Origin of the sequence: Enterobacter sp. NFIX58, from assembly GCF_900110475.1 — a bacterium.
GTDB lineage: Bacteria > Pseudomonadota > Gammaproteobacteria > Enterobacterales > Enterobacteriaceae > Enterobacter > Enterobacter quasiroggenkampii.
Genome location: NZ_FODW01000002.1, coordinates 720584 through 773018, shown reverse-complemented (window position 1 = coordinate 773018; position 52435 = coordinate 720584). Strand labels below are relative to the sequence as shown.

Here is a 52435-nt window from a genome sequence, read left to right as displayed (position 1 = left end):
TGGTCCCACCTGACCCCATGCCGAACTCAGAAGTGAAACGCCGTAGCGCCGATGGTAGTGTGGGGTCTCCCCATGTGAGAGTAGGGAACTGCCAGGCATCAAATTTAGCGTGCTGATATGGCTCAGTTGGTAGAGCGCACCCTTGGTAAGGGTGAGGTCCCCAGTTCGACTCTGGGTATCAGCACCACTTTATACTTAGGTTAAAGTTCGGCAAGAAGTAAAAGAATTTGTCTGGCGGCTTTAGCGCGGTGGTCCCACCTGACCCCATGCCGAACTCAGAAGTGAAACGCCGTAGCGCCGATGGTAGTGTGGGGTCTCCCCATGTGAGAGTAGGGAACTGCCAGACATCAAACAAGTGAAGAGGCCATCCGAAAGGATGGCCTTTTTGCGTTATGATTCTCGTGAAAACGGTAGGCCCGGTAAGCGCAGCGCCACCGGGCAAAAACAGCAGATTAATGAATCACCTGCGACAGGAATGCTCGCGTACGTTCTGACTTCGGATGCGCAAAGAACTCATCCGGCGGCGCCTGCTCAACAATCTCCCCGCGGTCCATAAAGATCACCCGGTCGGCTACAGTTCGCGCAAAACCCATCTCATGCGTGACGCACAGCATAGTCATGCCAGATTGTGCCAGCCCAATCATGGTGTCCAGAACCTCCTTCACCATTTCCGGATCGAGAGCTGATGTCGGTTCATCAAACAGCATAATTTTCGGTTTCATACACAGTGAACGGGCGATAGCCACACGCTGCTGCTGGCCACCCGATATCTGGCCAGGGAACTTATTTGCATGTTCTGCGATTCGTACACGCTCCAGGTAGTGCATTGCCAGCGCCTCGGCTTCCTTTTTCGGCATCTTCCGTACCCAAATCGGTGCAAGCGTACAGTTCTGCAGAACGGTCAGGTGCGGAAACAGATTAAAGTGCTGAAAGACCATTCCCACTTCCTGACGCACGCGTTCGATATTGCGGATATCTTCATTCAGCTCGATACCATCAACCACGATGCGTCCTTGCTGATGCTCTTCAAGATGGTTAATGCAGCGAATGGTTGTGGATTTCCCGGACCCGGAAGGGCCGCACAGGACGATGCGTTCGCCCTGCTTGACCTTGAGATTAATGTCCTTCAGGACATGAAACTGTCCGTACCATTTGTTCACGTTTTCCAGCGTAATCATCGCGTCGGCGGGTGTCATAGTTATTTGGCTCATATTTTCCTCAGTGCGGTGTACGCCCGGTGTTAAAGCGCTTTTCCAGATGCTGGCTGTAGCGCGACATGCTAAAACAAAAGATCCAGTAGATCAGGGCAGCAAAGACATATCCTTCGGTGGACATGCCCAGCCAGACAGGGTCAACGGTTGCCTGCTGCACGCTGCTAAAGAGATCGAACAATCCGATGATGATCACCAGGCTGGTATCCTTGAAGAGGGCAATGATCGTGTTGACCAGACCCGGGATGACCAGCTTGAGTGCCTGGGGAAGAATGACCAGCCCCTGCGTTTTCCAGTAGCCGAGCGCCAGTGATTCTGCCGCTTCGTACTGGCCTTTAGGCAACGCCTGCAGACCACCGCGCACAACTTCTGCAACATAGGCGGACTGGAAGAGAATTACCCCGACCAGGGCACGGATCAGTTTGTCGATCGTTGTGCCTTCAGCCATAAACAGCGGCAGCATGACCGACGACATAAACAGGACGGTGATAAGCGGTACGCCGCGCCAGAACTCAATGAAGATAACGGAGAGCACGCGGACGATCGGCATTTTTGAACGCCGTCCGAGGGCAAGTAAAATCCCCCACGGCAGAGCACCGGCTATCCCCACTGACGCGATAATCAACGTCAGCGTCAGCCCACCCCATTGGCGTGTTTCAACGCGTTCCAGCCCCAGAAAACCGCCATACAAGAGCACCCAGACAATAATTGGATAAACCACTGCCCAGACGGCAATATAGCGTCCACGGTGAGGCAGCTTTTTCCAGAACATGACTGCGACAGAGAGCAGGCCTATTACCAGCGCGAGATTAATCCGCCAGCGCTGTTCGTGGGGATACAATCCATACATGAACTGACCGAAACGTTCATGAATAAACACCCAGCAGGCACCGGCTTTTGTACAATCAGCTCGGGTTGAACCGACCCAGTTGGCCTGCAAAAACGCCCAGTTCAGCAGGGGAGGAATCAATTCCCACATGAGCCACAGGCAGACAATCGTCAGCAGACTATTACTCCAGCTGGAGAACAGATTCTTTCGCACCCAGAGAATGAAACGTCCACCTGTCGAGTTGGCAGGGCGCGAGGCGTGCGACAGTATTGCTTTTGTCATCATAGATCCTTAGCGCTCGACCAGTGCTATACGACGGTTATAGAGGTTCATCAGCAGTGAAATTACCAGGCTGATGATGAGATAGACAGACATGGTGATGGCTATGGTTTCAATGGCTTGTCCGGTCTGGTTAAGCACGGTTCCGGCGAAGAGGGACACCATATCCGGGTAACCAATAGCGGCGGCCAGCGACGAGTTTTTGACGATGTTGAGATACTGGCTGGTCAGCGGCGGAATGATGACCCGTAATGCCTGCGGAATAATGACCTGGCGAAGCGTCACCGTATGCGGTAATCCTAGTGAGCGTGCCGCTTCGTGTTGCCCGTGCGGGACGGCCTGGATCCCGGCACGAATAATCTCAGCGATAAAGGCTGAGGTATAAATCGATAGCGCCAATGTCAGGGCCGCCAGTTCAGGAATTAACACCATTCCCCCCTGGAAGTTAAAGCCTCGCAGATGGGGAACATCCCAGTGCAACGCGGCGCCAAACAGCCAGTGTGCCACTAGCGGCAGGCTAACGATCAGGATGACTGCGGTGGGCCAGGTTCTACGAAGCTGACCGGTTTTGATCTGATGCTTGCGGTTAAAACGGAATACCCCAGCGGAGAGGGCAAGCGCTATCACAATCGCGCCGATGAAAGCGTACAGTCCTTCGCCCGGCTGAGGAGAAGGAATGGATAACCCACGGTTACTCAGGAAAAACAGCTCAAACGCGTCGACGGCCTGACGGGGACCAGGAAGGTTACGCAGTACGGCGAAATACCAGAAGAAGATCTGCAGCAGCGGGGGGATATTGCGGAACGTCTCGATATAAACCGTCGACAGCTTCCGCAGGAGCCAGTTTTCAGAAAGACGCGCCAGACCAATAAAGAAGCCCAGTATCGACGCGAAGACGATACAAAGCGCCGATACCAGCAGCGTATTCAGTAAACCGACCACGAACACGCGTCCATACGTGTCACCTTCCTGGTAATCAATAAGATGCTGAACAATGCCAAACCCCGCGCTGCGATCTAAAAACGCGAAACCGGAGGTAATGCCGCGATTATTCAGGTTGGTGATGGTGTTATGGATGAGATACACGGCGATGAGAACAACCGCAACAATAGCAATAATCTGGAATAGCCAGGCGCGGACCGCGGGATGAGAAAAGGATAGCGATCCTTTTACGGCTGAGCGGCGATGGGACATAAAGAAACCTCAGTAACCATGACTCTGGAGTGGGCACTGCCAAAGCAGTGCCCGTTACAGCTATGACTTAACGTACTGGTGGTGCGTACTGAATACCGCCGTTGTTCCAGAGATTGTTCTGGCCGCGTTTGATCTTCAGCGGGCTTTCCGATCCCACGTTGCGTTCAAAGATCTCAGAGTAGTTGCCCACCTGTTTGATGATGTTGTAGGCCCACTTGTTATCCAGCTTCAGATCCTTGCCGAAATCACCTTCTGTACCCAGCAGGTGTGCCATATCCGGGTTGGATGGTTTAGCCGCTTTCTCATCCACGTTTTTCGAGTTGATGCCCATCTCTTCTGCGTTCAGCATGGCAAACAGCGTCCAGCGAACAATGGAGAACCAGTCTTCATCGCCACGACGTACAACCGGTCCGAGAGGTTCTTTGGAGATCACTTCAGGCAGAACAATCCATTCTGCAGGATTGCTCAGCTTAATGCGTAAGGCATACAGCTGTGACTGGTCAGAGGCCAGCGTGTCGCAACGGCCGGATTCCAGCGCTTTGGCCGACTCATCCGAGCGGTCGAATGTCACTGGCGTGTATTTCATGTTATTTGCTTTGAAATAATCGGCGACGTTCAGCTCGGTATCGGTGCCCGCCTGAATACAAACGGTGGCGCCATCCAGCTCTTTGGCGCTTTTCAGGCCCGCTTTATTGTGGGTCAGGAAGCCGATACCGTCATAATAGGTCACGCCCGTGAATGACATCCCCATCCCCGCGTCGCGGGAGGAAGTCCAGGTGGTATTACGGGAGAGCATGTCAACCTCACCGGACTGCAGCGCCGTAAAGCGTTCTTTCGCCGTCAGCGGGGTATATTTTACTTTGCTGTCATCACCAAAAACGGCGGCAGCAACGCCACGGCAGACGTCCACATCAATACCGGTAAATTTGCCGTTCGCATCGGCATAAGAGAAGCCAGGCAAACCGTCACTGATACCGCATTGAACAAAACCTTTCTTTTTAACGGCATCCAGTGTCGTTCCCGCATGGGCTTGACCGGCTACGGCAAATATCATGCCTGCAGCGGCCAGGCTGGCTATCATCGTCTTTTTCATAATGCATCCTGTGTGGCGAAATTTATCGTTATAGAGGCGTTTTTAAACGCTTTACCTGTCTGTGGCGTTGGCCAACGTTTATAAAGCAAACGTAATGCCAGTTTTGCGTTCGACAAAATAAGAGATGAGTGAACGCTTAATGCTGAGTGTAGACAGGCTTAAATAAAACGAGCGCCCTGAAACGGTGCGAAATTACAACCTGTGCCACAAATTGGAGCAAAAGTTTTGAGTCGCGTCAGGAAAAAGACAAGATAGTTTCCAGCGTGAATATTGGCAGGGTAGTCAATAATATTAATGTGTGAAAATCATCACAATAGAACCGGTAATTTAAATGAGTATACGAAAAAGATGTGACTGGTTTCAGGATGAAATGAACAGCGCGAATAAATACGGGGCTATTTTTTTACTTATATGAAAATAGTGCACTGATTAAAAGCAAAAGCGCGGCCAGAGCCGCGCTTTCTTAACAGCTGTTACTTCGTCAGGGCAACAATACCCAGCGTCAAACCTGCCACTGCGGCAGCACCGCCGGCGATAGCACCCGCAGTTTCCCAGTTATCCTGGGTGGTGCCTTTCATGCAGGTATTGGTATGAACCAGTCGGCCCTGGTCGTCGTAAACCGGTACACATGGAGAGTCGTGCGCGCAACCAGCAAGCAGCGCAGCGAGTAGTGCAACGGAAATGAATCTTTTCATGATGTTACCTCAATATTATTTCTCATCCGCTATAAAGCCAGGAGGGCAATTAACGAACTGGAGGTTATTTTACCACCGGGGTAAGTCCGCGTTACACGAGGAATAATCTCAAATTATGTAGTTTGTAAAAATCGTGGAGAAAAGTCGGTTTCAGGACGAATTAATGGAGACATTATGAAGCTGCAAGAGAGTATTTTTACTTAATGCAAATCATCGTATTTTTAACATTAGTTTTGCTTAATGCCTAATTCATTGTTTATGTTAAAAATAAAAAAGGCACGCGAGGTGCCTTTTTAGGGAAATGTTAATCTTTATGGCGGGTAAAGCGTCGACGGACCACCACAAAGAAGACGGGTACGAAGAAAATCGCCAGCAGCGTTGCGGAAAGCATTCCCCCCATCACGCCCGTACCGACGGCGTTTTGCGCACCGCTCCCGGCCCCGGAGCTGATCACCAGCGGCATAACGCCCAGTATAAAGGCCAGAGACGTCATCAGGATCGGTCGAAGGCGCATCCTTGACGCCTCCAGCGTGGCCTCAATGATGCCTTTACCCTCTTTCTCCATCAGGTCCTTAGCAAATTCGACGATCAAAATGGCGTTTTTCGCTGACAGACCAATCGTGGTCAGCAGGCCGACCTGGAAATAGACGTCATTGTTTAACCCGCGCAGTGATGCTGCGAGAAGCGCCCCGATGACCCCCAGCGGCACAACCAGCATGACGGAGAACGGAATGGACCAGCTTTCATACAGCGCCGCCAGACACAGGAACACCACGATCAGTGAGATGGCGTACAGTGCAGGCGCCTGGTTACCCGAAAGTCGCTCCTGGTAAGACATTCCCGTCCAGTCATAACCGATGCCGGAAGGCAGTTTTGCCGCGAGGCTTTCCATCATAGCCATGGCTTCGCCGGTACTTTTACCCGGGGCTGATTCACCGAGGATCTCCATAGAGGGCATTCCGTTGTAGCGCTCCAGACGAGGTGAACCGTAAACCCAGTGAGCGTTGCTAAAGGCTGAGAACGGCACCATTTCCCCGTTCGCACTGCGCACGTAAAGGTTGTTAATATCTCCTGGCAACATACGGAATTTTGCATCAGCCTGGACGTAGACCTTTTTCACGCGCCCATGATCGATAAAGTCATTCACATAGGTGCCGCCTAAGGCTGTCGAAATCGTCTGGTTGACGTCAGAAAGACTGATGCCCAGCGCCTGGGCTTTCTCCTGGTCGACGTCCAGCTTGAACTGTGGCGTATCCTCCAGACCGTTAGGACGCACGCGTACCAGCAGGTCGGGGTGCTCTTTCACCATGCCGAGCAGCTGGTTACGCGCCTGCGTCAGCTGGGTATGCCCGAGGTTAGCCTGATCGATCAGTTCAAAGTCGAAGCCCGTGGCGGTACCCAGCTCAATAATGGCAGGCAGGTTAAACGGGAAAACAAGGCCGTCTTTAATCTGGCTGAAGGCTTTCGTCGCGCGACCCACAATCGCCTCGACCCCATTTTGTGCCCCAGGACGCTCCTCCCAGGGTTTCAGGCTGATGAAGGCAATACCGGAGTTCTGGCCCTGGCCACTAAAGCTAAAGCCGTTTACGGTAAAGACGGATTCAACATTCGCCTTCTCTTTATTCAGGTAGTAGTCCTGAACCTGGTCGAGGACCTGCTGAGTACGCGTCTGGGTTGCCCCCGCAGGCAGCTGAACCATCGTCATAAACACCCCCTGATCCTCTTCGGGGAGGAAGGAGGTGGGTAAGCGCAGGAAGAGCACCGCCATCCCACCGACAATAATGACGTATACCACCAGGTAGCGCCCGGTTTTGCGCAAGATACCGCTCACGCTGTGACTGTAGTGCTCCACGCTCTTATCAAAAAGCGCATTAAACCAGCCGAAGAAGCCCCCTTTTTTCTCATGATGATCGGCGGATACGGGCTTAAGCAACGTTGCACAGAGTGCAGGCGTCAGGATTAGCGCAACTAGTACGGACAACGCCATCGCGGAAACGATAGTCAGCGAGAACTGGCGATAGATCGCCCCCGTCGAGCCGCCAAAAAAGGCCATCGGGATAAAGACCGCCGAGAGCACCATGGCGATCCCCACCAGCGCACCCTGAATCTGCCCCATCGACTTCTGCGTGGCCTCTTTAGGCGGCAGCTTGTCTTCGACCATGACGCGTTCAACGTTCTCGACGACCACAATAGCGTCATCAACCAGCAGGCCTATCGCCAGCACCATGCCGAACATTGTCAGGGTATTGATGGAGAAACCGAACGCCGCCAGAACCGCGAAGGTACCCAGCAGAACGACCGGAACCGCGATCGTCGGGATGAGCGTTGCCCGAAGGTTTTGCAGGAACAGGTACATGACCAGGAAGACGAGAACGATCGCCTCAAACAGGGTCTTCACCACTTCGTGGATGGAGATTTTCACAAACGGCGTGGTGTCATAGGGGTAGACGACTTTGAGCCCCTGCGGGAAGAACGGCTGCAGTTGTGCCAGCTTGCTCTTGATGGCTGCTGCCGTATCCAGCGCATTGGCCCCGGTTGCCAGCTTAATCCCCAGGCCGGTTGCCGCCTGCCCGTTGATTTTTGTCACCATATTGTAGTTTTCGCCACCCAGCTCAATGCGAGCCACATCCTTCAGATGCACCATCGAGCCGTCCTGGTTCACCTTGAGCGTCACGCGACCGAACTCTTCCGGTGATTTCAGGCGGGTTTGCGCGATGATCGAGGCATTCAGCTGTTGTCCCGGGATGGACGGCGTCCCGCCTAACTGGCCTGCCGCTATCTGGTCGTTCTGCGTTTTCAGCTGGTTGATGATATCCAGCGGCGTCAGCTGGTATTTGTTCATCGCATTGCTGTCGAGCCAGATACGCATCGCATACTGGGCGCCAAACAGCTGCACGTCACCGACGCCAGACGTTCGGCTGATGGCATCTTTGACGTTCGAGGCGACATAGTCGGAGATGTCATCCTGCGTCAGGTTTTTGTTGTCTGATACAAAACCGGCAACAAGCAGGAAGCTGCTGCTGGACTTCTCAACGCCAATCCCCTGCTGCTGCACCTCTTGCGGCAGCAGCGGCATGGCGAGCTGCAGCTTGTTCTGCACCTGCACCTGGGCGATGTCCGGATCGGTTCCGGACTCGAAGGTCAGGGTGATCGTGACGTTACCCGCTGAATCGCTGGTGGAGGACATATACATCAGGTTATCGATACCGTTCATGTTCTGTTCGATAACCTGGGTCACGGTATCCTGTACCGTCTGGGCATCTGCTCCCGGGTAGGTCGCGGATATCGCCACGGCGGGAGGTGCAATGGTCGGATACTGTGCGACGGGAAGTTTGAGAATGGCCAGTCCGCCTGCAATCATCAAAATGATGGCAAGTACCCAGGCGAAAACCGGTCTCTGAATAAAGAAATTAGCCATGTCGTCGTCCCTTAACTGGCCGGAGCGGTGGTGGTATCAGGCGTAGCGACGACGGTTACGCCCGGTCTGACCTTCTGTAGTCCGCTGACAATCACGCGGTCACCGTTTTTCAGCCCTTCCGTTACCAGCCAGCGGTCGCCAATCGCCTGTGGCGCAACCACGGTGCGAGACTCAACCTGATTTTTATCGTTCACCACCATCACGGTGGCATCGCCTCGCGGTGTGCGGGTCACGCCTTGCTGGGGAACCAGAATCGCATCCGGCTGCGTACCTTCATCAATGCGGGCGCGAACGAACATACCGGGTAACAGCAGATGTTGAGGATTCGGGAAAATGGCGCGCAGGGTAATCGAGCCGGTACTTTCATCCACCGTGACGTCGGAGAACTGCAATGTGCCCTTCAGCGGATAGGGCTGCCCGTTCTCCATCAGTAGCTCAACGCTGCTGGCGGTATCGCCTTTTTGCAGGCTCGTCTGCTTCAGACGCATAAAATCATTACTGGACTGGGTCACATCGACGTAAATCGGATCAAGCTGCTGGACCGTTGCCAGCGCCGCGGTTTGTCCGTTCGTCACGAGCGCGCCTTCCGTCACGCTGGATTTGCCGATGCGGCCATCGACGGGAGACGTCACTTTGGTATAGGCAAGATTGATGCGTGCACTTTCAACGCCCGCTTTGGCGGCGACGACGCTGGCATCTGCCTGCTGGGCCGTGGCGACGGCCTGGTCATACTCTTGCTTGCTAACATACTGTGTGCCGACCAGCGGGAGATAACGTTTCACCGTCAGGTGCGCAATATTGGCCGCCGCCTGGGCCTTCGCCAGCTCGCCTTTCGCGTTATCGTAAGCCGCCTGATAGGTAGCAGGATCAATCTGATAAAGCGAATCCCCGGCTTTTACATCGCTGCCTTCCGTGAAGTTGCGGCGCAGGATAATACCGCTAACCTGCGGACGAACCTCTGCCACGCGGAACGCATCAGTTCTGCCCGGGAGTTCAGTGGTGACAGCCAGCGGTGCGCTTTTCACAATATGCACGCTGACCTGGGGGGCCTGCGGATGTTGCGGTTGGTTTTCCTGGCCATCGCATCCTGAGAGCAGTGCAGCGCAGACAATGAAACCGGCTAAAGGTAAGCGTCTGAAATGATTCGTCATTACTGGTCCTTTAAATACCCGGAAACCGATATTTGGCGTGAATCGGTAGCAGGGGCAGCGGGATAAAAAAATAAAATGTAGCTGCGTATAATAATGAGGGTATTTAATGTTTTTTAATTTATAAGTGCGGATGACAAGGTCTGAGCAGAAAAATCAGAATCAGGCTCGGTTTATTTCTCCGTCATCTTCCGGCAAGCTAATCAGTTAAATAGCGCTTAACGTGATTTAATTATTCATGTTGTGAATTTAAACTTAAATATGTATTTAGCTAAGCTATAAATTAAGAAGATTGACTTTTTTTGTGCAAAATTAAAACGGAATTTGGTGAATACTTTCTTTCTCCTGACCCCTGTGTTACGTATAAATCTTGTGAGTAGCGAGTAGTTGTCTATGGCGCGTAAAAAGAAAGAAGAAGCTCAACAAACCCGACAGCAGCTGATTGAGGCGGCTATCGGCCAGTTTGCGACGCGTGGCGTAGCCAACACGACGCTGACGGACATCGCGGATGCCGCAAAGGTGACGCGCGGTGCCATTTACTGGCACTTCACCAGTAAAGCCGAAATATTTAATGCCATCTGGGAGCAGCAATTACCGCTTCGCGACATTATTCGCGACCGGCTTTCCCTTTCCGAAGGTGATGATCCATTGTTAATACTTCGTGAGCAATTTATTACTGCGCTGCAGTATATTGCGCGTGAGCCCCGACAATGTGCCCTTTTACAAATTCTGTATCACAAATGTGAATTTAGCAGTGATATGATTTCTGAGAGTGAGATAAGAAAACGGATTGGGTTCAATTATGACACGCTGCGTGCCACGCTGGAGGCGTGTATTTCACGTAACATCATTTCGCCAAAGGTAAATGTTGATCTGACCCTGATCGTATTCCACGGTTTTTTTAGCGGAATCATTAAAAACTGGTTAATGAATAACGACAGTTTCAATCTTTTTCAGCAGGCTCCCGCCCTGGTCGATAGCATTCTGGCGACACTGCCTGTCATTCGCGTATCGCCTCATGATGATGCTTACAGCTCAGCGCCAGGTAACATTTCCCCTCGTGCGCAAAGTGCCTCAATGGTTTGCGCGCTGACGGGTTTACCTAACAGGTAACCCTGAAGGGTGTTGCAACCTAGCTCAGTTAAAAAGGCTTGCTGTGCTTCGGTTTCTACACCTTCAGCCACGACTTTCAGGTTGAGTGTTTTGGCGAGGGCCACAATCGCTGAGACAATGGTGGCATCCTCGCTTTCCCCGCTTAGCTCTTTCACGAACGCCCTGTCGATTTTCAATTCACAGGCCGGTAAGCGCTTGAGGTACAGCAGGCTCGAATATCCGGTACCAAAATCATCAATGGAGGCCTTTACGCCCGCTTCCGTCAGCTCTGTCAGCACCCGTACACTTTCATCCGGGTTGCTCATTGCCGTGGTTTCCGTCACTTCCAGGATCAACATTTCTGGTGGCACATGATGAAGTGCCAGGCAGTTGAGAACCGTGTTGACTAGCGAAGGCTGTTCAAACTGCAGCGTCGACAGGTTTACCGCCATTGACCAGCTTTGATGTCCCTGAAGATGCCATTCACGCAGCTGGCGACAGGCTTCATTAATTACCCAGTTGCCGATAGGGATAATCAGCCCCGTTTTCTCCGCCAGCGGCAGGAAAAGGTCCGGGGTCAGTAATCCCTGCTTAGGATGCTGCCAGCGCAATAACGCCTCAAATCCAAGGATAGGGCCGGCGGGAGCGTGAAATTTTGGCTGGTACAGCAGGCGTAGCTCATTGCGATCGATCGCCATCCACAGATCGTTCATCAACTGAAGATGGGTCTGCGCCAGTGTATTCATCGAGGGCTGGAAAAAGTGGTAACCGTTCCGGCCCATGTGCTTGGTATGGTACATCGCCGCGTCGGCGTTAAACATGAGCTCACGTTCGGTTTTACCGTCGTGAGGATACAGCGCGATCCCAATGCTGAGGGTCACCACCAGTTCATAGTGGTCGAGGTTGAACGGGCTATCGATCGCGCGCACCAGCGAATTCGCCAGCGATGCCGCATCGTCCGGGCCTTCTCCCTCAGCCAACAGAACAAACTCATCACCGCCGATACGTGCCAGGGTGAACTGGCCCTTCAGGAGATGCAGCAGACGCTCCGTAACGGCAATTAGCAGCTTGTCACCGACATCATGGCCGTAAGCGTCATTGATGGCTTTAAAACCGTCGAGATCCATGAACATCAGGGCGAAATGGGTCCCTTCACGATCGGCTTTGCTGATGGCCTGATCGAGTCGGTCTTCCAGCAGGATACGGTTGGGCAGACGCGTCAGGGTATCGTGCAGGGCCAGTTGTGCGAGTTCCCGGTTAGCTTCTGCAAGTGACGAGGCCAGAAGGGCGGTACGTGCCTGAAGGCGGGCATCCAGCATTGATACCAGCAAGGTAATCCCAAGAATAGAGAGCGCGACGACGCTAACCAGCACCGCCAGCCAGCTCCCGTTGATACCCTCATGGTGAACCATTGTGGACATCGGAAACTGTGCGGCTTTCATCCCGGCGTAGTGCATCCCGGCAATGGCAATGCCCATGGTGATGGCGGCACCCGTGCGCATCAGCACGACCTGAGCGGCATCGTGACGCAGGCGGAAGGTCAGCCATAATGCAGCGAGTGAAGCGGCAAGCGCAATGGCGACCGAAATGGCCACCCAGACCTTGTCCCAGATAATCCCGGGCATCACCTCCAGCGCAGCCATGCCGGTGTAATGCATGGCAACAATACCGCTTCCCATCACCAGCGCACCGGGCAGCAGACGGCGCAAGCGTAACCGATCGCAGCTAACGAGCCAGAGCGCAAATAGTGACGACCCCACGGCGATGACCATCGATAGCACCGTCAGGGTGGCGTTGTAGCTCATGCTCATGGAGAGGTCCATCGCCAGCATGCCGATAAAATGCATGGCCCACACGCCTATGCCCATTGCAATACCGCCACCAGCCAGCCAGACGCGGGCAGCGACGCCCTGACTCCCGGCGACACGTGCCGCCATATTCAGTGCGGTATATGCGGCAAGAATGGCGACAACAAAGGAGAGGACAACAAGGATATGGTTGTATTGGCTGACCAGCATGGACGGTTCTACTCGAGTGTGAGGTTACGCTAGAGCGGTTGAGAAGGGCGAGACATTATCACCGTCGGGTAATGGCTCAAAGGGATTTAAATCCCCGTTTTTAGTGGGTAATAACGGGGGGACTTGCGCAATCAGGCGATTAGTCGAGCTCTGAGCAGTTCACGAGTTTCAGGGGATTCACGGAGTTCATATTGCGACACTTATCGGTTTCGGTGCTCATCAGTTCAATCCACTGCATCAGGAGTGCATCGAAAATCAGAACGGAGATTGCAAAGACAACCAGCCACCAGTATTTACGAATCATTGTGTCATTCCGCGAGAAGAGCGCCAGTAGAGTGGGGGGAAATATACACCAAAAGCGGCGGTTTTAAAGCGGGATAAGCGAAGGTTTACAAAGCGTTGACGGACTGAAGCAGGAAATAAAAAAGGCGCTTCCCCATGCCGAAGAGCGCCTTTTTAAACAAGCATTTAACTGATTAGTATCAGTTCATGCCGTATTTTTTCAGTTTCTTACGCAGAGTACCACGGTTGATACCCATCATCAGCGCAGCGCGGGTTTGGTTACCGCGGGTGTATTGCATCACCATGTCCAACAGTGGCTGTTCAACTTCAGCCAGTACCAGCTCATACAGGTCATTAACATCCTGACCGTTCAGTTGAGCAAAATAGTTCTTCAGTGCCTGTTTAACCGAGTCACGCAGGGGCTTTTGAGTTACCTGGTCCTGAGAGTTAACGGTAGAAACGGTCAGTACGTCAGAATTTACGCGTTGTTCGAACATAGTTCTGTCAGCTCTTTATTTCATTACGCAAGATTTTCGAAGTATGCCTCCAACGCCTCCAGCTGTTCGCTGGCATCCTCTATGGCGTTGAATGTGCGCCGAAACTGGTCATCTGGAGCGTGCTCCTGGAGATACCAGGAAACGTGTTTACGCGCAATTCGGTACCCTTTCGCCTGACCGTAGTGGTCATGCAGTTCCCGAACATGCGAACAAAGCAAGCGCTTAACCTCTGCCAGAGGCAGTGGAGCAAGCAGCTCTCCAGTGTCCAGATAATGCTGGATTTCCCGAAAGATCCAGGGTCTTCCCTGAGCGGCACGTCCTATCATCAGAGCATCAGCTCCCGTATAGTCGAGCACAGCTCTGGCTTTAAGCGGGTCAGTTATGTCGCCATTCGCGATAATCGGAATGGAAACTTTCTGCTTAACTGCCCGAATGCTGTCGTATTCAGCTTCACCGTTGAACAAACAGGCGCGCGTGCGTCCATGAATGGTCAGGGCCTGAATGCCACAGTCTTCGGCCAGTTGGGCAATCTCTACACAGTTACGGTGTTCCGGCGACCAACCCGTGCGAATCTTTAACGTAACAGGAACGTCCACTGCGCTGACAACCGCCGTCAGGATAGCTTTCACCTGGTCGGGGTATTGCAGAAGGGCTGAACCTGCAAGCTTGCGATTCACTTTTTTGGCCGGGCACCCCATATTGATATCAATAATCTGGGCACCACTTTCCACGTTGATACGCGCGGCATCTGCCATCTCTTCAGGCACGCTTCCGGCAATTTGCACGGTGCGAATACCCGGTTCATCAATGTGCACCATCCGAAGGCGGGATTTATCGCTTTCCCAAACCTGCGGGTTAGACGACATCATCTCGGATACGGTTAAACCGGCTCCCATCTCATAGCACAGCGTCCTGAACGGCCGGTCGGTAATACCTGCCATAGGGGCTGCGATCAGGCGATTTCTAAGCTGGTGGTGTCCGATGCGCATGAGTTAAGAAATGACCATACTGTGACTGCAAGGCGGCGTATATTACGCATTTTTTGCACGAGATGAAAGGCCAAACTTTGAACAATCCACTGTTGTAGATCAAGGAATCGCCGCTCAATCTTTCCGTTAAGAATTATTCACTATTTAAATCATTATGTTATGTGGGAATGGCTATTTTATGGGCGCTTACAATTTCCCGTAACTTCTCATCATTTCTGAATAAACGGCTTACCTCAGCGGGATAATCTGCTGTTTTTAGCAGCAGATTTTCCCTCTTCTTTGCGATCTGCGTCGCATTTTAGAACATGATCTTAAGGCTCAGGATGGGCGTTATTCGACCACAACACGCCCATGCAGAGACTGTACCGGACGGTTATTATCGTGATGCATGGTATGAGTAAATTTCTCAAGCTGTTCTGCTGAGACGGTTAACGGCTGTTTGAGCACGATCCAGGTGACCCCTTCAGAACACGGTGGCGTGGTCAACGAGCCACTAAAGCGCCAGTAGGTTTTCACCTTTGGCAGCAATTTGTTCAGGTTGAGATCCTTCTCAAGGGTTACGTTCTGTTCAGCCTGCTGCGGCATCACGCTCCACAGCTTTTCCAGCTCCGGATTGGCAGCACCTTTATCAAACATGACGGCCACCACGGCCAGCTCACCCGCGCTGTTTTTATGTACCAGATGCATCTCCATCGCGTACTTTTTGCCGTGCACGGTGTTTTCGCTCGGCGCATGGAAGTGGAACTGCTGTAGCGTCCAGGTTTGCTTGTCCAGGGTTATCGTGTTGCGGGTATCTGCCTTTTCGCTGGCCTGGATGGTATGGCCATTGTTTGTCAGCCCCACTGGGCCATCAATGTAGTGCGTTTTAAGCGGGGAGAGATGGGCGTTAGCGGTTGAATCAATATTAATCGGAGACTGGTTCATCCCGCTTTGACAGGTCTTGTAGGCCTCGTCCAGTTCGCCCCAGTGTTCCGGTGAACCTTCCCCTTCGTAGCTCCAGTGTGACGCAAATGCTGAAGCCGAAACCATGCTCAGCGCCAGCAGCGCTGCCTTGCCTGTAATGTGTTTCATCATATTCTTCCGGTGAATTTTTATAACACAAATCAACATGATTTGTGTGGTTATTTTACCGAAGAATGGCAGAGGGAGAGAGGATTATCAGTGGGAGAAAGGCGTGGTCAGATGACCACGCCAAATGCTTATTTTTTACGACCGGTAATACGACACCACTCTTCTTTCTCCACCACCGGGTCGAGAGTGAAAAGATCGGCGTAGGCGTCGCACACGCTGTCCGCCTGGCTTGCCAGGATACCCGAAAGCCCCAGCAGACCGCCCTCAACGGGCAGCACGCTGATTAACGGGGCCAGCTCACGCAGTGGGCCTGCCAGAATGTTTGCGACCACCACGTCGGCTTTCATGGCTTCTGGCTGCGCATCCGGCAGATACAGCTCCAGACGATCGGAAACGCCGTTACGCTCGGCGTTGTCGCGGCTGGCCTGAATGGCCTGCGGATCGATATCGATCCCGATGGCTTTAGCCGCACCCAGTTTCAGGGCGGCAATCGCGAGGATCCCGGATCCACAGCCGAAGTCGATCACCGTCTTACCGTCCAGATCGAGACCATCCAGCCACTGCAGGCACAGGGACGTCGTGGGATGGGTGCCGGTACCAAACGCCAGACCCGGATCGAGCATGACGTTAACCGCGTTTTCATCAGGAACCTCACGCCAACTCGGGCAGATCCACAGACGCTTGCCGAACTGCATCGGGTGGAAGTTATCCATCCACTCGCGTTCCCAGTCTTTGTCTTCCAGCTGTTCGATTTTGTGCGCAAACCCAGCGCCCAGCAGAGGGTGGTTTTCCAGAATCGCGACGACCTCTTTCATGTCGGTTTCAGCATCAAACAGGCCGATAACGTCGGTATCGCCCCACAGGCGGGTTTCGCCCGGCAGAGGCTCAAAGACCGGCGTGTCATGCGTGTCCTGGAAGGTGATAGAAACCGAGCCGGCCTCCATCAGCGCATCGCTCAGTTCCTCGGCGTTAGCACCGGTTGTGTTCAGTTTTAGTTGGATCCACGGCATGGCAAAACTCTTTATTTATCAGTAGAAATCATAGCGGGTTGTGGGACGGGCTGACCAAAACGGTTCCCCACCACAAACGCCAGTAAACTTAGCAGTAACGAAGGCACAATCGGATGGAAGCCCAGGTACTGAATCTTAAACGTTGCGAGGACGGCGTACAGCACACCGCCGACAATCATGCCGCTCAGCGCGCCCGCCGCGTTTGCACGCTCCCAGTAGAGCCCTAACACCAGCGGCCACAGGAATACCGCTTCAAGCCCACCAAACGCCAGCAGGTTCAGCCAGATGATCATCTCCGGCGGGCGCCATGCGGCTAACATCATCAGAATGCCGAGCACCAGCGTGGTCCAGGTCGAGATGCGTTTCAGCTTTTGCTCATTATGCATTTTAGCCGGACGCGCGCTGAGCCACAGATCTTTGATGATAGTGGCGGAAGCCTGCAGCAGGTGCGCGTTAACGTTAGACATGATGGCCGCCATTGGTGCGGCAAGGAACAAACCTGCGGCCCACGGGGGCAGTACCTGCACCATCAGCGTAGGGATCACCTGATCCGGCACGGTCAGGTGAGGTAATACGGCCCGCCCCAGCGCGCCCGCCAGATGCATACCCAGCATCAGCAGCGCGACAACGACGGTACCAATCACAATTCCCCGATGAACGGCTTTGCTGTCTTTATAGGAGATACAGCGCACGGCGGTATGCGGCAGACCGATAACCCCGAAGCAGACCAGCACCCAGAAGGAGGTCATAAACGCGGGCGTCAGGATATCATCAGCACCATGAGGGCTGACCAGTTTAGGATCGATCTGCTCCAGCGTTTGCACCGCATTGTGTAATCCACCGGCCGCGTAGATGACGCCGACCAGCAGCACAAGGGTGCCTATCAGCATCACCATGCCCTGCATGGTGTCGTTCAGCACGCTGGCGCGGAAGCCGCCAAACGCGGTGTACAGCGCAATCGTGATCCCGAAGATGAGCAGCCCGGTCTCGTACTTAATACCCGCTGCCGTTTCCAGCAGGCGCGCGCCGCCAATAAACTGAACGGCAATGGCGCCGACGAAGGCGACAATGAGGCTGATACTGGCAATCCAGACCACCGCGCGGCTCTGATAACGCGCCTGCAGCATATCGTTTAGCGTAATGGCGTTATAGCGGCGAGCGAGTATGGCAAATTTTTTGCCCAGAATACCCAGTGACAGCCAGATCGTGGGCACCTGGATCATGGCCAGCAGTACCCAGCCCAGCCCGTATTTATACGCCGCGCCCGGCCCGCCAATGAACGAACTGGCACTCACGTACGTGGCGGTCAACGTCATTGCCAGCACAAACCCGCCCATCGAACGGCTGCCGAGGAAATATTCGCTCAGGAACGATCCGGTACTGCGTTTGCGCATGGCATAGAAAGAGAGGCCAAATACCACGATCAAATAGACAACCAGTACGGTGATGATTTCAGTTTGCATCATTGTCCCCCAACGGGAAATCGCGGAAGATAAAGCGCACCATCAGCCAACTGAGCAAAATGAAAATCAACGGTACCAGCAGACACGCCATTTCAAACCAGTGCGGCAGGCCGGTGATACCGGAGGCTGAATCTGGTAAGTAAGCAGTTACTAACCATGCGGCGAGATAGAGAAGGGTCAGCCACAGCGCCCAGCGCGCTTCTTTATGGGCCTGAACAAAACGTTTGTCCATTTTTTGTCCCTTGTGGATGAAGAAAGCGGGGATTGTACATGATGAGGCTTTCCAGGCCCCAGAAATAAAAAAGGCCGGATAATCCGGCCTTTTCGTGCGCGCGCAGTCTTACTTCTCGTTAAGACCGAGTTTCTTCTCGAGATAGTGGATGTTGGTTCCACCATTCTGGAAGTGCTCGTCGCTCATGATACGCATCTGCAGATCAACGTTGGTTTTGATACCGTCGATGATCAGCTCCTGCAGGGCGTTCTTCATGCGGGCAATCGCCACGTCACGGTTTTCGCCGTAGCAGATGAGCTTGCCGATCATTGAGTCATAGTACGGCGGTACGGTGTAACCGGCGTAGATATGAGACTCCCAACGCACACCAAAACCACCCGGCGCGTGGAAACGCGTGATTTTACCTGGGCTTGGCAGGAAGGTGTTCGGGTCTTCGGCGTTGATACGACACTCGATCGCATGGCCTTTCACCACAACTTCTTCCTGCTTGATGGAGAGCGGCTGGCCTGCAGCGATACGCAGCTGTTCTTTGATCAGGTCAACGCCGGTGATCATTTCGGTAACCGGGTGTTCAACCTGAATACGGGTGTTCATTTCGATGAAATAGAACTCGCCGTTTTCGAACAGGAACTCAAAGGTACCCGCCCCGCGATAGCCGATATCGACACACGCTTTGGCGCAACGCTCGCCGATGTAGCGACGCAGTTCCGGGGTAATACCCGGTGCTGGCGCTTCTTCGACCACTTTCTGGTGACGACGCTGCATGGAGCAGTCACGTTCTGCCAGATAGATCGCGTTACCCTGACCGTCAGCCAGCACCTGAATTTCGATGTGGCGTGGGTTTTCCAGGTATTTTTCCATGTATACCATGTCATTGCTGAAAGCGGCTTTCGCTTCAGCTTTGGTCATGGAGATGGACTGCGCCAGGTCGGCATCGCTACGCACAACGCGCATACCGCGACCGCCGCCGCCGCCAGACGCCTTGATGATAACCGGGTAGCCAATGCGTTTAGCATGAGCACGGTTAGCATCCATGTCGTCGGTCAGAGGGCCGTCAGAGCCTGGTACGGTTGGCACACCGGCTTTTTTCATCGCGGTGATTGCAGACACTTTGTCGCCCATCAGGCGGATGGTGTCGGCTTTCGGACCGATGAAGATGAAGCCAGAGCGTTCAACCTGCTCAGCAAAGTTGGCGTTCTCAGAGAGGAAGCCGTAACCCGGATGAATTGCCACCGCGCCGGTGATTTCAGCGGCGCTGATGATAGCCGGGATGTTCAGATAGCTTTTTACGGACGGAGCCGGGCCAATACAGACCGTCTCATCCGCCAGCAATACGTGTTTTAAATCGCGATCCGCGCTTGAGTGCACCGCGACGGTCTTGATGCCCAGCTCTTTACAGGCACGAAGAATACGCAGAGCAATCTCGCCGCGGTTGGCGATAACAATTTTATCCAGCATGTTCGCCTCGTTACTCGATGACGACCAGCGGCTCGTCAAATTCAACCGGCTGACCACTTTCGACCAGAATCGCTTTCACAGTACCTGATTTGTCTGCTTCGATCTGGTTCATCATTTTCATCGCTTCAACGATGCACAGGGTATCGCCTACGTTGACTTTCTGACCCACTTCGATGAACGCCTTCGCGTCCGGGCTCGGGGTGCGGTAGAAAGTACCAACCATTGGGGAACGTACGATGTGACCACTGATTTCTGCTGCAGCGGCAGGTGCGGCTTCAGTTGCTGCTGGCGCAACGGCTGCGGAGAGCGCAGGCTGCTGCACTGGCGCAGCATAAGCCTGCTGCATTACCGGGAAGCTAGCGGCTGGGGCTGCACGGCTGATGCGTACAGACTCTTCGCCTTCAGAAATTTCCAGTTCGGAGATGCCTGATTCTTCAACCAGCTCGATCAGTTTTTTAATCTTACGAATATCCATGAGTGGGTTCCGTACTCTTGTTTAGTGTGATTGTGACAAGCGTTTTACCGCTGTCTGTAAAGCGTATGAATAGCCGTCTGCGCCCAGTCCACAGATAACGCCAGCAGCGATATCTGACAGATACGAATGGTGGCGGAACGGCTCTCGGGCGTGCACGTTACTCAGGTGGATCTCGATAAACGGGATACTCACCGCGAGCAGTGCGTCGCGGATAGCAACACTGGTGTGCGTAAACGCGGCCGGATTGATCAGGATATAGTCCACATTGTCTTTAGCCTGATGAATACGGTCGATGATTGCGTACTCCGCATTCGACTGAAAATGATCCAAATCCACATTCAGTGACGCTGCCTCCGTTCCCAGACGGTTAACAATTTCACTCAATGTCAGCGTGCCGTACTTCTCAGGCTCACGGGTTCCGAGCATGTTCAGGTTCGGTCCGTTCAAAACTAAGATATGGAACTTATCAGTCATTATGCCGCTATCTCCTGCGATTTTCGGGTAAAAAACAAAATATACCTTCGAAACGCAAATGTCACCTTTTCAGAGGCTTAAAACCGCTGTCAGGCGAACCAAGGTCGCACATTATAACGATTTCGTAGCATTTAGCAGCTAAATACTGGTCTTATCAGGGAAGATTATCAACCGCTATCCGAAAAAGATTTGCGGTTGACGGGGAATATGCGGGAAAACGCACAGTTTCGCGCACTATCGCAACCACTGGCGGAACTTCTTGTAACGCCATGCTAAAAGCGCCACGGCGGCCAGTGCGTACAGGACCGGCTGCGGGGAGAGGATCTTCACCGACCACAGGTAATGAATGGGAGCGAGGATCGCGACAAGATAGACGAAGTTGTGCAGCAGCTGCCAGCGCCTGCCCAGTTTTCGCTGTGCATATTGCGTGGAGGTCAGCGCTAACGCCAGTAAAATCACCCAGCTCACAATACCCAGCGTCAGATAAGGGCGTGTCACCAGTTCGCGGCCAAGCAGTGCCAGATTGTTAATTCCCAACTCCAGCAGGGCATAGCTGGTGAGATGCAGCGTCGCCCAGGCAAAACACCATAGCCCTAACAACCGACGGGTGCGTATCAATAGTGGCTGTTTAGCGTAGCGCGCCAGCGGCGAGACGAGCAAGGTGGCCAGCAAAAATTTCAGAGCCATCCGACCGGTAAAATGCTGGATATCCTTGGCCGGATCGGCGCTAAAGAGCCCCTGGCTGGCGGCCCAGAACAGCCATATAAAAGGAAGCAGCCCGGCCAGATGCAGAAGCACTTTCAGCCAGGTAATCTGTTTTGCTGTTAAACGCACTCAGAAGTTCTCCCGTAAATTGAGGCCACGGTACAGCGAGGCCACTTCATCCGCATAACCGTTAAACAGCAGCGTGGGCTGACGCTTTACGTCCAGCGCACCGCCGGAACCGATAAACCGCTCGGTCGCCTGCGACCAGCGCGGGTGATCCACATGCGGGTTCACGTTGGCGAAGAAACCGTATTCGTCCGGGGCCGCCAGATTCCAGGTGGTTGGCGGGCGCTCGCGGGTGAGCTTAATGCTGACGATGGACTTAATTCCTTTGAAACCGTATTTCCACGGTACGGTTAAACGAATGGGGGCACCGTTCTGCGGCGGAAGCGCCTTGCCGTACACGCCGACGGTCAGCAGGGTAAGCGGGTGCATCGCCTCATCGAGGCGTAACCCTTCCACATACGGATACTCAAGCCCGCCGCCAATAAACCGGTCTTTTTGTCCAGGCATCTCGTCCGGCGCATAGCGCGTCTGGAAGGCGACATATTTTGCGTTGCTGGTGGGCTCAACCATCGCCAGTAATTTATGCAGCGGGAAGCCAATCCAGGGCACCACCATCGACCAGGCTTCCACACAGCGCATACGGTAGATACGCTCTTCGAGCGGGAAACGGGTGGTCAGATCGTGATGATCCAGCGTCAGAGGTTTCGCCACTTCGCCATCAATCTTCAGCGTCCACGGATCGGTTTTGAGGCTACCGGCGTTGGCGGCAGGATCGGCCTTGTCGAGACCAAATTCGTAGAAGTTGTTGTAGCCGGTGACTTTATCTTCTGGCGTAAGCGCGAGTTTGTTCTGCCATTGGGCGGGTTTCGTAAAGGTGAGCGGGGCGCCGGAAGGGGCCTTCGGCCGATCGTTGCCTTTAAACCAGTCGAGCAGGTCGGCGTGTGCTGCCGGCGAGAGCGAGAGCGCGGTGGCGCTGATGCCAAGCATTTTCAGGATCTGGCGGCGCTGTAACATAAAGACAGACTCAGACGTTACGTCGGCTTCCGTCAGTTTTCGGTTTTTCATGGCATCCTCCGTCATGCGTTTTCCTAAGCATGACGGAGGAGAGGGATTCGCGCGAATATGTCACGAAAATTTGAAGATTAGGCGATTTTCACCAGCGCTCGACCGTGGAACTGATTGTCCATGATCTTACTGGCATACTCCGGTGCCTGGCTGAGCGTGATCTCCGTGGCGCTCTGAGTGTAGAAGGATTCCGGCAGGTCGCGTACCAGACGTTCCCATGCCTGCGTACGGCGAGCCGCTGGAGTCATCACGGAATCCACACCCTGCAGGCGGACGTTACGCAAAATAAATGGCATCACGGTGGTGGGCAGGGCAAATCCGCCCGCCAGTCCGCAGGCAGCCACGCAGCCGCCGTAGTTCATCTGCGCCAGGACTTTTGCCAGTACCTTATCACCGACGGTATCTACCGCGCCTGCCCAGACCTGTTTTTCCAGCGGACGGGTTTCAGCGAATTCGTCACGGCTGAGAATGCGGTTTGCACCGAGCTGGCGCAGGTAATCGTGGGTGCTTTCACGACCGGAAACCGCCGCGACCTGATAGCCCAGTTTGTGCAGTAACGTCACTGCCGTGCTCCCCACGCCCCCGCTGGCACCAGTGACGACAATTTCGCCCGATTCAGGGCGGATACCCGCCTCTTCCAGCGCCATTACGCACAGCATCGCGGTAAAGCCTGCCGTGCCGACGATCATCGCTTTGCGGCCATCCATGCCTTTCGGCATCGGCACCAGCCAGTCGCCCTTCACGCGCGCCTGCGTGGCCAGCCCGCCCCAGTGATTTTCACCTACGCCCCAGCCGGTGAGCAGCACCTGCTGGCCCGGGTGGAAGCGCGGATCCTCGCTGGTATGAACCCGGCCCGCAAAATCAATACCCGGCACCATAGGGAAATTTCGGATGATTTTACCCTTACCGGTAATCGCCAGCGCATCTTTATAATTTAAACTGGACCAGTCGATGTCGACGGTTACTTCGCCTTCCGGCAGGCGACTCTCTTCTACCGCCTGCACTGAGGCAAGCGTTTTGCCGTCCTGCTGTTCTAAGATCAAAGCCTGCATACGGGGTCCTCTCGACTCATATGATTGGAAAATAATTTCTGAAGACTATACTCGCTCAGGGAAACGCAGTGCCGATTTAACGCAATAAATTGCCAGATACACCCGATTTGGTAGTATGCCGCATTCGAAATGCAAGTTAGCGCTTACTCGCTACCCCATCAACCCACGGAGTAATCTCAAGGATGCGATTAACGACGAAGTTCTCAGCTTTTATCACTTTGCTGACGGGGCTTACCATTTTTGTCACCCTTCTGGGCTGCTCTCTGAGCTTTTACAACGCCATTCAGGACAAACTGGTCAACCGGGTGCAGTCCGTCGCGTCGGTGATTGATACGCGTCTGCTGACGACGCCGCTACCGGCGCTCACCCGTGAACTCGATGAGTTGATGGTACCTGTTGATATTGTTCAAATCGACATTCAGCAGGGAAAGCATCGTGTGTTAAGCCATGAACGGCCGGGAGGTTATCGGCCTGCGGGCGTGGTGAGCCAGTACCGGGAAGTGACGGTGCATTCCCTGAAAAATCCGGGGATGACCATCCACATGGTCTACCTCGATCCGATGGCCAGCTATTTCCGTTCGATGATGACCACCGCGCCGCTCACCGTGGCGGTGGCGTTTATCGTCCTGCTGATCTTTCTCGCGGTCCGCTGGCTGCGCCGCCAGCTCTCCGGACAGGAGCTGCTGGAGATGCGCTCCGTGCGGATCCTTAACGGTGAGCGCGGCCCGCAGGTGCGAGGTTCCGTCCACGAATGGCCGTCACGCGCCAGCAGTGCGCTGGATACGCTGCTCTCGGAAATCCAGTTTGCCAGCGACCAGCGCAGCCGTATGGATTCGCTGATCCGCTCCTATGCCGCCCAGGATAATAAAACTGGCCTGAACAACCGCCTTTTCTTTGATAATCAGCTCGCCACGCTGCTCGACGATTCGGAAAAAGTGGGGACGCACGGGGTGGTGATGATGATTCGCCTGCCTGACTTTGATCTCCTGCGCGATACCTGGGGACAGCGGGCCGCGGAAGAAAATCTCTTTACGCTGATCAACCTGCTCTCCACCTTTATTATGCGCTACCCGGGTGCGCTGCTGGCCCGCTATCACCGCAGCGACTTTGCCGTGTTGCTGCCGCACCGAACGCTGAAAGAGTCGGAAAGCATCGCCAGCCAGCTGCTGAAGGCGGTGGATGCGCTGCCGCAGAGCAAAATGCTCGACAGGGACGATATGGTCCACATGGGGATCTGCGCCTGGCGTGGCGGGCAATCGACAGAACAGGTGATGGAACATGCGGAAGCGGCCACCCGCAACGCCGTGTTGCAGGGCGCGAACGGATGGGCGGTGTATGATGACTCCCTGCCGGAAAAAGGGCGCGGTAACGTGCGCTGGCGTACTTTGATTGAGCAAATGCTGAGCCGCGGCGGACCGCGTATTTATCAAAAACCCGCGGTCATGAAAAACGGCAACGTTCACCACCGTGAACTGATGTGCCGTATTTTTGACGGTTCGGAAGAGGTTATCTCGGCGGAATATCTGCCGATGGTCCTGCAATTTGGTCTGTCCGAGGAGTATGACCGCCAGCAAATTACCCGGTTAATTCCGTTTTTATCTTTCTGGCCGGAAGAGAGCCTGGCGCTGCAGGTCACCGTGGAGTCGTTAATACGCCCACGTTTTCAGCGCTGGCTACGTGATACATTAATGCAATGCGAAAAATCGCAACGCAAACACATTATTTTTGAACTTGCTGAGGCCGATGTAGGTCAACACATCAGCCGGTTACGTCCGGTGGTACGTTTGATCAATGCGCTCGGTGCGCGTGTCGCGGTGACGCAGGCAGGTTTAACGCTGGTCAGTACCGACTGGATTAAGGCGCTGGATGTGGAGTTATTAAAGCTACATCCAGGGCTGGTAAGGAATATTGAGAAGCGTACGGAAAACCAGCTGCTGGTACAGAGTCTGGTAGAAGCATGCAAGGGAACGCGAACACAAGTATTTGCTACGGGCGTGCGCTCCAGAGGGGAATGGCAGATGTTAACAGAGCGCGGTGTCATGGGTGGTCAGGGGGATTTTTTTGCTGCCTCTCAACCGCTTGACACCAACGTGAAAAAATATTTGCAAAGATACTCTGTTTGACCTGCCGTTTACGCTGTTTTCACGTAGAATATCGCGCCTGTAGCTTTGAGTATGTCGAGCAAAAAGCCAGTGAACGACCTAACGGGTTACAAACGTCAGTGGGGAACGCTACTGTTTACTCAGCCCTGAGGGAGTCAGGGGATGATTTTGTAACATCAGGAAACGTACTGCACAAATTTTCACCGTTGCAGATGATTTTTGCGCCTTGTCGCTGCTGCGTGTGGTTGGTAAAGTAAGCGGATTTTGTTTTCCGCCCCAGCTTTCAGGATTATCCCTTAGTATGTTGAAAAAATTTCGTGGCATGTTTTCCAATGACCTGTCCATTGACCTGGGTACTGCGAATACCCTTATTTATGTAAAAGGACAAGGCATCGTATTGAATGAGCCTTCCGTTGTGGCCATTCGTCAGGATCGTGCAGGCTCGCCGAAAAGCGTGGCCGCTGTGGGTCATGACGCGAAGCAGATGCTGGGTCGTACCCCTGGCAACATCGCCGCTATTCGCCCAATGAAAGACGGCGTTATCGCCGACTTCTTCGTGACTGAAAAAATGCTTCAGCACTTCATCAAGCAGGTTCACAGCAACAGCTTCATGCGTCCAAGCCCGCGTGTTCTGGTGTGTGTGCCGGTTGGCGCAACCCAGGTAGAGCGTCGCGCAATTCGTGAATCTGCCCAGGGTGCTGGTGCGCGTGAAGTGTTCCTGATTGAAGAGCCAATGGCGGCGGCAATCGGTGCAGGTCTGCCTGTGTCTGAAGCGACCGGTTCCATGGTGGTGGATATCGGTGGTGGTACCACTGAAGTGGCCGTTATCTCTCTGAACGGCGTGGTGTACTCCTCTTCCGTACGTATCGGTGGTGACCGCTTCGACGAAGCCATCATTAATTATGTACGCCGTAACTACGGCTCTCTGATCGGTGAAGCCACCGCAGAGCGTATCAAACACGAAATCGGCTCTGCGTATCCGGGCGATGAAGTGCGTGAGATCGAAGTGCGTGGCCGTAACCTGGCTGAAGGTGTGCCACGCGGTTTCACCCTGAACTCCAACGAAATTCTGGAAGCACTGCAGGAACCACTGACGGGTATCGTGAGCGCGGTAATGGTCGCGCTGGAACAGTGCCCACCAGAGCTGGCGTCCGATATCTCCGAGCGCGGTATGGTTCTGACCGGTGGTGGTGCGCTGCTGCGTAACCTCGACCGCCTGTTAATGGAAGAGACAGGTATTCCTGTCGTAGTTGCAGAAGATCCACTGACTTGCGTCGCCCGTGGTGGTGGCAAGGCGCTGGAAATGATCGACATGCACGGCGGCGATTTGTTCAGCGAAGAGTAGTCGAGTTTGAGAGGGTAGCAATTTGCTACCCTTTCTCTCTGACGCGAGAATACGCATAGCCTATGAAGCCAATTTTTAGCCGTGGCCCATCGCTACAGTTTCGCCTCATTCTGGCGGTTCTGGTTGCGCTTGGGGTCATTATTGCCGATAGCCGCCTCGGTACGTTCAGCCAGATCCGAACGTACATGGATACCGCCGTCAGTCCTTTCTACTTTATATCCAATGGTCCCCGTGAACTGCTCGACTCCGTTTCTCAAACGCTGTCTTCACGTGACCAACTCGAACTCGAAAACCGGGCATTACGTCAGGAACTGTTGCTGAAAAACAGCGAACTGCTAATGCTGGGGCAATACAAGCAAGAAAATGCGCGTCTGCGTGAACTGCTCGGCTCGCCGCTGCGTCAGGATGAGCAGAAAATGGTCACTCAGGTGATCTCCACCGTGAACGACCCTTACAGCGATCAGGTTGTGATCGACAAAGGGAGCGTGAACGGGGTGTATGAAGGTCAGCCTGTTATCAGTGATAAAGGCGTCGTGGGCCAGGTGGTTGCCGTGGCCAAACTGACCAGCCGCGTGCTGCTGATTTGTGATGCCACGCATGCGCTGCCGATCCAGGTGCTGCGCAACGACATCCGCGTGATTGCGGCCGGGAACGGCTGTACGGATGACCTGCAGCTGGAACACCTGCCGGCCAATACGGATATCCGCGTGGGCGACGTGCTGGTGACCTCCGGTCTGGGTGGCCGCTTCCCTGAAGGTTATCCGGTTGCGGTGGTCTCTTCGGTGAAACTGGATACGCAGCGAGCCTACACCGTGATTCAGGCGCGTCCAACCGCCGGTTTGCAGCGTCTGCGCTATCTGCTGCTGCTGTGGGGCGCCGATCGTAACGGGGCTAACCCGATGACGCCTGAAGAGGTGCATCGTGTGGCAAATGAACGTCTGATGCAGATGATGCCGCAGGTTCTCCCGCCTGCGGACTCCATGGGGCCGCCTGCGCCAGTCCCGGCGCCGGCAACCGGGTTAACGCAGCCGCTGCCGGATGCGCCGCCACCGCCTAAACTCTCTTCGGGAGGGCAGTAGTGGCAAGCTATCGTAGCCAGGGACGCTGGGTCATCTGGCTCTCGTTTCTCATTGCACTGTTGCTGCAAGTGATGCCCTGGCCGGATGACATTCTCGTTTTCCGGCCAAACTGGGTATTGCTCATTTTGCTTTACTGGATCCTCGCCCTGCCGCATCGCGTAAATGTCGGCACAGGTTTTGTGATGGGTGCCATACTGGATCTCATTAGCGGCTCAACGCTTGGCGTACGCGCCTTGTCCATGAGCATTATTGCGTACCTCGTCGCACTCAAATTCCAGCTCTTCCGTAACCTTGCGCTCTGGCAACAGGCCCTGGTTGTGATGTTGTTGTCGCTCGCTGCGGATATCGTTGTTTTCTGGGCAGAGTTTTTAGTGATCAACGTCTCTTTCCGACCGGAAGTGTTCTGGAGTAGTGTAGTAAACGGTGTGCTCTGGCCATGGCTGTTCCTGCTGATGCGTAAGGTTCGCCAGCAGTTTGCTGTGCAATAAAAGGTTTCTATGACGTCTTTGTATCTCGCTTCCGGCTCCCCGCGCCGTCAGGAACTCCTGACGCAGCTAGGGGTCTCTTTTGAACGCATCGTGACCGGCATTGAAGAAAAACGTGCTGAGGGTGAAAGTGCTCAACAGTACGTGTCACGTCTGGCGCGGGAGAAAGCGCAGGCGGGCGTGGCCAGTGTGCCACGCGATCTCCCTGTGCTGGGGGCAGATACCATCGTTATCCTGAACGGTGAAGTGCTGGAGAAACCGCACGACGCCGATCATGCAGCGCGCATGCTGCGCAAGCTGTCCGGACAAACGCATCAGGTGATGACGGCCGTCGCGCTGGCCGATCGCCAGCACGTGCTGGACTGCCTGGTGGTGACGGAAGTGACCTTCAGAGTACTTACCGACGACGACATCGCCGCTTATATTGCCAGCGGTGAACCGATGGATAAAGCAGGTGCATACGGTATTCAGGGGCTGGGTGGCTGTTTTGTCAGGAAGATTCATGGCAGCTATCACGCCGTAGTCGGCTTACCGCTGGTGGAAACGTATGAGTTGCTGAGCAATTTTAACTCACTGCGTGAGGGAAGGGATAATTATGACGGCTGAATTGTTGGTAAACGTAACGCCATCGGAAACCCGTGTGGCCTATATTGATGGTGGCATTCTTCAGGAAATTCATATTGAGCGTGAAGCGCGGCGCGGAATAGTAGGCAATATCTACAAAGGTCGTGTCAGTCGTGTACTACCGGGTATGCAGGCGGCTTTTGTAGATATTGGACTCGATAAGGCGGCATTTTTACATGCCTCCGATATCATGCCGCACACCGAGTGCGTCGCGGGCGAAGAGCAAAAGCAGTTTGCCGTGCGCGACATTTCTGAGCTGGTGCGTCAGGGACAGGATCTGATGGTGCAGGTGGTGAAAGATCCCCTCGGCACCAAAGGCGCCCGTCTGACCACCGATATCACCCTACCTTCCCGCTATCTGGTCTTTATGCCCGGCGCGTCGCACGTGGGCGTCTCACAGCGTATTGAGAGCGAAAGCGAGCGCGAGCGTCTGAAAAAAGTGGTCAGCGCCTACTGTGATGAACAGGGCGGATTTATCATCCGTACTGCCGCAGAGGGGATCAGCGAGGAGGACCTGGCGTCGGATGCGGCTTACCTGAAGCGCGTCTGGACAAAAGTGATGGAGCGTAAAAAACGCAACCAGACCCGCTATCAGCTCTATGGTGAGCTGGCGCTGGCGCAGCGCGTTCTGCGTGACTTTGCCGACGCGCAGCTCGACCGCATCCGCGTGGACTCTCGCCTGACGTATGAAGCGCTGCTGGAGTTTACCGCCGAATATATCCCGGAGATGCCAGGCCTGCTGGAGCACTACACCGGGCGTCAGCCGATCTTCGATCTCTATGATGTTGAAAACGAGATCCAGCGTGCCCTGGAGCGTAAGGTTGAGCTGAAGTCTGGCGGCTATCTGATCATCGATCAGACCGAAGCGATGACCACCGTCGATATCAACACCGGTGCGTTCGTCGGCCATCGCAATCTCGATGACACCATTTTCAACACCAACATCGAAGCCACGCAGGCCATTGCGCGCCAGCTTCGTCTGCGCAATCTGGGCGGCATTATCATCATCGACTTCATCGATATGAGTAATGAAGACCATCGTCGCCGCGTGCTGCACTCGCTTGAGCAGGCCCTGAGTAAAGATCGTGTGAAAACCAGCATCAACGGCTTCTCACAGCTGGGGCTGGTGGAAATGACGCGTAAGCGTACCCGCGAGAGCGTGGAGCATGTGCTGTGTAATGAATGCCCAACCTGCCATGGACGCGGAACTGTAAAGACGGTTGAGACCGTCTGCTACGAGATCATGCGTGAAATTGTGCGTGTGCATCATGCCTACGACTCCGACCGTTTTCTGGTCTATGCTTCCCCTGCGGTGGCTGAAGCGCTGAAAGGCGAAGAGTCACACGCGCTGGCGGAAGTGGAAATCTTTGTCGGCAAACAGGTAAAAGTACAAATTGAACCGCTCTATAACCAGGAGCAGTTTGACGTCGTGATGATGTAAGCGCAGTACGCTGCGTGACGAATGCTGACAAGGAGAGATGCGTGAGGCGATTGCCGGGGATTTTATTGCTTACAGGGGCAACGCTGGTCGTGATTGTCGCGTTGCTCGTGAGCGGGCTACGCCTCGTTTTACCGCATCTGGACAGCTGGCGTCCGCAGCTGCTGGCGAAAATCGAATCCACCACCGGCGTGCCGGTGAACGTCAGCCAGGTCAGCGCTAACTGGCAGAATTTTGGCCCGACGCTCGATGTCCGGGATATCAACGCCAGCCTGAAAGATGGCGGCTACCTGAAAATCAAACGCGTGACCCTGGCGCTGGACGTCTGGCAAAGCCTGCTGCATCTGCGCTGGCAGTTTCGCGATCTCACCTTTTATCAGCTCCAGTTCCTGACCAATACGCCGCTGTCTGGCGGCGATAGCGGTCAGGGTCTTGAAGCCAACCGCTTCAGCGATCTTTTCCTCCGCCAGTTCGATCATTTCGATCTGCGCGACAGCGAAGTGAGCTTTATTACCCTTTCCGGCCAGCGCGCCGAGCTGGCAATCCCGCAGCTGACCTGGCTCAACGGTAAGGATCGGCACCGCGCCGAGGGGCAGGTCAATCTCTCAAGCCTGAACGGCCAGCACGGCGTGATGCAGGTGCGCATGGATCTGCGCGACGATGACGGCCTGTTAAATAACGGCAAAGTCTGGCTGCAGGCCGACGATGTGGACGTCAAGCCGTGGCTGGGCGACTGGCTCCAGCAAAATATGCAGCTGGAAACGGCCCGCTTCAGTCTTGAAGGCTGGCTGACCCTGACGAAAGGCGAATTTGCCAGCGGCGATATCTGGCTCAAGCAGGGAGGCGCGAGCTGGAAAGGTGAAAACCAGCAGCATCAGCTTTCCGTCGATAACCTCACCGCGCACGTGACGCAGGAGAAAGAGGGCTGGCAGTTTGCCATTCCCGATACGCGCATCACGATGGACGGCAAGCCGTGGCCGCGCGGTGCGCTGACGCTGGCCTGGATGCCGGAGCAGGACGTTGGCGGCACGGCCAGTAAACGCAGCGACGAGCTGCGTATCCGTGCCAGTAACCTGGATTTGGCCGCTATTGAAGGGCTGCGCTCGATGGCGGCAAAGCTCTCTCCTGACCTGGGCGAGATCTGGCTGGCTACGCAGCCGAGCGGAAAGATTGATTCTCTGGCGCTGGATATCCCGCTTCAGGCGACGGAAAAAACCCGTTTCCAGGCGACATGGAAAGATCTTGCCTGGAAGCAGTGGAAGCTGCTGCCGGGTGCGGAGCACTTTAGCGGCAAGCTGGAAGGCAGCGTGGAGAACGGCAGGCTGACGGTTGATATGCACGACGCCAAAATGCCTTACGAGACGGTCTTCCGCGCGCCGCTGGAAATCGAACAGGGCAACGCAGTGCTTAACTGGCTCCGTAACGACAAGGGTTTCCAGCTCGATGGCCGGCATATCGACGTCAAAGCGAAAGCGGTGCACGCGCGCGGCGACTTCCGCTATTTGCAGCCTGAAGGGGATGAGCCGTGGCTGGGGATTCTGGCCGGGATCAGTACCGATGACGGCTCCCAGGCCTGGCGCTATTTCCCGGAAAACCTGATGGGGAAAGCGCTGGTAGACTATCTGAGCGGTGCGATTCAGGGCGGTCAGGCGGATAATGCCACGCTGGTTTACGGCGGTAATCCCCATCTGTTCCCGTATAAGCATAATGAAGGTCAGTTCCAGGTTCTGGTGCCGCTGCATGACGCCACCTTCGCGTTCCAGCCGGGCTGGCCCGCGCTGAAAAACCTGGATATCGAACTTAATTTCCTCAATGACGGCCTGTGGATGAAGTCCGACAGCGTGGCGCTGGGCGGCGTGACTGCCAGCAACCTGACGGCCAACATTCCGGACTACTCAAAAGAGAAGCTGCTGATTGATGCCGACATCAATGGTCCCGGCAAGGCGGTGGGACCGTACTTTGAGGAGACCCCTCTGAAAGAGTCGCTGGCCGCGACGCTTCAGCAGCTCCAGCTTGATGGTGATGTGAATGCTCGCTTACATCTTGATATCCCGCTGGACGGTGAGATGACCACCGCGAAAGGCGACGTCCGTCTGAAGAACAACAGTCTGTTCATCAAACCCCTTGAGAGCACCCTGAAAAATCTCAGCGGGCAGTTCAGCTTTGAGAACGGTAACCTGAAGAGCGAGCCGCTTACCGCCAGCTGGTTTAATCAGCCCGTGAATATCGACTTCACGACCACAGAGGGTGAAAAGGCGTATCAGGTGGCCGTCAATCTCGACGGCAACTGGCAGCCAGCGCGAATGGACATCCTGCCGAAGCCGATTGAGGCGTCCGTGGAGGGCGCAGTCGCCTGGAAAGGTAAAGTGGCAATAGACCTGCCTTATCACGCGGGCGCGCAGTACAAGGTCGACATCACGGGCGATCTGAAAAACCTTCACAGCCAGCTGCCTGCGCCGCTGGATAAACAGGCCGGACAGCCGCTGCCGGTGAAGCTGAACGTGGATGGCAACCTGAACAGCTTCGCGCTGACCGGCAGCGCGGGCGGGACGAACCATTTCAACAGCCGCTGGCTGCTTAACCGCAAGCTCACCCTCGACAAAGCCATCTGGACGACGGATAGCCGCTCCACGCCACCGCTGCCGGAGCAGGCGGGCATTGAGCTGAATCTTCCGCCGATGGACGGTGCAGAGTGGCTGGCGCTGTTCCAGAAAGGCGTTGGGCAAAACGTCGATGAAACCGCCCAGTTCCCGCAAGCCATTACCGTACGCACGCCGTCGCTAATGCTCGGCGGGCAGCAGTGGAACAACCTGAGCATCGTCTCACAGCCTGGCGCTAACGGTACGAAGGTGGAAGCCCAGGGCAGAGAGATCAACGGTACGCTGACCATGCGCAATCACGCGCCGTGGCAGGCGGCGATCCGCTACCTCTACTACAACCCGGCAAGCGCCGCGAGCGGGAAAGACAAACCGGCTGCGACGTCGCCGCTGAGTCAAATCTCCCGCGTCGATTTTAGCGGCTGGCCCGATCTCCAGCTGCGCTGTGCAGAGTGCTGGCTGTGGGGGCAGAAATATGGCCGCATCGACGGTGATTTTGCCATCCAGGGAAACACGCTTACGCTCTCGGGCGGCCTGGTTGATACCGGCTTCGGCCGCATGACGGCGGGCGGGGAATGGGTGAATAATCCGGGCGAGCAGCGGACGTCCCTCAAGGGCGACATTAAAGGCAACAAACTGGATGCAGCAGCCAATTTCTTTGGCATCAGCACGCCGCTGCGCGGTTCATCATTTGACGTTAATTACGATCTTCACTGGCGCGACGCTCCGTGGAAGCCGGATGAGGCCTCGCTGAACGGCATTCTGAAAACCCACTTCGGCAAAGGTGAGATCGCCGACGTGAGCACGGGGCGCGCCGGGCAGATCCTGCGCCTCCTCAGCTTTGATGCGCTGCTGCGCAAGCTGCGTTTCGATTTCAGCGATACCTTCAGCGAAGGGTTCTACTACGATTCCATCCGCAGTACGGCGTGGATCAAGGACGGCGTTCTGCATACGGACGATACGCTGGTGGATGGCCTGGAAGCGGACATTGCCATGAAAGGCTCCGTCAACCTCGTGCGACGCGAACTGGATATGGAAGCCGTGGTGGCACCGGAAATTTCCGCGAGCGTGGGCGTTGCGGCGGCCTTTGTGGTGAACCCGATTGTCGGTGCGGCGGTGTTTGCCGCCAGCAAAGTGCTGGGGCCGCTGTGGAGCAAGGTCTCCATTCTGCGCTACCGCATTACCGGTCCGATCGATAAACCGCAGATTAACGAGGTGCTGCGCCAGCCGCGCAAAGATGCACAGCAATGATTTGACGTGGGCAGGTAATTGCCTCACTCTCAATAAATACGATCTTTATACCGCCACGGGCGGCAACGAACGAGTAGCAATACGATGAGTCTGAACCTGGTAAGTGAACATTTGCTCGCAGCGAACGGCCTGAGCCATCAGGACCTGTTCTCCATTCTTGGTCAACTGACCGAACGCCGTCTCGACTACGGCGACCTTTATTTCCAGTCGAGCTATCACGAATCCTGGGTTTTAGAAGACAGCATTATCAAAGATGGCTCTTACAACATTGACCAGGGCGTCGGCGTCCGCGCCGTCAGCGGCGAGAAAACCGGTTTTGCCTATGCGGATCAGATTAGCCTCGCCGCACTTGAGCAGAGCGCGCAGGCGGCGCGCACCATTGTGCGTGATACCGGCGATGGGCGTGTGAAAACGCTGGGAGAAGTGCAGCACTCTGCGCTCTATACCAGCATCGATCCGCTGCAGAGCATGAGCCGTGAAGAGAAGCTGGATATCCTGCGTCGCGTGGACAAAGTCGCCCGCGCGGCGGACAAACGCGTGCAGGAAGTCTCAGCCAGCCTGAGCGGTGTGTATGAACTGATTCTGGTGGCGGCAACGGACGGCACCCTGGCGGCTGATGTCCGTCCGCTGGTGCGACTCTCCATCAGCGTGCAGGTCGATGAGGACGGCAAACGCGAGCGCGGCTCAAGCGGTGGCGGCGGTCGTTTTGGCTATGACTGGTTCCTGGGCGACGTTGACGGTGAAGCGCGCGCTGACGCGTGGGCAAAAGAAGCCGTGCGTATGGCGCTGGTGAATCTGAATGCCGTCGCGGCACCGGCGGGGTCATTTCCGGTTGTGCTGGGTGCCGGCTGGCCGGGCGTGCTATTACACGAGGCGGTGGGCCACGGTCTGGAAGGCGATTTTAACCGTCGCGGGACGTCCGTGTTCAGCGGTCAGATCGGGCAACTCGTCTCCTCTGAGCTGTGCACCGTGGTGGATGACGGCACCATGCTTGATCGTCGTGGCTCGGTGGCTATCGACGATGAAGGTACACCAGGTCAGTACAATGTGCTGATTGAAAACGGCGTGCTGAAAGGCTACATGCAGGACAAACTCAACGCGCGCCTGATGGGCGTCGCGCCGACGGGCAACGGACGCCGCGAATCTTACGCGCACCTGCCGATGCCGCGCATGACCAACACGTATATGCTGCCGGGCAAATCCACGCCGCAGGAGATTATCGAATCCGTTGATTACGGTATCTTTGCGCCAAACTTTGGCGGCGGCCAGGTGGACATCACCTCCGGTAAGTTTGTCTTCTCTACCTCAGAAGCGTACCTGATTGAGAAGGGCAAAGTGACCAAAGCGGTGAAAGGTGCGACGCTGATTGGCTCCGGTATAGAAGCCATGCAGCAGATCTCGATGGTCGGTAACGATCTGAAACTGGATAACGGCGTGGGCGTCTGCGGTAAAGAGGGTCAGAGCCTGCCGGTGGGTGTGGGCCAGCCAACGCTGAAAGTGGACAACCTGACGGTAGGCGGCACAGCCTGATCTGAATCGGCATAAAAAATGGCGCTACTGATGTAGCGCCTTTTTTTTAACGTAAGTTACCCAGCGGTATCTCCGGATCCGGCTCGTGTGTGATGCGGTTACGCAAGTCACGACGAATAATTTCGATCGACCAGAACCAGACCAGATGGCCTACGATCTCTGAAACGTGTTCATACCACGGCAGCTCAAACAGCGGCGGCGTCAGCCCCATCAGCGGGAAGGAGATCATATGCACAAAGAGCTGAGCTAACGCACCCGCCAGCAAACCCTGCCAGAGTTTAATTTTCGGGAAGACTTCAGCCACGACACAATAGCCAACAGCGAAGACGATTGAGAAAATAATATGCGTCACGCCAACCCAGTTAAATATATGTCCGGCAAATGTATAAACTGCCGCGTTAGGATCAACAACGCCCAGCCAGTCGCGTAAAAATACATAGGGAGGGTTTAAAAAATTGCGGGAACAGTCAATCTGGCTTGCGGCTCTTATTAATTGCTCGGGTCCACATGCGCCGGTGAATAAGTCGGTGGGGCTGCGTGGTGGAAGTGGTACTTCTGCTCCCCATTTGACAAACGCGGAGACAATCCCTGCAATTAAACCGATGAACGCGGCGAGTCCATAGCGCCTGCGTGAAGGCGGTGTTTGTTCAAATAGATTCATTTCTTTTCCTTGTTTAACGTCATCCTGCGGAATACATTTTATTATTCATATCAGCAACAAATTAATAACAGTCTGACGAGCAGACTGCATATAAAGTAATGGGCTGGCGGCAGTAGTGTCAATTCTCTATTCCTGATAGTGGCGAAGGAATATTCCTGAATCAACAAGGGATTCATCCTGGGAATATTCATTGCCTCTATGCGTTCAGAAATAAATTGATTATTCCTTTCTTCTTCCCCGCATCCCCTGAAACAGCTCCGCCACGTCCACAAAATACTCGGTCAGATAGTTAATACACACCTGGACTTTCAGCGGAAGCTTGTCTTTTTCGGTATACAGGGCGTACACCGGACGCGGATCGGACTGGTAGCGCGGGAAGAGGATCTCCAGCACGCCGCTGTTGATCTCGTTGATCACCCACATCAGCGGCACGTAGGCGATCCCGGCGCCGGCTACCAGCCAGCGCGAAATGGTCATCGGATCGTTGGTGACAAACCGTCCCTCCGGCAGCAGTCGGGTGGAGATCCCCTCCGGGGCAATCAGCTCAAATTCATTGTCGGGCCGCACGCTGTACTCCAGCCACGAGTGGTTGGTGAGGTCGGCGGGTTTCTCCGGCACACCGTACTGGGCCAGATAGCTCTTCGAAGCGCAGACGACCATCGGCATGCTGCCCAGCCGACGCGAGAACAGGCTGGAATCCTGCAGCGCGCCGACGCGGATCACCACGTCCAGACCGTCGGCAATCAGATCCGGCGCCGGGATACCCGTCACCAGATTAACGGTAAGCCCGGGATACTCTTTCAGCATATCCGCCGTCATGGCAGCGAGAACATTTTGTGCCATAGTTGAAGAACACCCGATGCGCAGCGTGCCGATGGGAGTGTTGTTGAAGGCGTAGAGCTGTTCGTGAACATCCTGCACTTCAAGCAGCATACGGCGACAGCCCTGATAGTAAATTTTGCCCGCTTCCGTCAGCCCAATGCTGCGGGTGCTGCGGTTGAGCAGCTTGACCTGAAGCTCATCTTCCAGCTTAGACACCGTCTGGCTGATGGATGAGACGCTCATCTGAAGCTGGCGGGCAGCGGCGGTAAAAGAGCCCAGTTCAACCACTTTGGCGAAGACTGACATGCGTTTTAAACGTTCCATTGTTCACTCTGGCTTAAAAGTGATTTAGATCACATATTATAGATAACAGCATAACAGTTACGTTAATATATTATTTATTACATAACGGCTGCGCCATTCTCGCCCGGCGTTTCTTGCTCTCCTGCGATGGCGTGCGCTAAAAAATTCTGAAGCCTGCACTCTCTCTAATCAAGGTCAACATGAGTCTGTTTCCCGTTATCGTGGTGTTCGGTTTGTCCTTCCCACCGATATTTTTCGAGCTTCTTTTATCACTGGCGATCTTCTGGCTGGTGCGCAAGGTGCTGGTCCCTACCGGGATCTACGATTTCGTCTGGCACCCTGCATTGTTCAATACCGCGCTGTATTGCTGCCTGTTCTACCTGATATCGCGCATGTTTGTCTGAGGTTGATGTGAAAACGCTAACAAGAAAAATCTCCCGCACTGCCATCACCATGGCGCTGGTTATCCTCGCCTTCATCGCTATTTTCCGCGCCTGGGTCTATTACACCGAATCACCGTGGACGCGTGATGCACGCTTCAGCGCCGATGTGGTGGCGATCGCCCCTGACGTGGCCGGTCTTATCACGGCGGTCAACGTACACGATAACCAACTGGTGAAAAAAGATCAGGTTCTGTTCACCATCGACCAGCCTCGTTACCAGAAAGCACTGGAAGAGGCGGAAGCGGACGTGGCCTATTACCAGGCGCTGGCTGCGGAGAAACGCCGCGAAGCTGGCCGCCGTAACCAGCTTGGCGTTCAGGCAATGTCCCGTGAAGAGATTGATCAGTCCAACAACGTGCTGCAAACCGTGCTGCACCAGCTGGCGAAAGCACAAGCAACGCGCGATCTGGCGAAGCTCGATCTGGAGCGTACCGTGATCCGCGCACCGTCTGATGGCTGGGTGACCAACCTTAACGTCTATGCCGGGGAATTTATTACCCGTGGCTCAACCGCCGTGGCGCTGGTGAAACAGAACTCCTTCTACGTACTCGCCTATATGGAAGAGACCAAGCTGGAAGGCGTACGTCCGGGCTATCGGGCAGAAATCACGCCGCTGGGCAGCAACCGCGTCTTTAAAGGTACCGTCGACAGCGTCGCCGCAGGGGTGACCAACTCCAGCAGTTCGAACGATGCAAAAGGAATGGCAACGGTGGATTCCAATCTCGAGTGGGTGCGTTTGGCCCAGCGCGTTCCGGTCCGTATCCATCTGGACGAACAGCAGGGCAACCTGTGGCCTGCGGGTACCACGGCGACGGTGGTGATTACCGGTGAAAAAGATCGGGATGCCAGCCAGGACTCGTTCTTCCGTAAAATCGCCCACCGTCTGCGCGAGTTTGGTTAATCGCTATGGGCATCTTTTCCATCGCCAGCCAGCACATTCGCTTCGCCGTGAAGCTGGCGTGTGCCATTGTGCTGGCGCTGTTTGTTGGCTTTCACTTCCAGCTTGAAACCCCTCGCTGGGCAGTGCTGACGGCTGCGATTGTCGCGGCGGGCCCGGCCTTTGCTGCGGGTGGGGAACCCTATTCAGGCGCGATCCGCTATCGCGGGATGCTGCGTATCATCGGGACGTTTATCGGCTGTTTCGCGGCGCTCACCATTATTATTCTGATGATCCGCACGCCGCTGCTGATGCTGATGGTGTGCTGTATCTGGGCGGGCTTTTGCACCTGGATCTCGTCTCTGGTGAAAGTGGAGAACTCCTACGCCTGGGGGCTGGCGGGCTATACCGCGCTGATTATTATCATCACCATCCAGTCCGAGCCGCTGCTGGCTCCGCAGTTTGCGGTGGAGCGATGCAGCGAAATTGTCATTGGTATCGTGAGTGCGATTGTCGCGGACCTGCTGTTCTCCCCGCGCTCCATCAAGCAGGAAGTCGACCGTGAGCTTGACGCGCTGATTGTCGCTCAGTACCAACTGATGCAGCTCTGCATCAAGCACGGCGACAGCGAAGAGGTGGATAAAGCCTGGAGCGGGCTGGTTCGCCGCACGCAGGCGCTGGAGGGGATGCGCAGCAATCTCAATATGGAGTCGTCACGCTGGGCCCGCGCTAACCGTCGTCTGAAAGCCCTTAATACAGTCTCGTTAACGCTGATTACCCAGGCATGTGAAACCTATCTGATTCAGAACACCCGGCCGGAAGCGGTCACCGATACCTTCCGCGAACTGTTCGCCGAGCCGGTGGAAACGGTGCAGGACGTGCACAAGCAGCTGAAGCGTATGCGCAGGGTGATCGCCTGGACAGGGGAGCGCGACACGCCGGTAACCATCTACACCTGGGTCGGCGCCGCGACGCGCTACCTGCTGCTGAAACGCGGCGTGATCGGAAATACCAAAATCAGCGCGGCGGAAGAAGAGGTGCTGCAGGGCGAAGTGGTGATCAAGGCGGAATCCGCCGAGCGCCATCACGCGATGGTTAACTTCTGGCGTACGACGCTCGCCTGTATGCTCGGCACGCTGTTCTGGCTGTGGACGGGCTGGACGTCCGGCAGCGGCGCGATGGTGATGATTGCCGTCGTGACCGCACTGGCGATGCGTCTGCCTAATCCGCGTATGGTCGCCATCGATTTCTTGTACGGCACCATTGCCGCCCTGCCGATAGGCGCGCTCTACTTTCTGGTCATCATCCCGTCGACGCAGCAGAGCATGCTGCTGCTCTGTATTAGTCTGGCGGTGATGGCGTTCTTTATCGGCATTGAAGTGCAAAAGCGACGTCTGGGATCGCTGGGGGCGCTGGCGAGTACGATTAACATCATCGTGCTCGATAACCCGATGACCTTCCATTTCAGCCAGTTCCTCGACAGTGCGTTAGGTCAGCTGGTGGGCTGTTTCCTGGCAATGATGGTGATTCTGCTGGTCCGCGATAATTCGCAGGCAAGAACGGGCCGCGTGCTGTTGAACCAGTTTGTGTCGGCCGCCGTGTCGTCGATGACAACCAACACCGCGCGCCGTAAAGAGAACCATCTGCCCGCGCTCTACCAGCAGCTGTTTTTACTGCTGAACAAGTTCCCGGGCGATATCGGCAAGTTCCGGCTGGCGCTGACCATGATCATTGCACACCAGCGTCTGCGTAACGCACCGGTGCCGATCAACGACGATCTGTCGGCCTGGCACCGCCAGTTGCGTCGTACCGCTGACCACGTGCTTTCTGCCAGCAGTGATGACAAACGACGTCGCTACTTTACGCAACTGCTTGAAGAGCTCGATATCTACCAGGAGAAGCTTAAAACCTGGGAAGCGCCGCCTCAGGTGACCGAGCCGGTAGGACGGCTGGTGTTTATGCTGCATCGCTACCAGAATGCCCTCACGGATAGCTGACCGAAGTAAAAAAACCGACGCCAAAAGCGTCGGTTTTTTTGTGGCTATACTTATTCCAGCACGTTCTTACATTTCAGGAAGGGAGGACACATGACGACCCAAGCGCTTCAGGATCACATCCTTTTTCAGACCGGTTATCTGGTCAACGGAATCTGGAAAACGCTGGACACGACCTTCGATGTGCTTAACCCCGCAACCGGGGAAGTCATCGCGAAAGTCGCCAAAGCGGGTAAAGCCCAAACCGAAGACGCTATCGCAGCGGCCACCAAAGCCTTCCCGGCCTGGCGTGCCAAAACCGCGAAAGAACGCTCGGCGATTCTTTATCGCTGGTACGAACTGATCATTGAGAATAAAAACTGGCTCGGGCAGTTAATGACCACCGAGCAGGGTAAGCCGCTGAAAGAGGCCGAAGGCGAGGTGGAGTACGCTGCCAGCTTTATCCAGTGGTTTGCCGAAGAGGCCAAGCGCGCGAACGGTGAAATTATTCCGCCGATCAAACCCGGCTCGCGCATTCTGGCGACCCGTGAACCCATTGGCGTGGTCGCGGCGATAACGCCGTGGAACTTCCCGATGGCCATGCTCACCCGCAAGTTAGGCCCGGCGCTGGCTGCAGGGTGTACCGGTGTGATCAAACCGGCCAATAACACGCCGCTCAGTGCCTTTGCGCTGCTTACCCTGGCAAAACAGGCTGGCGTGCCCGACGGCGTGCTCAACGCTGTGGCCGGGAATACGCATGAAATCAGCGATGCGATTATGGCAAGCCGCGACGTGCGTAAAATCTCCTTTACCGGCTCGACCTCCGTCGGCAAAACGCTGGTGCGTAATGCTGCCGAAACCATGAAAAAAGTCTCGATGGAGCTGGGGGGAAATGCCCCGTATATCGTTTTTGAGGATGCAGACATCGACGCGGCGGTGAAGGGGGCGATTGCCAACAAGTTCCGCAATGCCGGGCAGGTCTGCGTCAGCGTGAACCGTTTTTATATTCAGGAAACCGTCTACGACAAGTTTGTGAATAAACTGGCCGATGCCGTGAAGGCGCTCAAGGTGGGGAATGGCCTTGACGAGGGCGTTGTCGTCGGGCCGCTGATTGAATCTGCTGCGGTCGACAAGGTGCGTGAGCATGTCGACGATGCCGTCTCTCGGGGGGCAACCGTACTGGCAGGGGGTAAGCCCCATCCGCTTGGCGGGAATTTCTGGATGCCAACCGTGCTGGGCGACTGCCATGAAGGCATGAAGCTGGCAGAAGAAGAGACGTTTGGCCCGGTTGCGGCATGTTTCCGTTTCACCTCGGAAGATGAAGTTATCCAGCGTGCCAATAACACGCCCTATGGGCTGGCGGCTTACTTCTATACCCAGAATCTCTCACGTGTTTTCCGCGTTTCGCAGGCCATCGAGAGTGGGATGATCGGCATTAACGAGTGTGCCGTCTCCACGGAGCTGGGGCCCTTTGGCGGCGTAAAAGAGTCAGGCCTGGGTCGTGAGGGCTCCGTGCTGGGCCTGGAAGAGTACCTGGAAGTGAAAACCCTTCACATCGGGGGATTATAATAGACAGGGCGGCATCTGCCGCTCGCCTGGACTGGGTGGCTGGCAATGAAAACCTATACTTTTGATTTTGACGAGATCGACAGTCAGGAAGACTTCTACCGCGAATTTATCCGGGTGTTTGATCTTGAACGGGAAAGCGTGACGAATCTGGATACGCTGTGGGACGTGGTGACCGGGAGTCTGCTGCCGCTACCGCTGGAAATTGAGTTCATCCATTTGCCCGATAAGCTGCGCAGACGCTTTGGCGCACTGATATTACTGTTCGATGAAGCGGAAGAAGAGCTGGAAGGGCAGCTGCGTTTTAACGCGCGGCACTGAATGAAAAAAGCCCCTGACCATGAGGCCAGGGGCAAGTCGTATGATGAGATACGACGAGGGTTTATTTATACAGTTCTGCAGTTGCATGCCAGTGGTCACCCTGATTCAGTTCGGTGACGCGATAGCTGCTGGCACCCGCTTTTTCAGCTTTGGCAGCCAGTTCGTGACGGATATCCATCGGAGAGCCGGTAACAGACGTCACGGAGATGCTGCCCATAGGCTGCAGATTTTGTGCCTGGTCGGCATTCACCTGCTGTACGGCTGCGCTTGCGCCGAAAGAGAGAACAGATGCCAGACCGAGGGTTGCGATGATCAATTTGGTTTTCATAGTCTTTACTCCTGAATAGGGTTTTTGCTCAACGGCGAGAAGGGTTGAACCGCTATTTTTATGCCTGGTGCCGTTGAGTGGAGATTTACGTTTTCAGTTATTGCTCAAACTTATTTGTACAGCTCAGCGGTGGCGTGCCAGTGGGCACCAGAACGCGCTTCGATGATGCGGTAGGATGACGCACCCTTTTCTTCCGCTTTTTTGTTCAGCATCTCACGCATGTCCATTGGCGATGTGCCGACCGCGCCGACAGAAACCGTACCGATGGTCTCGCGTGATTGCGCCTGATCAGCATTGATAGCGTCAGCCGCGAAAGCACCGAATGACAGGACAGACAGGACGCTCAGCGCCGCTACAGTTGATTTGATTTTCATGATTTTTACCTCGTCGAATTTTTTAGTGGGGTCTTGTTTCGTGACCCTCATCACAAAATCAAGTATACACTAATAACGGTAAAAATTAATACCAGACTAATGGTTTCTATTGTTATTACGTGTTAACCACTCAGTTTTTTATAACCAAATTGCATAATATTGGACATTTTTTGCGCATTTATGTTGGTTATATCTAAGAAAATCATATGGATATCAGCTTTTGATTTTTTGTGCGATTTTTTGATTTAGCATTCACCAGATGAATGTTAATGGGCGGTAAAAAGCACTATTTGTTAAAGTCAGGGGCAGTGGAAAAGAGGGGGAAACGGCGTGGGGGCAGAACGATCCCCGCAGCGGCGCTACGGGGAAAGGGGATTAGAGTTCCTGTTCGAACAGAACCAGAATCGCTTCGTGGAGATCTTTAACGGAGAAACCGCTAGCCGGCGTGGTGAAGATGGTGTCATCGCCAGCGATAGTCCCGAGGATGCCTTCCGTTTTACCTAACGAGTCCAGCATGCGGGCAATCAGCTGTGCGGCTCCAGGGCTTGTGTGGATCACCACAACGGCGTCGTTGTAGTCGATATCCAGAACCAGATTCTTCAGCGGGCTGGAGGTGGTCGGCACGCCAAGTTCCGCCGGCAGGCAATAGACCATCTCCATCTTGGCGTTACGGGTACGCACCGCGCCAAATTTCGTTAACATGCGGGAGACTTTCGACTGATTGATGTTATCGAAGCCTTGTTCCTGCAGCGCCTGAACAATTTCTCCCTGAGAACTGAATTTCTCTTCTTTAAGTAGCGCTTTAAACGCCTTGACTAATTCTTCTTGCTTAGACGAGCTTCGCATAAGTCACCCGGAATATGACGATAGAAACAACATTATTATGCATGTGGATGAATTTTTATGCAAATTATCTACTCAGCGCCAGGCTGAAATAATGTTATGAAAGGGAGTGATTTTATCAGAATTCGTTATCAGAAAACATGCCTGGGTCACGCCGCGCAAATAAGCTTAAAAGTAAATTAAATGTTATCAAAATGATGTTGTTTTGGTGGCGGGGCAGGGTGTATTGTAACCACCTCTTAATTCGTCGCCGTCTGTCGTCAGAGCGTCTTCTGAAGAGAGATAAAGTCGCGTGACCTCAAATTCTTTAGCTACGAAAATTGTAATTATTTACTTGCTGAATTATGGTCGCCGCAACGGATTTACAGATACTTAAGTTAACCATAATAAGGAGTTTAGGATGAAAGTCGCAGTCCTCGGCGCTGCTGGTGGTATCGGCCAGGCGCTTGCCCTACTACTGAAAACCCAACTGCCTTCAGGCTCAGAACTCTCCCTGTACGATATTGCTCCGGTAACCCCAGGTGTGGCGGTTGACCTGAGCCACATCCCAACTGCTGTAAAAATCAAAGGCTTCTCCGGTGAAGATGCGCGTCCTGCACTGCAGGGTGCCGACGTGGTGCTGATTTCTGCAGGCGTGGCGCGTAAGCCAGGCATGGATCGTTCAGACCTGTTCAACGTCAACGCGGGCATCGTGAAAAACCTGGTGCAGCAGATTGCCGAAATCTGCCCGAAAGCGTGCATCGGTATTATCACTAACCCGGTGAACACCACCGTTGCTATCGCGGCAGAAGTGCTGAAGAAAGCGGGCGTTTACGACAAAAACAAACTGTTCGGCGTAACCACGCTGGATATCATCCGCTCCAACACCTTCGTTGCTGAGCTGAAGGGCAAACAGCCAACAGAAGTGGAAGTGCCGGTCATCGGCGGTCACTCTGGCGTTACCATCCTGCCTCTGCTGTCGCAGATCCCAGGCGTGAGCTTCACAGAGCAGGAAGTGGCTGACCTGACCAAACGCATCCAGAACGCGGGCACCGAAGTGGTGGAAGCGAAGGCGGGTGGCGGTTCTGCAACTCTGTCTATGGGCCAGGCGGCTGCACGTTTCGGTCTGTCACTGGTTCGCGCGCTGCAGGGCGAGAAAGGTGTTGTTGAATGCGCTTACGTTGAAGGCGATGGCGAGCACGCTCGCTTCTTCTCTCAGCCGCTGCTGCTGGGTAAAAATGGTATCGAAGAGCGTAAATCCATTGGCAAGCTGAGCGCGTTTGAGCAACACGCGATGGAAGGCATGCTGGATACGCTGAAGAAAGATATCACCCTGGGTGAAGAGTTCGTTAACAAGTAATACGAACCGTCCCCCGGCAAAAAAACGGAGCTTATCGCTCCGTTTTTTTATGCCTGTCAGTTTGTTGCCGGGTATTCCTGAATGGTGACTTGCAGCGTCAGTTTCTTATCGTTGCGCATGACTTCAACTGGGATGATAGAGCCCGGGCGAATTTCTGCCACCTGGTCCATCGTCTCCAGCGCAGAAACCGCTGGCGTGCCGTTGACCGACACAATGACGTCATTGACCTGAATCCCTGCGTTGGCCGCCGGACCCCCTGGCGCCACCTCGTTCACCACGATGCCCTGGATCTGATCGATACCGCCACCCTGGGTATGCATCGGCGCAATTTCGCGGCCACCGATACCGATATAGCCACGGATCACGCGTCCGTCACGGATCAGCTTATCCATAATTTTGGTCGCCAGCTGGAACGGAATGGCAAAGCCGATCCCTTCCGGCGTCTCACCGTCGTTACTCTTATCGAACGACAGGGTGTTGATGCCCATCAGTTCGCCCAGCGAGTTGACCAGCGCACCGCCGGAGTTACCGTGGTTGATGGAGGCATCGGTTTGCAGGAAGTTCTGCCGCCCGGAGGGGTTCAGACCAATACGGCCGGTCGCGCTGATGATCCCCTGAGTGATGGTCTGGCCCAGGTTGTAAGGGTTACCAATCGCCAGGACGACGTCGCCTATATGCGGGGTACGTTTACGGTTGATCGGGATGACCGGCAAACCGCCCGTGGCGTTAATCTTCAGGACGGCGAGGTCGGTCAGGCTGTCAGAGCCAACGAGTAATGCCTCAAAAACGCGGCCATCCTGCAGGGCGACGATGATCTGGTCGGCATCGTTTATCACGTGCTTGTTGGTAATAATGTAGCCGCGCTCGTCCATGATCACGCCGGAGCCGAGCGTGCGGATCTCCAGTTGGTTGTGGGCTGAGGTATTCAGGCCACGGTTATAGACGTTAACCACGGCAGGTGCGGCTCGGCGAACGGCCTGATTATAAGTGGCCGGTGTTTCATCCGTGCTATCGAACTGGGGAGCCGACAGTTTATTGAACTGACGTAAAGACGGCAGCGCCAGCAGCAGCAGGCCAGCGACAATCAAACCGATGACAATAGAACGTAAGAGCTTTAAAAGCATGATGCGCGTGTCGTTAAAAAAGGAACGATTTGCAGCATAACATGAGTTATCCGGACATCACACGCAGCGGTGATGTCCGGGTCGCAAATGCTTAGCGCAACAGAATATAGATAGACTCATTGCCGCGCATGACCTGCAGGGCAATAACCGCTGGTTTACTCTCCAGCACCTTGCGCAGTTCGGCAATGGACTGCACGCGATTGCGGTTTACGCCAATGATCACATCTTCCTGATGCAACCCGGCCTGAGCAGCAGGGCTGCTCTTTTCAACGGTGTCGATGCGAATGCCTTTCGTACCGTCCTTCAGCTGTCCATCGCTCAGCGTCGCACCCTGCAGCGCCGGGGCGATCAGCTCCGCACTGGCAGAGGAGGAGGTGCTCTTATCCAGCGTCACTTCAACGTTCAGCGGTTTACCGTCACGGATCAGACCCAGCTTCACTTTGGCGCCGGGTTCGGTGGTGGCTATCCGCGAGCGCAACTCGGCAAAGCTGCTCAGCGGCTTGTCGTTGAGGCTGACGATCACATCGCCCGATTTGATACCTGCTTTTGCCGAGCCGGAGTTAGGCAGCACTTCACTGACAAACGCCCCGCGCTGAACGTTGATGTTGAACGCTTTTGCGATATCCGCGCTCATCTCCATACCTTTAATACCCAGCAGCCCGCGTTTGATTTCACCGAACTGAATGAGCTGCTGTGCCAGCGTTTTGGCCATGTTGCTGGGAATCGCAAAACCGATCCCAATGCTGCCGCCGCCCGGGGCCAGAATCGCCGTGTTGATCCCAATCAGCTCACCGTTAAGGTTGAGCAATGCCCCGCCGGAGTTCCCGCGGTTGATTGAGGCATCGGTCTGGATAAAGTTTTCCAGCCCTTCCAGATTGAGGCCGCTACGTCCCAGCGCGGAGACGATCCCGGAGGTGGCGGTTTGCCCTAAGCCAAAGGGGTTGCCTACGGCGACGGCAAAGTCGCCGACGCGCAGTTTGTCGGAATCCGCGATGGCAATCTGGGTCAGGTTGCTCGGGTTTTGCACCTGCAGCAGCGCGATGTCGCTCTGGTCATCGCCGCCAATCAGTTTGGCATCAAATTCGCGGCCATCGTTTAGCTGGACGCTGATTTTATCGGCCTGGCTGATGACATGATTGTTAGTCAGAATATATCCTTTTGCCGCATCGATAATGACGCCAGACCCCAGGCCTTCAAAAGGCTGGGCCTGCTGGTCGGGAGACTCATCACCAAAATACTTCTTCAGTTCTTCAGGGACGCGTTGGCTTTGTACCGCCGTGCCTTCAACCTGAACGCTGACGACTGCAGGCAACACTTTTTCCAGCATGGGTGCAAGGCTTGGAATGGCCGCCTGGCCAGGCACCTGGGAGGGAATGGCGGCAAATACAGGAACGGACGCCGAGAGAGATAACCCGACACTTAACGCGATAGCGCTCAACAGCTGGTTTTTTTTCTTCATCGATGTTGACTCTCGTAACCTGGAATAAAGGAAAAACGGCCCCAAAAACACGTTGATGTTATTGAATTTTAAACCGCTGAACAATGAGGTGTTTAACTAAATGATAGCTGGGGTCATGAAGAAAGGACGGGCGCAATCGCTGCGCCCGTAAAATAAATTCAGGTTGTGCGATTAATCGCGTTTTACACCGCCACGCAGCAGGCCGGACGCGCCGTCTGAATAGTCGCGAGGCATCTGAACGGGCGCCTGATCGTTACCGGCCTCAGAGTCTGCCAGACGGTTGCGGAATGGGTTGGTTTCCGCCGTCATTTCCGGCAGCAGGCTGCTGGAGCTTTTTGCCATATGCTGATACAGCTGACGATAGTCGGTCGCCATGTTGTCCAGCAGCTCGGCGCTACGGGCAAAATGGCTGACCAGCTCTTCACGATACTCTTCCAGCTCGGCTTTGTTCTTTTCCAGTTCGTACTGCAGTGACTGCTGCTGACGCAATTTGCGATTACCGAAACGCATGGCCACAGCACCAATGACGATGCCGACGACTAAACCGATTAGCGCATATTCCCAGGTCATGAACTTCTCCCGTTGTCTTGTTGTTCCGTAGGGTGTTGGCTCGGCTCCTGCCTGTGCCTGATAATGCCACTATAACCGCTATTTCCGTAGAAGTGGAATCCTGACGTATCATCGCGTAGTGTAGAACGGCCTTTTTTTCATCAGTCACGTCTGCTGGTGAGCGTTAATTGAAGGAATAACAATAAGATTATGCAAAACCTGTCCCCTGCATCGCGATATCAACTGGCCCTTAACGAGGGTACCCATCAGCCGGATGACGTTCAACGTGAGGCGGTAAGCCGTCTGGAGATGATTTATCAGGAACTCACGGCCAAACCCGCTGAAACCGAACAGAATGGCGGGCTAAAGGCGGCATTTGGGCGGTTGCTCGGAAAAAAAGCGCCACAGGCTCACGCGCCGGTGCGCGGTTTATATATGTGGGGCGGGGTCGGTCGCGGAAAAACCTGGCTGATGGACATGTTCTACCAGAGCCTGCCGGGGGAGCGTAAACAGCGTCTGCACTTCCACCGCTTTATGCTGCGGGTGCATGAAGAGCTGACTGCGCTGCAGGGTAAAAGCGATCCGCTGGAGATTGTGGCCGACCGGTTCAAGGCGGAAACGGACGTGCTCTGCTTCGATGAATTTTTTGTGTCTGACATCACCGATGCCATGCTGTTAGGCGGCCTGATGAAGGCGTTATTTGCCCGCGGGATTACGCTGGTGGCTACGTCGAATATCCCGCCGGACGATCTGTACCGCAACGGCCTGCAGCGGGCACGCTTCCTGCCCGCCATCGACGCCATTAAGCAGCACTGCGACATTATGAATGTTGATGCCGGTGTCGATTATCGTCTGCGCACGTTAACCCAGGCGCACCTGTGGCTCTCGCCGTTAAATGCAGAGACCACCCGCGAGATGGATACACTCTGGCTGGCGCTGGCGGGGGCAAAACGCGAGCACGCCCCGGAACTTGAGATTAACCATCGTCCGTTGCCTACGCTCGGCGTTGAAAACCAAACGCTGGCGGTCTCCTTTACGACGCTCTGTGTCGACGCCCGTAGCCAGCACGACTACATTGCGCTTTCGCGTCTGTTCCACACCGTGATGGTGCTGGATGTACCGGTGATGACGCGGCTGATGGAGAGCGAGGCGCGGCGCTTCATTGCGCTGGTGGACGAGTTTTATGAGCGCCACGTCAAGCTGGTGGTTAGCGCCGAGGTTCCTTTATATGAGATCTACCAGGGCGAGCGGCTGAAGTTTGAGTTCCAGCGCTGCCTGTCTCGACTGCAAGAGATGCAGAGCGAGGAATACCTGAAGCTGGAGCATATGCCGTAATAAATGCCACCCTCTCCCTGAGAAGGGAGCCTTGTAGGCCGGGTAAGGCGCAGCCGCCACCCGGCATTTTCAGCCCCCTCGAAAAACCCATTCCAAATCACATTTAAGGGTCGATCTTTGACCTCAACTTCTCTATAATCTTGCGACCCCACGTTACGAGAAGGTTTTTTTCCCGAAACTTTCTATGTGTCGGCATGAGCTATTCGAAGGGGTAGGTTTGCCGGACTTTGTCGTGTGAACCTCAACTGACTAAACGTTTGGGTGTTCACCAACGTGTAACTTATTATTTGGGTAAGCTTTTAATGAAAACTTTTACAGCTAAACCAGAAACCGTACAGCGCGACTGGTATGTTGTTGACGCGACCGGTAAAACTCTGGGCCGTCTGGCTACTGAACTGGCTCGTCGCCTGCGCGGTAAGCACAAAGCGGAATACACTCCGCACGTTGATACCGGTGATTACATCATCGTTCTGAACGCTGATAAAGTTGCTGTAACCGGCAACAAGCGTACTGACAAAATGTACTACCACCACACCGGCCACATCGGTGGTATCAAAGAAGCGACCTTTGAAGAGATGATTGCTCGCCGTCCTGAGCGTGTGATTGAAATCGCGGTTAAAGGCATGCTGCCAAAAGGCCCGCTGGGTCGTGCTATGTTCCGTAAACTGAAAGTTTACGCAGGCAACGAGCACAACCACGCGGCACAGCAACCGCAAGTTCTTGACATCTAATCGGGATTATAGGCAATGGCTGAAAATCAATACTACGGCACTGGTCGCCGCAAAAGTTCCGCAGCTCGCGTTTTCATCAAACCGGGCAGTGGTAAAATCGTAATCAACCAGCGTTCTCTGGAACAGTACTTCGGTCGCGAAACTGCCCGCATGGTAGTTCGCCAGCCGCTGGAACTGGTTGATATGGTAGAAAAACTGGATCTGTACATCACCGTTAAAGGTGGTGGTATCTCCGGTCAGGCAGGTGCGATCCGTCACGGTATCACCCGCGCTCTGATGGAGTACGACGAATCCCTGCGTTCTGAACTGCGTAAAGCTGGCTTCGTTACTCGTGACGCGCGTCAGGTTGAACGTAAGAAAGTGGGTCTGCGTAAAGCACGTCGTCGTCCACAGTTCTCCAAACGTTAATCCATTCTGCTTACGCAGAACGATTGGCGAAAAACCCGCTTCGGCGGGTTTTTTTATGGATAATGCGCAGGTTATCCACAATATCCATGCATATATCTTCTCTTTTTCCACATTTCCAGAATCCCCTCACCACAAAGCCATCAAAATCTGGTAAACTATCATCCAATTTTCTGCCCAAATATCGGTGAATACTCGATTTTTGTTCGATTCTTGAACAATGTGTCTTCTCTGGGATGGGCGATACAACATCTGGCTGGCCCCTGTTGGGCTGGTAGCAGTAAAAATTCTGAATATACCTGGAGGTTTTCATGGCTGTCGCTGCCAACAAACGTTCGGTAATGACGCTGTTTTCTGGTCCTACTGACATTTATAGCCATCAGGTTCGTATCGTGCTGGCCGAGAAGGGTGTCAGTTTTGAGATCGAGCATGTGGAAAAGGATAACCCGCCTCAGGATCTGATCGATCTCAACCCGAGCCAAAGCGTACCGACGCTGGTGGATCGCGAGCTGACCCTGTGGGAATCCCGTATCATTATGGAATATCTGGATGAACGTTTCCCACATCCGCCGCTGATGCCTGTTTACCCTGTTGCGCGTGGTGAAAGCCGCCTGTACATGCAGCGTATCGAGAAAGACTGGTATTCGCTGATGAACGTGATTACCAGCGGATCCGCTGCCGAAGCCGACGCTGCGCGTAAGCAACTGCGTGAAGA

48 protein-coding genes, 1 tRNA gene and 2 rRNA genes (1 of these 51 only partly in view) are annotated in these 52435 nt (G+C 54.7%); 22 read left to right on the top strand and 29 right to left on the bottom strand.

Going from position 1 to position 52435, the window contains the following annotated elements; genetic code table 11:
* The 3 genes from rrf (BMW97_RS13380) to rrf (BMW97_RS13370) all read left to right on the top strand — a co-directional run.
* Positions 1-97, top strand: a 5S ribosomal RNA gene (gene rrf, locus BMW97_RS13380); the annotation flags it as partial.
* Between the two features lie 14 nt (positions 98-111).
* Positions 112-187: transfer RNA gene (locus BMW97_RS13375), tRNA-Thr, on the top strand.
* 43 nt (positions 188-230) lie between these two features.
* A 5S ribosomal RNA gene (gene rrf / locus BMW97_RS13370) occupies positions 231-346 on the top strand.
* 106 nt (positions 347-452) lie between these two features.
* Here the strand turns inward: rrf (BMW97_RS13370) and BMW97_RS13365 are convergent.
* From BMW97_RS13365 to BMW97_RS13335, 7 genes are all read right to left on the bottom strand, one after another.
* Complete coding sequence (locus BMW97_RS13365; protein WP_014171880.1) at positions 453-1211, bottom strand: amino acid ABC transporter ATP-binding protein; 759 nt, start codon at positions 1209-1211, stop codon at positions 453-455.
* Between the two features lie 7 nt (positions 1212-1218).
* Positions 1219-2322, bottom strand: coding sequence for an amino acid ABC transporter permease (locus BMW97_RS13360; RefSeq protein ID WP_045910147.1), 1104 nt, complete (start codon positions 2320-2322; stop codon positions 1219-1221).
* A gap of 9 nt (positions 2323-2331) precedes the next feature.
* Positions 2332-3513 (bottom strand): amino acid ABC transporter permease, encoded by a 1182-nt coding sequence (locus tag BMW97_RS13355; RefSeq protein ID WP_008502869.1) that lies wholly within the window; start codon positions 3511-3513, stop codon positions 2332-2334.
* Positions 3514-3580: 67 nt separating this feature from the next.
* Positions 3581-4606 (bottom strand): amino acid ABC transporter substrate-binding protein, encoded by a 1026-nt coding sequence (locus BMW97_RS13350; RefSeq protein ID WP_045910146.1) that lies wholly within the window; start codon positions 4604-4606, stop codon positions 3581-3583.
* A gap of 473 nt (positions 4607-5079) precedes the next feature.
* Complete coding sequence (locus tag BMW97_RS13345; RefSeq protein ID WP_008502867.1) at positions 5080-5301, bottom strand: lipoprotein; 222 nt, start codon at positions 5299-5301, stop codon at positions 5080-5082.
* A gap of 304 nt (positions 5302-5605) precedes the next feature.
* Positions 5606-8719: an efflux RND transporter permease subunit gene (locus BMW97_RS13340; protein WP_045910145.1), complete on the bottom strand. Its 3114-nt coding sequence runs from the start codon at positions 8717-8719 to the stop codon at positions 5606-5608.
* Between the two features lie 11 nt (positions 8720-8730).
* The gene (locus BMW97_RS13335) at positions 8731-9870 is read right to left on the bottom strand and encodes an efflux RND transporter periplasmic adaptor subunit (protein ID WP_045910144.1); all 1140 of its coding nucleotides are present in this window, start codon (positions 9868-9870) and stop codon (positions 8731-8733) included.
* A 390-nt stretch (positions 9871-10260) separates the two neighbouring features.
* Here BMW97_RS13335 and envR point away from each other — a divergent pair, with 390 nt between their 5' ends.
* Positions 10261-10980, top strand: a complete 720-nt coding sequence (envR, locus tag BMW97_RS13330; protein ID WP_045910143.1) for an acrEF/envCD operon transcriptional regulator — start codon at positions 10261-10263, stop codon at positions 10978-10980.
* On the opposite strand, the gene BMW97_RS13325 is transcribed toward envR, so the two are convergent.
* From BMW97_RS13325 to BMW97_RS13260, 14 genes are all read right to left on the bottom strand, one after another.
* The gene (locus BMW97_RS13325; protein ID WP_045910142.1) at positions 10896-12977 is read right to left on the bottom strand and encodes a putative bifunctional diguanylate cyclase/phosphodiesterase; all 2082 of its coding nucleotides are present in this window, start codon (positions 12975-12977) and stop codon (positions 10896-10898) included. The genes envR and BMW97_RS13325 overlap by 85 nt on opposite strands.
* Before the next feature lie 139 nt (positions 12978-13116).
* Positions 13117-13281 carry a DUF2556 family protein gene (locus tag BMW97_RS13320; RefSeq protein WP_008502862.1) on the bottom strand — a complete coding sequence of 55 codons (165 nt, stop codon included), beginning with the start codon at positions 13279-13281 and terminating at the stop codon, positions 13117-13119.
* Positions 13282-13459: 178 nt separating this feature from the next.
* Entirely contained in the window at positions 13460-13756 is a 297-nt protein-coding gene (fis, locus tag BMW97_RS13315; protein ID WP_000462905.1) for a DNA-binding transcriptional regulator Fis, read from the bottom strand.
* Between the two features lie 23 nt (positions 13757-13779).
* Positions 13780-14745, bottom strand: coding sequence for a tRNA dihydrouridine synthase DusB (dusB, locus tag BMW97_RS13310; RefSeq protein ID WP_008502861.1), 966 nt, complete (start codon positions 14743-14745; stop codon positions 13780-13782).
* A 330-nt stretch (positions 14746-15075) separates the two neighbouring features.
* Positions 15076-15816, bottom strand: coding sequence for a carbonic anhydrase (locus tag BMW97_RS13305; RefSeq protein WP_045910141.1), 741 nt, complete (start codon positions 15814-15816; stop codon positions 15076-15078).
* Between the two features lie 128 nt (positions 15817-15944).
* Positions 15945-16826, bottom strand: a complete 882-nt coding sequence (gene prmA / locus BMW97_RS13300; RefSeq protein ID WP_045910140.1) for a 50S ribosomal protein L11 methyltransferase — start codon at positions 16824-16826, stop codon at positions 15945-15947.
* An 11-nt stretch (positions 16827-16837) separates the two neighbouring features.
* Positions 16838-18289: a sodium/pantothenate symporter gene (panF, locus tag BMW97_RS13295; protein ID WP_032650448.1), complete on the bottom strand. Its 1452-nt coding sequence runs from the start codon at positions 18287-18289 to the stop codon at positions 16838-16840.
* The gene (locus BMW97_RS13290) at positions 18279-18521 is read right to left on the bottom strand and encodes a YhdT family protein (protein ID WP_045910139.1); all 243 of its coding nucleotides are present in this window, start codon (positions 18519-18521) and stop codon (positions 18279-18281) included. The genes panF and BMW97_RS13290 overlap by 11 nt, the downstream gene beginning before the upstream one ends.
* A gap of 108 nt (positions 18522-18629) precedes the next feature.
* Entirely contained in the window at positions 18630-19979 is a 1350-nt protein-coding gene (accC, locus tag BMW97_RS13285) for an acetyl-CoA carboxylase biotin carboxylase subunit (protein ID WP_024906319.1), read from the bottom strand.
* A 10-nt stretch (positions 19980-19989) separates the two neighbouring features.
* Positions 19990-20454: an acetyl-CoA carboxylase biotin carboxyl carrier protein gene (gene accB / locus BMW97_RS13280; RefSeq protein WP_013098992.1), complete on the bottom strand. Its 465-nt coding sequence runs from the start codon at positions 20452-20454 to the stop codon at positions 19990-19992.
* Between the two features lie 21 nt (positions 20455-20475).
* Positions 20476-20928, bottom strand: a complete 453-nt coding sequence (aroQ, locus tag BMW97_RS13275) for a type II 3-dehydroquinate dehydratase (protein ID WP_024906320.1) — start codon at positions 20926-20928, stop codon at positions 20476-20478.
* A 234-nt stretch (positions 20929-21162) separates the two neighbouring features.
* A complete protein-coding gene (gene msrQ / locus BMW97_RS13270) occupies positions 21163-21762 on the bottom strand; it encodes a protein-methionine-sulfoxide reductase heme-binding subunit MsrQ (protein ID WP_024906321.1) in 600 nt (199 codons plus the stop codon).
* Positions 21763-22764, bottom strand: coding sequence for a protein-methionine-sulfoxide reductase catalytic subunit MsrP (msrP, locus tag BMW97_RS13265; protein ID WP_045910138.1), 1002 nt, complete (start codon positions 22762-22764; stop codon positions 21763-21765).
* Positions 22765-22841: 77 nt separating this feature from the next.
* On the bottom strand, positions 22842-23816 hold the full coding sequence (locus tag BMW97_RS13260) for an acrylyl-CoA reductase (NADPH) (RefSeq protein WP_045910137.1): 975 nt from the start codon (positions 23814-23816) through the stop codon (positions 22842-22844).
* Between the two features lie 182 nt (positions 23817-23998).
* Here BMW97_RS13260 and csrD point away from each other — a divergent pair, with 182 nt between their 5' ends.
* The 8 genes from csrD (at position 23999) to tldD (ending at position 36267) form a co-directional block, all read left to right on the top strand.
* The gene (gene csrD / locus BMW97_RS13255; RefSeq protein ID WP_045910136.1) at positions 23999-25939 is read left to right on the top strand and encodes an RNase E specificity factor CsrD; all 1941 of its coding nucleotides are present in this window, start codon (positions 23999-24001) and stop codon (positions 25937-25939) included.
* A 280-nt stretch (positions 25940-26219) separates the two neighbouring features.
* Positions 26220-27263, top strand: coding sequence for a rod shape-determining protein MreB (mreB, locus tag BMW97_RS13245; protein WP_000913396.1), 1044 nt, complete (start codon positions 26220-26222; stop codon positions 27261-27263).
* Positions 27264-27325: 62 nt separating this feature from the next.
* Positions 27326-28342 carry a rod shape-determining protein MreC gene (mreC, locus tag BMW97_RS13240; RefSeq protein WP_032650442.1) on the top strand — a complete coding sequence of 339 codons (1017 nt, stop codon included), beginning with the start codon at positions 27326-27328 and terminating at the stop codon, positions 28340-28342.
* Positions 28342-28830 carry a rod shape-determining protein MreD gene (mreD, locus tag BMW97_RS13235; protein WP_023309399.1) on the top strand — a complete coding sequence of 163 codons (489 nt, stop codon included), beginning with the start codon at positions 28342-28344 and terminating at the stop codon, positions 28828-28830. The genes mreC and mreD overlap by 1 nt, the downstream gene beginning before the upstream one ends.
* Positions 28831-28839: 9 nt before the next feature.
* A complete protein-coding gene (locus tag BMW97_RS13230; protein ID WP_045910135.1) occupies positions 28840-29433 on the top strand; it encodes a Maf family protein in 594 nt (197 codons plus the stop codon).
* On the top strand, positions 29423-30892 hold the full coding sequence (gene rng, locus BMW97_RS13225; RefSeq protein WP_008502847.1) for a ribonuclease G: 1470 nt from the start codon (positions 29423-29425) through the stop codon (positions 30890-30892). The genes BMW97_RS13230 and rng overlap by 11 nt, the downstream gene beginning before the upstream one ends.
* A gap of 41 nt (positions 30893-30933) precedes the next feature.
* A complete protein-coding gene (gene yhdP, locus BMW97_RS13220; RefSeq protein ID WP_045910134.1) occupies positions 30934-34737 on the top strand; it encodes an AsmA2 domain-containing protein YhdP in 3804 nt (1267 codons plus the stop codon).
* Positions 34738-34821: 84 nt separating this feature from the next.
* The gene (gene tldD / locus BMW97_RS13215) at positions 34822-36267 is read left to right on the top strand and encodes a metalloprotease TldD (protein ID WP_045910133.1); all 1446 of its coding nucleotides are present in this window, start codon (positions 34822-34824) and stop codon (positions 36265-36267) included.
* Between the two features lie 46 nt (positions 36268-36313).
* On the opposite strand, the gene BMW97_RS13210 is transcribed toward tldD, so the two are convergent.
* Positions 36314-36928, bottom strand: coding sequence for a YagU family protein (locus tag BMW97_RS13210; RefSeq protein WP_032642433.1), 615 nt, complete (start codon positions 36926-36928; stop codon positions 36314-36316).
* 219 nt (positions 36929-37147) lie between these two features.
* Positions 37148-38074 (bottom strand): HTH-type transcriptional activator AaeR, encoded by a 927-nt coding sequence (aaeR, locus tag BMW97_RS13205; RefSeq protein WP_023309395.1) that lies wholly within the window; start codon positions 38072-38074, stop codon positions 37148-37150.
* 179 nt (positions 38075-38253) lie between these two features.
* Between aaeR and aaeX the strand changes: the two genes are divergently transcribed.
* From aaeX to BMW97_RS13180, 5 genes are all read left to right on the top strand, one after another.
* Entirely contained in the window at positions 38254-38457 is a 204-nt protein-coding gene (aaeX, locus tag BMW97_RS13200; protein ID WP_003860416.1) for a p-hydroxybenzoic acid efflux pump operon protein AaeX, read from the top strand.
* 7 nt (positions 38458-38464) lie between these two features.
* Positions 38465-39397 (top strand): p-hydroxybenzoic acid efflux pump subunit AaeA, encoded by a 933-nt coding sequence (gene aaeA, locus BMW97_RS13195; RefSeq protein WP_023309394.1) that lies wholly within the window; start codon positions 38465-38467, stop codon positions 39395-39397.
* Positions 39398-39402: 5 nt separating this feature from the next.
* Positions 39403-41370 (top strand): p-hydroxybenzoic acid efflux pump subunit AaeB, encoded by a 1968-nt coding sequence (gene aaeB / locus BMW97_RS13190; RefSeq protein WP_045910132.1) that lies wholly within the window; start codon positions 39403-39405, stop codon positions 41368-41370.
* A 90-nt stretch (positions 41371-41460) separates the two neighbouring features.
* Positions 41461-42915 (top strand): NAD-dependent succinate-semialdehyde dehydrogenase, encoded by a 1455-nt coding sequence (locus BMW97_RS13185; RefSeq protein WP_090392898.1) that lies wholly within the window; start codon positions 41461-41463, stop codon positions 42913-42915.
* Between the two features lie 45 nt (positions 42916-42960).
* Positions 42961-43233 carry a barstar family protein gene (locus BMW97_RS13180; protein WP_008502839.1) on the top strand — a complete coding sequence of 91 codons (273 nt, stop codon included), beginning with the start codon at positions 42961-42963 and terminating at the stop codon, positions 43231-43233.
* 61 nt (positions 43234-43294) lie between these two features.
* On the opposite strand, the gene yhcN (BMW97_RS13175) is transcribed toward BMW97_RS13180, so the two are convergent.
* From yhcN (BMW97_RS13175) to argR, 3 genes are all read right to left on the bottom strand, one after another.
* Positions 43295-43561, bottom strand: coding sequence for a peroxide/acid stress response protein YhcN (gene yhcN / locus BMW97_RS13175; protein ID WP_008502838.1), 267 nt, complete (start codon positions 43559-43561; stop codon positions 43295-43297).
* 110 nt (positions 43562-43671) lie between these two features.
* Positions 43672-43935, bottom strand: coding sequence for a peroxide/acid stress response protein YhcN (gene yhcN / locus BMW97_RS13170; protein WP_045910130.1), 264 nt, complete (start codon positions 43933-43935; stop codon positions 43672-43674).
* Between the two features lie 375 nt (positions 43936-44310).
* Positions 44311-44781, bottom strand: coding sequence for a transcriptional regulator ArgR (gene argR / locus BMW97_RS13165; RefSeq protein ID WP_008502836.1), 471 nt, complete (start codon positions 44779-44781; stop codon positions 44311-44313).
* Positions 44782-45178: 397 nt separating this feature from the next.
* Here argR and mdh point away from each other — a divergent pair, with 397 nt between their 5' ends.
* The gene (mdh, locus tag BMW97_RS13160; RefSeq protein WP_045910129.1) at positions 45179-46117 is read left to right on the top strand and encodes a malate dehydrogenase; all 939 of its coding nucleotides are present in this window, start codon (positions 45179-45181) and stop codon (positions 46115-46117) included.
* Between the two features lie 56 nt (positions 46118-46173).
* On the opposite strand, the gene degS is transcribed toward mdh, so the two are convergent.
* From degS to zapG, 3 genes are all read right to left on the bottom strand, one after another.
* Complete coding sequence (degS, locus tag BMW97_RS13155) at positions 46174-47241, bottom strand: outer membrane-stress sensor serine endopeptidase DegS (RefSeq protein WP_008502834.1); 1068 nt, start codon at positions 47239-47241, stop codon at positions 46174-46176.
* Positions 47242-47332: 91 nt separating this feature from the next.
* Complete coding sequence (degQ, locus tag BMW97_RS13150) at positions 47333-48700, bottom strand: serine endoprotease DegQ (RefSeq protein WP_045910128.1); 1368 nt, start codon at positions 48698-48700, stop codon at positions 47333-47335.
* A 171-nt stretch (positions 48701-48871) separates the two neighbouring features.
* A complete protein-coding gene (gene zapG / locus BMW97_RS13145; protein ID WP_008502832.1) occupies positions 48872-49270 on the bottom strand; it encodes a Z-ring associated protein ZapG in 399 nt (132 codons plus the stop codon).
* Between the two features lie 189 nt (positions 49271-49459).
* Between zapG and zapE the strand changes: the two genes are divergently transcribed.
* The 4 genes from zapE to sspA form a co-directional block, all read left to right on the top strand.
* On the top strand, positions 49460-50584 hold the full coding sequence (gene zapE / locus BMW97_RS13140; RefSeq protein ID WP_090392895.1) for a cell division protein ZapE: 1125 nt from the start codon (positions 49460-49462) through the stop codon (positions 50582-50584).
* 302 nt (positions 50585-50886) lie between these two features.
* The gene (gene rplM / locus BMW97_RS13135; RefSeq protein WP_003860434.1) at positions 50887-51315 is read left to right on the top strand and encodes a 50S ribosomal protein L13; all 429 of its coding nucleotides are present in this window, start codon (positions 50887-50889) and stop codon (positions 51313-51315) included.
* Positions 51316-51330: 15 nt separating this feature from the next.
* A complete protein-coding gene (gene rpsI / locus BMW97_RS13130; RefSeq protein WP_003860436.1) occupies positions 51331-51723 on the top strand; it encodes a 30S ribosomal protein S9 in 393 nt (130 codons plus the stop codon).
* Between the two features lie 308 nt (positions 51724-52031).
* Positions 52032-52435, top strand: the 5' portion of a protein-coding gene (gene sspA / locus BMW97_RS13120) for a stringent starvation protein SspA (RefSeq protein ID WP_025756674.1). The gene runs 235 nt beyond the window's last position; the window shows 404 of its 639 coding nt (coding positions 1-404); it begins with the start codon at positions 52032-52034; the stop codon falls past the right edge of the window.

Excerpts from the sequence above, each read along its gene's own strand:
- dusB (WP_008502861.1), bottom strand. The coding sequence starts at position 14,745 with ATGCGCATCGGACACCACCAGCTTAGAAATCGCCTGATCGCAGCCCCT.
- BMW97_RS13350 (WP_045910146.1), bottom strand. The coding sequence starts at position 4,606 with ATGAAAAAGACGATGATAGCCAGCCTGGCCGCTGCAGGCATGATATTT.
- mreC (WP_032650442.1), top strand. The coding sequence starts at position 27,326 with ATGAAGCCAATTTTTAGCCGTGGCCCATCGCTACAGTTTCGCCTCATT.
- BMW97_RS13185 (WP_090392898.1), top strand. The coding sequence starts at position 41,461 with ATGACGACCCAAGCGCTTCAGGATCACATCCTTTTTCAGACCGGTTAT.
- BMW97_RS13320 (WP_008502862.1), bottom strand. The coding sequence starts at position 13,281 with ATGATTCGTAAATACTGGTGGCTGGTTGTCTTTGCAATCTCCGTTCTG.
- BMW97_RS13260 (WP_045910137.1), bottom strand. The coding sequence starts at position 23,816 with ATGCAGGCTTTGATCTTAGAACAGCAGGACGGCAAAACGCTTGCCTCA.
- BMW97_RS13180 (WP_008502839.1), top strand. The coding sequence starts at position 42,961 with ATGAAAACCTATACTTTTGATTTTGACGAGATCGACAGTCAGGAAGAC.
- envR (WP_045910143.1), top strand. The coding sequence starts at position 10,261 with ATGGCGCGTAAAAAGAAAGAAGAAGCTCAACAAACCCGACAGCAGCTG.
- argR (WP_008502836.1), bottom strand. The coding sequence starts at position 44,781 with ATGCGAAGCTCGTCTAAGCAAGAAGAATTAGTCAAGGCGTTTAAAGCG.
- BMW97_RS13230 (WP_045910135.1), top strand. The coding sequence starts at position 28,840 with ATGACGTCTTTGTATCTCGCTTCCGGCTCCCCGCGCCGTCAGGAACTC.
- BMW97_RS13355 (WP_008502869.1), bottom strand. The coding sequence starts at position 3,513 with ATGTCCCATCGCCGCTCAGCCGTAAAAGGATCGCTATCCTTTTCTCAT.
- csrD (WP_045910136.1), top strand. The coding sequence starts at position 23,999 with ATGCGATTAACGACGAAGTTCTCAGCTTTTATCACTTTGCTGACGGGG.
- accC (WP_024906319.1), bottom strand. The coding sequence starts at position 19,979 with ATGCTGGATAAAATTGTTATCGCCAACCGCGGCGAGATTGCTCTGCGT.
- BMW97_RS13305 (WP_045910141.1), bottom strand. The coding sequence starts at position 15,816 with ATGAAACACATTACAGGCAAGGCAGCGCTGCTGGCGCTGAGCATGGTT.
- rng (WP_008502847.1), top strand. The coding sequence starts at position 29,423 with ATGACGGCTGAATTGTTGGTAAACGTAACGCCATCGGAAACCCGTGTG.
- BMW97_RS13325 (WP_045910142.1), bottom strand. The coding sequence starts at position 12,977 with ATGCTGGTCAGCCAATACAACCATATCCTTGTTGTCCTCTCCTTTGTT.
- mdh (WP_045910129.1), top strand. The coding sequence starts at position 45,179 with ATGAAAGTCGCAGTCCTCGGCGCTGCTGGTGGTATCGGCCAGGCGCTT.
- aroQ (WP_024906320.1), bottom strand. The coding sequence starts at position 20,928 with ATGACTGATAAGTTCCATATCTTAGTTTTGAACGGACCGAACCTGAAC.
- aaeX (WP_003860416.1), top strand. The coding sequence starts at position 38,254 with ATGAGTCTGTTTCCCGTTATCGTGGTGTTCGGTTTGTCCTTCCCACCG.
- rplM (WP_003860434.1), top strand. The coding sequence starts at position 50,887 with ATGAAAACTTTTACAGCTAAACCAGAAACCGTACAGCGCGACTGGTAT.
- yhcN (WP_045910130.1), bottom strand. The coding sequence starts at position 43,935 with ATGAAAATCAAATCAACTGTAGCGGCGCTGAGCGTCCTGTCTGTCCTG.
- BMW97_RS13335 (WP_045910144.1), bottom strand. The coding sequence starts at position 9,870 with ATGACGAATCATTTCAGACGCTTACCTTTAGCCGGTTTCATTGTCTGC.
- accB (WP_013098992.1), bottom strand. The coding sequence starts at position 20,454 with ATGGATATTCGTAAGATTAAAAAACTGATCGAGCTGGTTGAAGAATCA.
- degS (WP_008502834.1), bottom strand. The coding sequence starts at position 47,241 with ATGCTTTTAAAGCTCTTACGTTCTATTGTCATCGGTTTGATTGTCGCT.
- fis (WP_000462905.1), bottom strand. The coding sequence starts at position 13,756 with ATGTTCGAACAACGCGTAAATTCTGACGTACTGACCGTTTCTACCGTT.
- msrP (WP_045910138.1), bottom strand. The coding sequence starts at position 22,764 with ATGAAAAACCGAAAACTGACGGAAGCCGACGTAACGTCTGAGTCTGTC.
- BMW97_RS13210 (WP_032642433.1), bottom strand. The coding sequence starts at position 36,928 with ATGAATCTATTTGAACAAACACCGCCTTCACGCAGGCGCTATGGACTC.
- BMW97_RS13365 (WP_014171880.1), bottom strand. The coding sequence starts at position 1,211 with ATGAGCCAAATAACTATGACACCCGCCGACGCGATGATTACGCTGGAA.
- rpsI (WP_003860436.1), top strand. The coding sequence starts at position 51,331 with ATGGCTGAAAATCAATACTACGGCACTGGTCGCCGCAAAAGTTCCGCA.
- aaeB (WP_045910132.1), top strand. The coding sequence starts at position 39,403 with ATGGGCATCTTTTCCATCGCCAGCCAGCACATTCGCTTCGCCGTGAAG.
- prmA (WP_045910140.1), bottom strand. The coding sequence starts at position 16,826 with ATGCCGTGGATCCAACTAAAACTGAACACAACCGGTGCTAACGCCGAG.
- aaeR (WP_023309395.1), bottom strand. The coding sequence starts at position 38,074 with ATGGAACGTTTAAAACGCATGTCAGTCTTCGCCAAAGTGGTTGAACTG.
- BMW97_RS13340 (WP_045910145.1), bottom strand. The coding sequence starts at position 8,719 with ATGGCTAATTTCTTTATTCAGAGACCGGTTTTCGCCTGGGTACTTGCC.
- yhcN (WP_008502838.1), bottom strand. The coding sequence starts at position 43,561 with ATGAAAACCAAATTGATCATCGCAACCCTCGGTCTGGCATCTGTTCTC.
- BMW97_RS13345 (WP_008502867.1), bottom strand. The coding sequence starts at position 5,301 with ATGAAAAGATTCATTTCCGTTGCACTACTCGCTGCGCTGCTTGCTGGT.
- panF (WP_032650448.1), bottom strand. The coding sequence starts at position 18,289 with ATGCAAACTGAAATCATCACCGTACTGGTTGTCTATTTGATCGTGGTA.
- zapG (WP_008502832.1), bottom strand. The coding sequence starts at position 49,270 with ATGACCTGGGAATATGCGCTAATCGGTTTAGTCGTCGGCATCGTCATT.
- BMW97_RS13290 (WP_045910139.1), bottom strand. The coding sequence starts at position 18,521 with ATGGACAAACGTTTTGTTCAGGCCCATAAAGAAGCGCGCTGGGCGCTG.
- degQ (WP_045910128.1), bottom strand. The coding sequence starts at position 48,700 with ATGAAGAAAAAAAACCAGCTGTTGAGCGCTATCGCGTTAAGTGTCGGG.
- BMW97_RS13360 (WP_045910147.1), bottom strand. The coding sequence starts at position 2,322 with ATGACAAAAGCAATACTGTCGCACGCCTCGCGCCCTGCCAACTCGACA.
- tldD (WP_045910133.1), top strand. The coding sequence starts at position 34,822 with ATGAGTCTGAACCTGGTAAGTGAACATTTGCTCGCAGCGAACGGCCTG.
- zapE (WP_090392895.1), top strand. The coding sequence starts at position 49,460 with ATGCAAAACCTGTCCCCTGCATCGCGATATCAACTGGCCCTTAACGAG.
- mreB (WP_000913396.1), top strand. The coding sequence starts at position 26,220 with ATGTTGAAAAAATTTCGTGGCATGTTTTCCAATGACCTGTCCATTGAC.